This window comes from Janthinobacterium sp. LM6, assembly GCF_002002885.1.
In the GTDB taxonomy this organism is placed as follows: domain Bacteria; phylum Pseudomonadota; class Gammaproteobacteria; order Burkholderiales; family Burkholderiaceae_D; genus Janthinobacterium; species Janthinobacterium kumbetense.
This window is the reverse complement of record NZ_CP019510.1, coordinates 57,672-115,342: the sequence shown is the minus strand read 5'-3', so window position 1 is coordinate 115,342 and position 57,671 is coordinate 57,672. Positions and strand designations below refer to the sequence as shown.

Below are 57,671 nucleotides of genomic sequence, written 5' to 3'. Positions count from 1 at the left end.
TTGCGGCCCGCCTCGCTGGCGCGGCCGGCCAGCCAGAACACGTCGCCGCCATCCGCACCGCCCAGGGCCAGCTGCGTCAGCGGCGAGGCGCCGGCGGCGACGATGGCCGCGCTGATCGGCGATGGCCAGATGCCATAAGGGGTGCTGGATGCGGTCGAGGTCATGCGGGCTCCGTATAGTGAGGGGATCAAGGGCCGCCAGGCAGGGTCAAGGCGCGCGGCGGCGTGCATCATCATAATGGAAGGGCTGGCACAACGAAAGTCATCGCTGTGCGTGGCAAATGCTGCAAAGCGGCACCGGAATCAATGAAATGGCGGCGATTGGATGCGATAATACCGCTTCTCCAAGCTCGATTGCCTTCCATGCCACAATTTGCTCCGCTCCAGAATGATACTTTCCTGCGCGCCCTGCTGCGCCAGCCGACCGAGCACACCCCAGTCTGGCTGATGCGCCAGGCGGGCCGCTATTTGCCCGAATACCGCGCCACGCGCGAGCGGGCCGGTTCCTTCCTGGGTCTGGCAAAGAATCCCGATTACGCCACGGAAGTGACCTTGCAGCCCCTGGAGCGTTTCCCGCTCGACGCGGCGATCCTGTTTTCCGACATCCTGACAGTGCCTGACGCCATGGGCCTGGGCCTGTATTTCGCCGATGGCGAAGGCCCGAAGTTCGAGCGCCCGCTGCGCACGGAACAGGATGTGAAGGCATTGCAAGTGCCGGACCTGGCATCGCTCGACTACGTTTTCAAGGCTGTCACGCAGATCCGCACGGAACTCAATGGCCGCGTGCCGCTGATCGGTTTTTCCGGCAGCCCGTGGACCCTGGCATGCTACATGGTGGAAGGCGGCGGCTCGAAAGAGTTCCACACCATCAAGAAGATGCTGTACAACCGCCCGGACCTGATGCACCACATCCTGGCCATCAACGCCACCTCCGTGGCGCAGTACCTGAATGCGCAAATTGATGCCGGCGCACAAGCCGTGATGATTTTCGATTCCTGGGGCGGTGCGCTGGCCGATGGCGCCTACCAGGAATTCTCGCTGGCCTACATGCAGCAAGTGGTGGCGCAGCTGAAACGCGACAAGGATGGCGTGAAGATTCCCGCCATCGTGTTTACCAAGGGCGGCGGCCAGTGGATCGAGCAGATCGCCGACATCGGCGCCGATGCCGTGGGCCTGGACTGGACCGTCAACCTGACGCGCGCGCGCCAGCTGGTGGGCCATAAAGTGGGCTTGCAGGGCAATCTCGACCCGGCCATCCTGTTCGCCAGCCCCGAGCAGATCCGCGCCGAAGTGGCGAAAGTGCTCAACGCCTTCGGCGCGCCGTCGGAAGGCTCGGGCCACGTGTTTAACCTGGGCCACGGCATTTCCCAGTTCACGCCGCCGGAATCGGTGGCAGCGATGGTGGAAGCCGTGCACAGCATGAGCCGCGCCATGCGCAGCGGCCAGTAAGTATCCGTTTTCCCCTGGCGCAGGGGCAGAAAGGCAGGCTTTCCAGCGGAAGCCTGCCTTTTTCTTTGCTGCGCCTTCGCAAGAAATACCGACTTATGCACAATTTTTTTTGCTGCGGAAATAAGAGGCAGTCGAAAAGCCATGCCCGGGGATGCTCTGCAAGTGCTTGATTATTAAGAAATAAAAAAAGCCTTGTTCGGCAGACTTTGTTGCTATTGATAAGGTTATTCTTTCGTTCGCCTGTCTTATTCCTTCATTGTCCACAAAGTTATCAACAGATTCTGTGGATAAAATTGAAAAGTATTTTGTTAACCGATACTTAGCGCCGATGTTCAGGTTTCACCTGAAGTGCATGTTGCACTGCATGATAATTGAACAATGTTTCGCCGTCCGCCAGGGAAAAACGAACGCTTGCCCGGCAATTGTCAATTTTGCCGCATGCCGACGCTGCTTTTCCGCATCGGCCGCCGCAAAAGCGGGCTGATTTCTGTATAAATAAATTACAAATGGTTCAGTTATGCACAGCGGCGGAAATGCCCCGCGGTTTTCCAGCCTCCCGGGCATCAATTTTTAAGTCATTGATTTTAAATACTTAATTTTTCTTGCGTGCCGCTCTTGACGGCGATCGAAATTTTCTGTCCACATTTTTCTGAAAGTTAATTTTGCTTTGTCCACAAAGTTATCCACAGAATTTTCTTCAGGCACGATGCCACGCCATCCTGCCTGCCGTTAGGCGTTTGAGGGGCGAAACAAGTATCATGGCCCGCTGGCTTGATGCCGGACATCCCGCGCGCCATCCACCTTGCGGCGCGCTTTTTTATTGAGATAGGCCCTACCCCCATGTCGCAGTGCATTTTGACGTCGTGCATCCTGAACATCGCGCTCGACACGCCCTTGAACGCCCTGTTCGACTACCGCTGGAACGCGGCGGCGGATGCGGACGCTGACGTGCCCTTGCCGCAAGTGGGGCAGCTGGCGCTGGTGCCGTTCGGCCGGCGCGAGGTGATGGGGCTGATCGTCGGCGTGTCCGACAGCACCGATGTGCCCGCCGCGAAACTGAAGGACGTGCTGGCCGTGCGCAGCCAGCTGGCGCCCCTGTCGGAGCAATGGCTGGCGCTGGCCGCCTTTGCCGCCGATTACTACCAGCGTCCGCTCGGTGAAGTGGCGCTGCCGGGCTTGCCGAAGAATTTACGCGTGCTCACCACCGTGGCGCTCGACCGCGCCATCAAGAAGCTGGGCAAGCTGGCCGACGCGCACGACGGCACGCCGCTGAACATGCCGGCCCTGAATGCCGCCCAGCAAGAAGCGGCCGACGCCATCGGCGGCGCCCGGGGTTTCAAGCCGACCCTGCTGTACGGCGTGACGGGCAGCGGCAAGACGGAAGTGTATCTGCAAGCCTGCGCCCAGGTGCTGGCGCGCGAGGACGATGCGCAAATCCTGATCCTGGTGCCGGAAATCAATTTGACGCCCCAACTGGAAGGCAATATCCGCGCGCGCTTTCCCGGCGTCATGCTGGCGACTTTGCACAGCAGCCTGTCCGAAGGCGAGCGCATGCTGCACTGGCTGGCCGCGCACCAGGGCCAGGCGCGCATCGTGCTCGGCACGCGATTGGCCATCCTGGCGTCGTTGCCGAAACTCAAACTGATCGTCATCGACGAGGAGCACGACCCGTCCTACAAGCAGCAGGAAGGCTTGCGCTATTCCGCGCGCGACCTGGCCGTGTGGCGCGCCTGGCAATTGCAGATTCCCATCGTGCTCGGTTCGGCGACGCCGTCGCTGGAAAGCTGGCACCACGCGCAAACGGGGCGCTACCGCAAGCTGGAATTGCGCGAACGGGCCGTCAAGAATGCGGTGTTGCCGCGCGTCAAGATTCTCGACATGGAGCGCGACCGGCCGAAAGATGGCCTGACTTCGCATTTGGTAGCCGCCTTAAAACTGCGCATGGAGCGCGGTGAGCAGTCGCTGCTGTTCTTGAACCGGCGCGGCTATTCGCCCGTGATCTGCTGCGAATCGTGCGGCTGGATCAGCAATTGCACGCGCTGCACCTCGTTCATGGTGCTGCACAAGCCCGAACACCGGCTGCGCTGCCACCATTGCAGCCTGGAACTGCGCATTCCCCGCCATTGCCCCACGTGCGGCAACGTCGACCTGCAGCCGCTGGGACGCGGCACGCAGCGCGTGGAAGAGGGCTTGCAGCAATTGTTTCCTGAGGCGCGGATCTTGCGCATCGATGCCGATTCCACGCGCAAGAAGGGCAGCGCGCAGGAAGCGTTCGACACCGTGCACCGGGGCGAAGTGGATATCCTGATCGGCACGCAGATGGTGGCCAAGGGCCACGATTTCAAAAAGCTGACCCTGGTCGGCATTTTGAATCCGGACACGGCCCTGTTTTCGCAGGATTACCGCGCCAGCGAACGGCTGTTCGCCCAGCTGATGCAGGTGGCGGGCCGGGCAGGACGGGCCGCGCAGACGGAAGGCGGCAGCGTGAGCGAGGTGCTGATCCAGACGCGCTATGCGCGCCATCCGCTGTACGACGCCGTCGTCAACCACGATTACGACCACTTCGCCACCACCTTGCTGGAAGAGCGGGCGCAGGCGGCGTTGCCGCCCTACCTGTTCCAGGCCCTGCTGCGCGCGGAAGCCCCGGAGCTGGCGACCGCTATCGAGTTCCTGCAGGCGGCGAAGGAATGCATGGAACACCCGCAGGTGACCATCAATGACCCGATTCCCATGAGCATGACGCGTGTCTACAACGTGGACCGCGCCCAGCTGCTGCTGGAGTCCGCCTCGCGGCCCGCCCTGCAAGCGTTTTTAAAGGAATGGCTGATGGAATTGCGCGCCATGAAGACGCGCGTGAAATGGTCGCTGGAAGTGGACCCGCTGGATATTTAATCAGTTCAGGTAATCGCGCGCCGACTTGACGATCTGTTCCGATAACAGCTTGGTAAACGGCGTGTCCAGGGTCCACGCATGCCAGCTCAGCGGTACGTCCAGGGTGCTGCCCGGCATCAGATCGACGAGACGGTCCGTCGCCAGCGCCTGCGCGGCCAGGCGCTGCGGCATCAGGCCGTAGGCCAGGCCATCCTGGACGCAGCCGCGGCGCGCCGCTTCCACGGGCAAGGTGTGGTGCGGAAACGGTTCGCGCATGTTCAATTTTTCCGCGAGGAAACGCGCCAGCAAGCCGTGCTGGCCCACGACGGCCGGCGCCAGTTGCACCGCTTCGGCAATAAAACCGTCGCCGAACCAGTGGCCCGCAAACACGGGCGTGGCTACGCAGACATAGCGCAAGGTGCCCAGCGGCGTGACGCTGGTGGCGGCCGCCGCGTCGATCGCTGTGCCGGACTCGGCAGCCACGCAGCCGAACACGGAGCCGTCGCGCACCATCTGCAAGGCGCTGTCGCTGTCGGCCAGGCGCACGTCGAGCTGGCAGCGCGGCGGCGCCAGCAGGGCGGACAAGGTGTCGGGGAACCACGTGGCCAGGCTGTCGGCATCGATGGCGATGGCGATTTCCGGCATGCTGACGCTGTTGCCCAGGTCGATGTCGAGCGATGCTTCCATCAGCTTGACGTTGCGGTGATGCACGATCAATCGCTGGCCCAGGCCCGTCGGCACGGCCGGCTGGCCACGGATGATCAGCAGGCGCCCGCTGGCGTCTTCCAGCGCCTTGATGCGCTGCGAGACGGCCGACTGGGTGATGCCCAGCGCCAGGGCGGCCTTGTCGAAACTGCCATGGCTGGCGACGGCGTCCAGCACGGCCAGCGCGCGATAATCGAGTGATCCCATTAGCTCAGCTTATAAATTTTGAAAATGATTAGTTATACTAATGCATATATTGCTGCAAAGTAAAACCTTATTTTCGGCAAACGGGTAGTATCGAACGCTGTGAGCAACCTCGGTGGATGGATAGCACGATGAAAACGATACGAGTGGATGTGGCCGTGATCGGCAGCGGCACGGCCGGCATGACGGCGCATAAGGCGGCGCGCATGCAGGGCAAGCGCGTGCTGATGATCGAAAGCGGGCCGTACGGCACGACGTGCGCCAGGGTGGGCTGCATGCCCAGCAAACTCCTGATCGCGGCGGCCGAGGCGGCCCATGCGGTGGCTGCCGCGCCGGCCTTCGGCGTGCATCCGGGCCCCGCGCGCATCGACGGCCGGCAAGTGATGGCCAGGGTGCGCAGCGAGCGCGACCGCTTTGTCGGCTTCGTGCTCGACGGCGTCAACGCCATCCCCGACGAAGAAAAACTGCGCGGCCACGCTCGCTTCATCGCGCCAGGCAAGCTGCAGGTCGACGAACACACGATTGTCGAAGCCGCCAGCGTGGTGATCGCCACCGGCTCCACGGCCATCGTGCCGCCCGAGTGGCAGGCGGCGGGAGACAGGGTCATCACCAGCGACGCCGTGTTCGAGTGGACGGACTTGCCGCAATCGGTCGCCGTGGTCGGCAGCGGCGTGATCGGCCTGGAACTGGGCCAGGCGCTGGCGCGTCTCGGCGTGCGCGTGACCCTGTTTGCGCGCGGCAATAAAGTCGCGCAGCTGACGGACCCGCTGGTGCTGCGCGAGGCGGACGCCGTGCTGGCGCGCGAACTCGATATCCGCTTCATGACCGGCGTTGCGCACGTGGCAAAAACGCCGGACGGCAGCGGTATCGCGCTCACCAGCCGCGATGCCGCCGGCGTGGAAAAAACCGAGCAGTTCGAGTATGTGCTGGCTGCCATCGGCCGCCGCCCGAACGTGGACAAGATCGGCCTGGAAACGGCGCTAATCGAGCTCGACCGTCATGGTGTCCCCCTGCATGATGCACACACCATGCAGTGCGGCAAGAGCGCCATCTTCATCGCCGGGGATGCCGACAATGCGCTGCCGCTGCTGCCCGAAGCGGCCGACGAGGGCCGCATCGCGGGCGGCAACGCGGCGCGCTTTCCTGACGTCAAGCCTGGCTTGCGCCGCACGCCGCTGGCGATCGCCTTCACGGAGCCGCAGATCGCCACCCTGGGCGCCACGTATCAGCAATTGTGCGTGAGCCACGCGGGCCGCTTCGCCGTCGGCGCCGTGTCGTTCGGCAACCAGGGCCGCAGCCGCGTGATGCTGCAAAACCAGGGCTTGCTGCGCGTGTATGCGGAATTCGGCAGCAAGCGCTTTCTCGGCGCCGAGCTGATCGGCCCACGGGCGGAACACCTGGGCCATTTGCTGGCCTGGGCGTGCCAGGCGCAGCTGACGGTGCCGGCCATGCTCGACATGCCGTTTTACCACCCCGTCATCGAGGAAGGCGTGCGCACGGCCCTGCGCGAACTGGCGCTGCACCTGGAAAAAGACCCGGAACACGCGCCCGGCTGCGCCGACTGCACGCCAGGACCCTGAAGGCAACTTTATGCTTTACATAATTTTGTAGACAAGCTCACATGATTGCGCGATCATCGCTGCCACATTGAAATATTGATTAAAAGCAAAAAACATTTCAATCGGTACATACCGCTGATGCCAGGATGGTAAAAACAGGCGGGTGCAGGCGATGATGGAGACGATGTGAAAATTCGGCGCATTTACGCAGGAGAACTCGCACTGGGCGTGGCCCTGCCCTGGGACGTGCACGGTGAAACGGGCGGCTTGCTGGCCAGGCTGGGCCATGTCATCAGCAGCGAGAACCAGATCGCATTGCTACTGGCGCGCGGCGTCATCGCCGATGCCAGTGCCGACGTGCCGCGCACGGCCACGGAAGCGCCGTCGGCCTTGCGCATGCTGAACCTCGTCACGGCGGGCCTGGCCCTCGTCTTGCCATCCATCGCCGCCGGGCAAGCGGGCAGCCACGCACCGCTGGCCGCGCTGGCGCAGCTGGTGGAAGAGGCTGTCGTGCTGGACGCCGACGTGGCGCTGGCCTGCATCCTGCACAACCAGGGCGCGGGCGACTTTGCCGTGCGCCACAGCGTCGACACGGCCGTCATCACGGCCCTGCTGGCGCGCGCCCTGAAGCTCGACGACGCGGTCGTGCGCAGCGTGGTGCTGGCCGCGCTGAGCATGAATGTGGGCATGCTGGAACGCCATGCGGATTTCCAGCACAAGGCCGGGCCGCTGGACGCGCAGGAACGCGCCTATTTGCGCGCCCATCCGCAAGCCGGCGTCGACTTGCTGCGCGCGACGGGCGTGACGGACGCCGTCTGGCTGCAAGCCGTGCTGCAGCACCATGAAAATATCGATGGCAGCGGCTATCCGCTGGGCACGCAAGGCGAGGCGATCGGCATCGGCGCCCGCCTGATCATGCTGGCCGACCGCTATTGCGCGCGCGTGTCGAAGCGCAGCTACCGCCAGCCCTTGCTGCCGAACGTGGCCCTGCGCGAAATGCTGATGGCCGACAAGACCACGCTGGACGCGCCGTTGGCATCCCTGCTGGTGCGCGAGCTGGGCATCTACCCGGTCGGCACCTTCGTCAAACTGCTGAATGGCGAAATCGGCGTCGTCACGCGCAAGGGCTTGAATGCCACCACGCCGCACGTGCAGTCGCTGATCGGCCCCCGCGGCGCGCGCCTGGACGTGCCGCTGCGGCGCGACACGCGCGTGGACTTGCACGCCATCCGCGAAGTGCTCAGCGCGGAGCAGGCGGGATTGCAATTTCGCCCCGACCAGCTATGGGGCCGCAGCGCAAGAGTGTAGAGCGCCTGGAAAGACGCCCATGGCGTTGTTGCATTGCCTAGTCGTACTTTCGTACTGCCTTCGGCAATGCGCCTAGCCCTGAACGTCTTCCAGACACTCTCTACGTTAAGAGCTTAATTCAGCAGACCTGCATCCAGCCGTCCCTCAAGCGCCAGTTCGCGCATGATGCGCACGGTGTCGATGTCGGACTCCTTGTAGGCGGAGCGGCGGAAGTCGTCGTACAGGGCGTTGGCCGCATCGGTGGCCGCGTCGTGGCCGTCGTCGTACTGGAAGCGCACCCACAGGCTCGCTTCGTCGGGCATCTCGATGGTCATCACCAGCGACGAGGCGCTGATGTCTTTCTGCGCCGGCACTTCGTAGCGCACCTGCAGTTGTGGCACCAGCACCACCCTGTCCTTGATGACCAGCTCGCCATAGCGCAGGCTGCGCGCGAAACCTGCATCGCTGCGCTCGCTGATCTGGCATTCATCGAGGTGCGGCACGAACAGCTTCGGCGACTCGGCGCGCAAGACCAGGCCGCGCCAGACTTGCTCCAGGGTCAAGGTGTCGATCAGCGGGTTCAAGGGATCGTTGATTTCAATCAGGTGTTCAAATTTCATGGGACTGCCATTCGGTAAGTGGGCGCGCAGGGGCGATATAGGCGGAATGGTACTCCAGGCGTGGCATCGCCGCACGCATTGCAGCGGCCCAGATGGCGGCATATGGCGATATATCAATGCCGTTGCCTGTTTTTCATGCAGGTCTTGCCGTGCAAAAGGCGGGCGCGACGCTGTTACAATGGGCTGCTGTTCCCTGCGGAAATACCCTGATGTCCAAAGCACCACAGTTCGGTCTGAATGCGCCCCAAAGCGAAGCGGTTACCTACCTCGACGGCCCTTGCCTGGTGCTGGCGGGCGCCGGTTCGGGCAAGACGCGCGTGATCACGCAAAAGATCGCCCATCTGATCGAAGACCGGGGCTACGACCCGCGCACCATCGCCGCGCTGACCTTCACCAACAAGGCGGCGCTGGAAATGCAGGAGCGCATCGCCAAGCTGTTGAAACAGCCGCGCCAGGCCAAGCAGTTGACGGTGTCGACCTTCCACTCGCTGGGCGTGAAAATCCTGCGCCAGGAAGCCAATGGCGTGGGGCTGAAGGACCGCTTTTCCATCATGGACAGCGACGACTGTTTTTCCCTCGTGCAAGACCTCGCCATTACCACCGATAAACAGGTGATCCGTGGCATCCAGAATGCCATGTCCCTGTGGAAAAACGGCTTGATCGACCCGGACATGGCCTTGGCGCAAGCCAAGGATGAAGATGAAGCCAACGCGGCGCGCATCTACCGCAGCTATGTGGCCACCTTGTCCGCCTACCAGGCCGTCGATTTCGACGACTTGATCCGCTTGCCGGTGGAACTGTTCCGCAACAACGGCCCCGTGCGCGACAAGTGGCAGCGCCGTTTGCGCTATCTGCTCGTCGACGAATACCAGGATACGAACACCTGCCAGTACGAACTGGTGAAATTGATGGTGACGGGCATCGGCAAGAAGCCGATGTTTACGGCCGTGGGCGACGATGACCAGGCGATTTACGCGTGGCGCGGCGCCACGGTGGAAAACCTGAAGACCCTGGAGACGGATTTCCCCGATTTGCGCGTGATCAAGCTGGAGCAGAATTACCGCTCCACCATGCGCGTGCTCAATGCGGCCAATGCCGTCATCGGCAACAATCCCAAACTGTTTGAAAAGTCGCTGTGGTCGGAGCACGGCCTGGGCGAGCCGATCAAGGTGCTGGGTATGCAGACGGACGAGCAGGAGGCGGAACAGGTCGCCATCATGATCTCGGCCGACCATTTCGAGCGCAAGAACAAATTTTCCGATTACGCGATTCTGTACCGGGGCAACCATCAGGCACGGATCATCGAGCAATGTCTGCGCAAGGAGCGCATCCCGTACACGATTTCGGGCGGTCAGAGTTTTTTTGATAAGGCCGAGATCAAGGACATCATCAGCTATTTGCGCCTGCTGGCGAACGAAGACGACGATCCGGCGTTTATTCGCGCCGTGACGACGCCGCGCCGTGGCGTGGGCCAGTCGACCCTGGAGGTGCTGGGGGCGTTTTCGGGGCAGTGGCAGTGCTCGCTGTTCCAGGCCGTTTTTAAAGGCGGCATCGAGGCCAAGCTGACGGACCGACAGCTGGGGCCGCTGCGCGATTTCTGCAACTTCATCAACGACCTCGAATCGCGCGCCAGCCGCCCCGGCGCGGCCGGCAGCGGCGACAACGCGGCCGAAGTGCTGGACGACATGATGAAGGAAATCCACTACGAATCGTATCTGTACGATGCCTTCGAGGAACGGCAAGCGCAAAGCAAGTGGCAGAACGTGCTGGAATTCGTCAACTGGCTCAAGGAGCGGGGCCGGGGCGGCAAGGACCGCGACGGCGAAGAAAAGAACGTGCTGGAACTGACGCAGATGGTGGCCCTGATGACCATGCTGGAAGGCAAGGACGAGGAGCAGGACGCCGTGCGCATGTCCACCCTGCACGCGTCGAAAGGCCTGGAATTTCCGCACGTGTTCCTGGTCGGCGTGGAAGAGGGGATCTTGCCGCACAAGGGCGACGCGGATGCGCCGGCCGAAACCATCGCCGCGCGCATCCAGGAAGAACGGCGGCTGATGTATGTGGGCATCACGCGCGCGCAGCGCACCTTGCACGTCACGTGGTGCAAGAAGCGCAAGCGGGCCGGCGAGCAAGTCCATTGCGACCCATCGCGTTTCATCAAGGAAATGCAACTCGACGTGGGCGACGCCGTGCCGACGGAGGCGGAAGTGATTTCGCCGAAAGAACGGCTGGCGCGCATGAAGGCGCTGTTGGCCGCGCCGAAAGTGTAATCAAAGAACGTTCAGGCTTCCACGGCGCCGTCCGGCGTGGTTTTCGGCACGATGGCCAGCTGCATGCCCAGCGCATCGAGCATCTTTAAAATGGTTTCAAAGCGCGGCTTGCTGCCTTCGCGCAAGGCTTTATATGCGCCTTCACGCGTGATGTCGGCCCTGGCCGCCACCTTGCCCATGCCGTAGGCGCGCACCACGTCGTTCATGGCCGACTGGAACAGTTCCGCATTGCCGGTGGCGACGATTTCGCTCATGTAGGCGGCCACGGCGGCCTTGCTGGTCAGGTGTTGCGTTGGATCAAATTTGCTCAGTCCCAATGTTTCCAGGTCGTCGAGGTCGAAGGTGTCATGGTCGATATGTTGGTTCATTGCTTTCGTGCTCCTGTGGATGCCGCCGCTTTCCGGATGGCCGCCTGCCGGGCTTTCAGTTCCCTGAGGATCGCTTGCGCCTGCCTGATGTCGCGTTGCTGGTTCGATTTGTTGCCACCGAGCAGCAGCAAGATCAGGGTTCCCCGATTCGTTTCATGAAAATACACGCGCCAGCCCGGCCCCGTCTGTAAAAAGCGCAGTTCGCACACGCCTTCTCCCACAGGGCGCCAGTCGCCCTTCTTACCGTGCTGCAAATGCTTGATGCGGGCATCGATGGCGGCGGCCGCCACATCGTGCAAACCATCTTCCCAGCGCCGGTATTCGGCCGTCTTGCGCGTATCGATGAGTACTGGTTCGGGCGGCGTTGGTGCATTCATTGTAATCGTTTGTTCTCATTCGTCAAGCGGTTTGAGCCCATACAGGAAGAATAAACAGAAATCGCAGCCCGTCCGGCGGGGAATGGAGGGAGTTTGTCCTGGCTCACGCCGCTGCGGCGGTAGAATGCCCCCTTTCAGTCAGGAATCACCGAGAGCACCATGGACAATGCAGAACAGATGGAAGTACGTTTCGTCGATATCGAAATCAAGCTGGCGCAGCAGGAAGACCTGGTCGAGTCGCTGAACCAGATGGTGTACCAGCAGGGCAAGCGCATCGATCAATTGGAAGCGATGCTGCACAAGTTGGGCGAGCACGTGCGCGACGGGGCGCAGCAGGCAAATGGCGGGCTGGTCAACGAACGTCCGCCGCATTACTAACGCTGTACGGGCGTATCGCTACCATCGGTAGTTGCTGGTGACGCAAGTGTTTCAGGCTGTTATTATTTCAGGCTGGCCCGCGACACAATCGCGGCTCTCTTGCGTTCCTTGAAAGAAGACATGACCCGTCCAACAATGCTCGTCATCGCCGCCAGCCTGATGCTGGCGCCAGCCGCCGCCGCTTTTGCCGCCACCGCTACCGCCACCACCGCGCCTGCCACCGCTGCTGCCGCGGCCGCGGCGCTGCCCGTTTCGAACCCGTTTGCGCAGGCCAGCAGCCTGCCCTTCCACTATCCGCCGTTCGACAAGGTACAGGACGCCGACTACGCGCCCGCCTTTACGGCAGGCATGGCCGCCAACCTGGCGGAAATCAATGCCATCGCGAATAACCCGAAAGCAGCCACGTTCGATAACACCATCGTGGCCATGGAACGCTCGGGCCAGCTGCTGAGCCGCGTGCGCACCGTGTTTTCCGTCATGTCCGGTTCGAACACGAATGAGACGATCCAGGGCCTGGAGCGCGAACTGGCGCCGAAAATGGCGGCCCACAGCGACGCGATCATGCTCAACGACAAATTGTTCAAGCGCATCGACGCCCTGTACGCCAAGCGCGACAAGCTGGGCCTGGATGCGGAATCGACACGCCTCTTGGCCCGCTACCATACGGACTTCGTGCGCGCTGGCGCCAAGCTGTCGGCGGCGGACAAGCAAAAGCTGCGCGCCTACAACGGCCAGCTGGCTGCCCTGTCGACCAAGTTCGCACAGAACGTGCTGAAAGAATTGAACGCCTCGGCCGTCGTCGTCGACACGCGCGAAGAACTCGACGGCCTGTCGCCGGCCGCCATCGAAGTGGCCGCCGGCCTGGCCAAGAAGCGCGGCCTGGATGGCAAATACGTGATCGCCCTCGTCAACACGACGGGCCAGGCGCCGCTGTCGCTGCTGACCAACCGCGCCGTGCGCGAACGCATCATGGCCGCTTCGCAAGCGCGCGGCAGCCGTGGCGGCGAGTTCGACAACACCCAGGAAGTGTTGGAGCTGGCGAAACTGCGCGCCGAGCGTGCCGCGCTGATGGGTTACCCGAACTACGCTGCCTACTCGCTGGAAGACCAGACGGCGCACGACACGACCGCCGTGAACGCCTTGCTGGGCGAACTGGCGAAGCCGGCCGTCGTCAATGCGCGCCGTGAAGCGGACGATATCCAGAAGGTCATCGATGCAGGCAAGGGCGGCTTCAAGGTGGGCGCCGCCGACTGGGCCTTCTACAGCGACAAGGTGCGCGCCGAACGCTACAACTTCGACGAGACGCAGTTGAAGCCGTACTTTGAGATGCACAGCGTATTGACCCGTGGCGTGTTCTTTGCCGCAGGTAAATTGTACGGTTTGACCTTCAAGCAGCGCACGGACTTGCCCGTCTACACGTCCGACATGCTGGTGTACGACGTCTTCAATGAAGACGGCACCCAGCTGGCCATCTTTACCTTGGACCCTTACGCGCGCAGCAACAAGCGCGGCGGCGCCTGGGCGAATGCCTACGTGGGCCAGTCGACCTTGCTGAACCGCAAGCCGGTGATCGCGAATAACCTCAACATTCCGAAGCCGGAAGCGGGCCAGCCGACCCTGATGACGTTTGACGAAGTCAACACCATGTTCCACGAATTCGGCCATGCGCTGCACGGCATGTTCTCGAACGTGAAATACCCGCGCTTTGCCGGCACCAGCGTGCCGCGCGACTTCGTCGAATACCCGTCGCAAGTCAATGAAATGTGGGCGCTGTGGCCGGAAGTGCTGCAAAACTACGCGAAGCACTATCAGACGGGCGCGGCTATTCCCGCTGAGCTGCTGGCAAAAGTGACGGCGGCCGACAATTTCAACCAGGGCTACAAGACCACGGAATACCTGGCGTCGGCCCTGCTGGACCAGCGCTGGCACCAGTTGACCCCGGCGCAGATCCCCACCGACGTGCTGGCGTTTGAAAAAACCGCCTTGAGCGACGCGGGCGTCGATTTCGCCCCGGCGCCGCCGCGCTACCGCACCACGTACTTCTCGCACGCGTTCGCGGGCGGCTATTCGGCCGGCTACTACGCGTATCTGTGGTCGGAAAAGCTCGACGCCGACACAGTCGAGTGGTTCAAGGAAAACGGCGGCTTGACGCGCAAGAACGGCGACTGGTTCCGTCAGAAACTGCTGTCGCGCGGCGGCAGCGCCGATGCGCTCGACATCTACCGCAACTTCCGCGGCCGCGATGCGAAGATCGAGCCGCTGCTGGAACGCCGTGGCTTGAACGGCAAGTAATCCCCCGTCACCGGCCCGGCCGGTGCTGAATATCGATGGCCGCCCCGCAACGGGCGGCCATTTTTATTTGGCGATTCTGCTCGCAAACCGTGGTAAACCGCGCAGTTGGCGTGCTGCACCACAGGATCGCCCATGTTGGATGACGCTTGTGTGACAGGCTGCTATGATCTGCCACTGGCCCGCGACGCGATCGCGGTTCTTCCCGCGCTTCCTGAAAGATGTCATGATCCGTCCACAACTGCTCGTCATCGCCGCCAGCGTCATGCTGGCCCACGCCGCCCCATCCGCCATGGCTGCTGCCACTGCAAAAACCGCGCCTGCCGCCGCCGTCAGCGCCCAGAACCCCCTGCTCAAAGCGAGCCCGCTGCCATTCCAGATGCCGCAGTTCGGCCTGATCAAGGATGAACACTACGCGCCGGCGTTTGCCGAAGGCATGAAACGCCAGTTGGCCGAAGTCAACGCGATCGCCAGCAACCGCCAGCCGGCCACGTTCGAGAACACCATCGTGGCCCTGGAGCGCACGGGGCAGTTGCTGCACCGCGTGCAAAGCATCTTCAGCAACATGACCTCGACCAACACGAACAGCGTGCTCGAAGCGGTGGAAGTGGACGTGTCGCCGAAGCTGGCCGCGCATGGCGACGCCATCACCCTGAACCCGAAACTGTTTGCCCGCATCGACACCCTGTACGCCAAGCGCGACAAGCTGGGCCTCGATGCCGAATCCCTGCGCCTGCTTGAACGCTATCACACGGATTTCGTGCGCGCCGGCGCCAAGCTGTCCGATGCGGACAAGGAAAAGCTGAAAGCCTATAACGCCGAACAGGCGGGCCTGGAAACGGCTTTCGCGCAAAACGTGCTGAAGGAAACGAATGCCAAGAGCATCGTCGTCGACACGCGTCTTGAGCTGGCCGGCATGACGGACAGCGATATCGATACGGCCGCCACGGCAGCCAAGGAGCGCGGCTTGACGGGCAAGTTCGTCATCGCCCTCGTGAACACCAGCGGCCAGCCGCCGCTGGCGGTATTGACGGATCGCAAGACGCGTCAGCGTTTGATGGATGCGTCGCTGAACCGCGGCAGCCAGGGCGGCGAATTCGACAACCGCGCCATCGTGCTGAAGCTGGCCAAACTGCGCGCCGAACGGGCGACTTTGCTCGGTTACGCCAACTACGCCGCGTACTCGCTGGAAGACCAGACGGCCAAGACGACCACGGCCGTCAACACCCTGCTGTCGGAACTGGCGAAACCGGCCGTCGCCAATGCGCGTCGCGAAGCGGCCGACCTGCAGCAAATCGTCGATGCGGAAAAGGGCGGTTTCCAGGTGGCCGCGGCCGACTGGGCCATCTACACGGACAAGCTGCGCAAGCAGCGTTTCAATTTCGATGAAAACGAGCTGAAACCGTACCTGGAACTCAACAGCGTGCTGAACAACGGCGTCTTCTTTGCTGCCAATAAACTGTACGGCATCAGCTTCAAGCAACGCACTGATTTACCGGTGTACAACCCGGACGTGCGCGTCTACGACGTTCTGGATGCCAACGGCAAGCCGCTGGCCCTGTTCATCGCCGATTTCTATGCGCGCGGCAACAAGCATGGCGGCGCGTGGATGAATGAATATGTGTCGCAATCATCGCTGATGGGCACGCATCCCGTCGTCGCCAACCAGTTGAACATTCCGAAGCCGCCCGCCGGCCAGCCGACCTTGCTGACCTTCGATGAAGTGACGACCATGTTCCACGAATTCGGCCATGCGCTGCACGGCATGTTTTCGAACGTGAAATACCCGCGCTTTGCCGGCACCAGCGTGCCGAGCGACTTCGTCGAGTACCCGTCGCAAGTCAATGAAATGTGGGCCGTCTGGCCGGAAGTGCTGCAAAACTATGCCAAGCACTACCAGAGCGGCGCGGCCATGCCGCAGGAATTGCTCGACAAGGTGACGGCGGCGAAGAAATTCAACCAGGGTTTCATGACCACCGAGTACCTGTCGGCGGCCCTGCTGGACCAGCGCTGGCACCAGCTCGCGCCGAGCCAGATGCCGACCGACGTGCTGGCTTTTGAAGCGGCATCGCTGAAAGACGCGGGCGTCGATTACGCACCGGTGCCGCCGCGCTACCGCACCAGCTACTTCTCGCACAGCTTCTCGGGCGGCTACTCGGCGGCGTATTACGCCTACCTGTGGTCGGAAAAGCTGGACGCGGAATCGGTCAACTGGTTCAAGGAAAACGGCGGCCTGACGCGCAAGAATGGCGACTGGTTCCGCAGCAAATTGCTGTCGCGCGGCGGCAGCGTCGATGCGCTGCAGCTGTTCCGCGACTTCCGCGGCCGTGATGCCACCGTGGAACCATTGCTGGAACGCCGTGGCTTGAACGCCAAGTAAGACGTCCCCATCAGAAGCTTGCGTTGCGTTGACCTGGCGCACGCAAGCTTTCCGTGCCGGCGGCGTAGAATTGAGTAAGATGTAAACAAGAAGGCAGTCGAAAGAGTATATGAGTCAGCAAGATTTGAATGGCATTACCCTGGAAGGTATCGTAACGCGCCTGCACGCCCACTATGGCTGGGACGGCCTGGCCAAGCATATCGATATCAATTGCTTCATCAGCGATCCCAGCATCAAGTCGAGCCTGAAGTTTTTGCGCAAGACCCCGTGGGCCAGGAGCAAGGTGGAACAATTGTTCCTGGACACGCAATTTACTGACTGACAGGAAAAAACATGGATAGCAAACTCAAGGAATCGCTGCAACAACTGCATTCGACGCTGGAAACCAGCGGCCCCGTCGATGAAGAACTGCATGGTTTGCTGCAAAAACTCGATGTCGACATCAAGTTGCTGATGGAAAAGCGCGCCGCGCAGGAACAGGAAGAAGAGTCGACCACGTATGGACTGGCCGAGCGCAGCCAGGAATTGTCGGCCAAGTTTGCTGTCAAGCATCCGAAACTGGAGCCGGCCTTACGCGAATTGGGTGAGATTTTAGCCAACATGGGTATTTAATTTAACCCTAAAGCAACATCTGGGGTCAGACCCGGCGGGTCTGACCCCAAGGGCCCGTTTCTCCCAAGTAATTGAAAAATAAACGTTTTTTGTACTGAAATCCAACAGTAAAAAGCAGGCCGTCAGGTTGGAAATGGCCAATTCCGGTACAATCCGTACCCTATGAGCTCCCCTACCAATTTATTTGCGACCGTTCCCAAGCGGTCTGCCCGCGCTGCCGTGGCGCCTTTCCTGCCGATGTCGCGTGCCGAGATGGACACGCTGGGCTGGGACCAGTGCGACGTCATCCTCGTCACGGGCGACGCCTACATCGACCATCCGAGTTTCGGCATGGCCCTGGTCGGCCGCCTGCTCGAAGCGCAGGGTTACCGAGTCGGCATCATCAGCCAGCCGGACTGGCTGTCGGCCGACGCCTTCCGCATCCTCGGCAAGCCGCGTTTGTACTACGGCATTACGGCCGGCAACATGGATTCCATGGTCAACCAGTACACGGCCGACCGCAAGATCCGCTCCGACGACGCCTATACGGCCAATGCCGAACCGAACAAGCGCCCGGACCGCGCCGTCACCGTGTACGCCCAGCGCGCGCGCGAAGCGTATCCCGACGTGCCCATCGTCATCGGCAGCATCGAAGCGTCGCTGCGCCGCATCGCCCATTACGATTACTGGTCGGACAAGGTCCGCCGTTCCGTCTTGCCCGATTCCAAGGCTGATTTGTTGATCTTCGGCAATGCCGAGCGCGCGCTGGTCGACCTCACGCACCGCCTGGCCGCCGGCGAATCGATCAAGGATATCCGCGACTTGCGCGGCACGGCCTTCATGGTGCCGTCCGGCTGGCTGCCTGGCGACGACTGGGGCGTGCACAATTCCACCCGCGTCGACGTGCCCGGCAAGATCGACCCGCACTACAGCCCGTACGAGATGGTGCAGGAAGACAAGACCGCCTGCGCCACGGAAAATGCGTCGAAGTCGGCCGAAGTCATCAAGCCGATCCGCATCATGAGCCGGGAAGAACGCCTGGCCATGGCCAAGGAAAAGCACGACAAGACGGTGGTGCGCCTGCCCGCCTACGACGTCGTCAAGGATGACCCCGTCATGTATGCGCACGCTTCGCGCGTGTTCCACCTGGAATCGAATCCCGGCAATGCGCGCGCCATGGTGCAGGCGCACGGCGAACGCGACGTGTGGCTCAATCCGCCGCCGCTGCCGCTGGCCATGGACGAGATGGATGGCGTGTACGACATGAATTACGCGCGCGCGCCGCACCCGAGCTATGGCAAGGCGCATATCCCCGCCTGGGAAATGATCCGCTTTTCCGTCAACATCATGCGCGGCTGCTTCGGCGGCTGCACCTTCTGCTCGATCACGGAACACGAAGGCCGCATCATCCAGAGCCGTTCGGAACCGTCGATCCTGCGCGAAATCGAGCATATCCGCGATAAAACCAAAGGCTTTACGGGTACCATTTCCGATATGGGCGGTCCGACGGCGAATATGTACCGCCTCGCCTGCAAGGAAAAAGAGATCGAAGTGTCGTGCCGCCGCCTGTCCTGCGTGTATCCGTCCATCTGCGTGAATCTGGGCACGGACCACAGCAAGCTCATTTCCCTGTACCGCAAGGCGCGCGCCATTCCTGGCATCAAGAAAGTGCTGATCAGCTCGGGCCTGCGTTACGACCTGGCCGTGCGTTCGCCCGAGTACGTGAAGGAACTGGTCACGCACCACGTCGGTGGCTTGCTGAAAATCGCGCCCGAGCACACGGAAGAGGGCACCTTGTCGAAGATGATGAAGCCCGGCATCGGCGCGTATGACGAGTTCAAGGAAATGTTCGACCGTTTCTCCCTGGAAGCAGGCAAGAAGCAATATTTGATCCCGTACTTCATCGCCGCCCATCCGGGCACGACGGACACGGACATGCTGAACCTGGCCCTGTGGTTGAAGAAAAACAATTTCAAATTGGATCAGGTGCAAACCTTCATGCCCACGCCGATGGCCATGGCGACGACCATGTATCACACGCGCAAGAATCCTTTGCGCAAGGTCACAGCGGACTCGGAAGTGGTGGAAACGGCCCGCAGCGGCAAGATCCGCCGCACCCATAAAGCCTTCCTGCGCTACCAGGACCCGGCCAACTGGCCGATTTTGCGCGAAGCGCTGGTCAACATGGGCCGTGGCGACTTGATCGGCAATGGCGACAAGCACTTGATTCCCGCCTGGACCTCGTCCGAGTCGGGCGGCCTGGCCGCCGGCGAACGCAGCCGCCAGACGCATGGCGCCGGCACGCCGGACAAGTTCAAGGTCACGCCGGGCAAGAACCGCATCGCCCTGGGCGGCACGGCCGCGGCGCCGAAGGCGACGGCCGTCGAGTCGAAGGTGCGTCCATCGATCCTGTCGACCATCAAGACGAAGGCCAAGCCGGCCGCCGTGCCGATGGGCCGTGGCGGCAAGCCGCCCGCCAAGGGCGGCCATGCCGCGCCGGCACGGGGCGGACGCAAGTAAACGGTCCTCGGCACCCCGGGCATAGCCTGAAAACCCGGCAACGCAGACAGCGTTGCCGGGTTTTTTGTCATCTGCGCACCAGGATGGGGCGCAAAAATGTGGGGGCAGCAGGATTTTTACCAATATTTAAAAATTGAATAGAGCAAAAGGCAATTTTCCCTTGTGGCAACTTGGTGTTTGAAAATATACTCGTTGAATATTTAGCCGTACGGCAACAATGCTGCCATTCTGGCAAGCGCCAGCGTACGCGACTTCCAGCGTTTAGATGAAAAGAGATGCCAATTGAAATGCCTTTCCTGCCAGGCCGAGAATAAGCCGGGCGCAAAATTCTGCTCTTCCTGCGGCACGACGTTTGCCATTGCTCCCGCCACCGCTCCCGTCCCAGGCAAAGCCTGCGGCCAGTGCGGCCATGATTGCAAGCCGGATGCCAAGTTCTGCCCCAAGTGCGCATTCAGCTTTGCCGTGGCGCCCCTTGCCGCTGCGGTGCCGCCGCCGCTGCCAGAACCGGTCATTGAGCCGGTCATCGTGCCGGTCATCGAGGCTGCGATCGCACCCGTTATCGAGCCCGTCACTGAGCCCGTCATTGAATCCATACCCGTGCCTGAGCCTGCCCCTGCACCGGTGGCGGAACCGGTCGCGCCACCTGCGCCGCCGCCCGTGCTGGAAAAGCGCCGTGCCGCACCCGCACCCGCACCCGCACCCGCACCCGCACCCGCACCCGCACCTGCACCAGAACCTGTACCAGAACCTGTTCCCGCACCCGCCGGCGTGCCGGAAACGTCATCCGACGGCCCGGCCGGTGGCAGCCGCATCAAGCTGATCGTCGCAGCCGTCGCGGCGTTTGTGGCAGTGGGTGCGGCAGGCGGATACTATTACCTGTCAGCCAAGCCTGCCGCACCCGCGCCAGTCCCCGCGCCGACGGTGCCTGCCGAGGAAGCGACGGCTGCCGCCGAGCAGCCGCTGGCCATCAGCGATCCTGCGCTCGATGGCGCCACGTCGGCCGACCTTGCCGCGACACCCGCTGCCGAGCCTGAGCCTGAACCAGCGGCAACTCCCGCACCGGCTCCTGTTCCGGCGCCGGCACCGGCACCTGTCGCGGAAAAGCCCGCCAAGCCCGTCAAGGTGGCACCGCCGGCCGCGCCCGTCAGCAAGCCTTCCGGTCTCGAAAGCGTGATCACGGACAGCCTGTCGGAAGCGAGCCATTGCATGAGCCAGCGCAAATACGACTGTGCCATTGCCAACGCGAATGCCGTGTTGCGCATGGACACGGGCAACCGCTACGCGCTCGACATCAAGCGCAAGGCGAAGGAAGCGCAGGACAAGGCGCTGTCGCAAATCCAGATCGAGTAAGCCGCGCTGCTTGCCTTCCATCCCTATTTTGATCTTTCCGGAGAATAACGTGAAAAACCTGAAACAAATGGCCAAGCCCCTGGTGGCGATGCTGGTCGTGTCCTCGATGCTGGCCGGTTGCGCCGCGCCGGGCGGCCCTGGCGCCACCGGCAATACCACCGCCGCCGGCACGGAAGCGGCCAGCGGCGAATGCAATACGGCCATGCTGGCCGGCATCGGCGCCGTCGTGGGCGGCTTGCTGGGCGGTGGCAACAATACCGTGCGCGGCGCGGCCCTGGGCGCCAGCCTGGGCGCGCTCGCCTGCGTGGCCTTGAATTATCAAAGCCAGCAAGTCAAGACGGCGCAGCAGGTGCAGACCGACTACAAGGTGGCCAACAAGGGCAAGCTGCCCGAGCAGTCGACCCTGGTGAAATACGAGACGGGCTTTACGCCGTCTTCCGTGCGTCCGGGCCAGAAGGCGCAGACCAATTCGTATATCGAAGTGGCGGCCGGCACGCGCGATCCGAACCCGCTGGTGGAAGAGGAATTGAGCCTGTACAAGCCAAATGGCGACTTGATCAAAACCGTGCGCAAGGTGGTCAGCAGCAATAACGGCAGCGGCGCCTACAAGGGCGGCTTCTCGATTCCCATGCCGGAAGGCGTGCCGCAGGGCATTTACCCGGTACGCACGGCCCTGTACCTGAATAGCAAGCGCGTCGGTGGCCAGGACGTCAAGCTGCAGATCGTCCAGCGCCAGGCGCCCGCGTCCGACCTGCAACTGGCCCGCGCTTACTGACATTGATTACCACGGGGCGGCCATGCCGGCCGTTCCGTTCCCCGATTTACCCCCATCCAGGCTAGACATGACCATTTCCACAGAAGCAGCTAAACCTCTTCCCTTTTCTTCCGCCGTGGGTTCGCTGATCGAAGCGACCGACGCCATCAGGAACTTCCGCGCGATTGCCTTGCTGGCCCTGACCTTCATCGGCGCCGTGCTCGTCGGTGGCGTGCTGACGATGCTTGCCGGCGGCATGAGCAGTGCGCTGCTGGCCTTCCTGGGCGGCTTGATGGCTTTCCTCGTGATGTTTTACGGTTCCAATGCCGTGGGCATCCTGCTGATGCGCGATGCGCAAGGCCAGCCGGGCATGAGCCTGGTGGATGCCGTACTCGTTTCGCTGTACACGAGCCACCGCCTGATCGCGGTCGTCTTCCTCGAGTTTCTGATCGTGCTGGCGGCCATGATCGCCATCGCCATTATCTTGTTCGTCTGCAAGATCCCCGTGCTCGGCCCCGTGCTGTACGCGGTGGTCTTCCCGCTGTCGGCCATCGTGCTGGGCGTGCTGGTGTTTGCGCTGTTCTATGTGATGCTGCCGCTGGCCGGCCCTGCCGCCTGGTCGGGCGCCAGCGTGTTCCAGATCATTGCCCGTCTGAACCTGATCGTGCGCACCAAGCTGGTGTCCGTGATCTTGCTGGAAGTGCTGCTGTTCCTGATCACGACGTTTGTGGCCCTGCTGATCTTTGGCGTGCTCGGTACCGGCGTATCGCTTACCACGGGCATGTCGGCCGGCATCCTCAGCCTGGGCGAGATGAACATGTATGCGCTGGCTGCGGGCCTGGGGCGCGGCGGCTCCGGTTCCGGCTACATCGTCGCAGCCGGCCTGGGCGGCGGCTTGCTGATGGCGGCCGCGGCCGTGGTGCCTGGCCTGATCTTTACCAAGGGCGTGTGCATCATTTACCTGGACGCCACGCGCAATGTCGATTTCAGCGCCTCGGAAGCGAGCCTGAACGACGGCCTGGCCACGGTCAAGAAAAAAGCCGAGGAAGCGCGCGAGCGCGCGCGTGCCCTGGCCGAGCAGGCGAGCGCGCCCGCCGCTCCCGCTGCACCGGCCGCCGCGCCGGTTGACAGCCTGCAGTGCCCAAGCTGCAAGGCACCGGTCGCATCCGATGATGTGTTCTGCGGCGAATGCGCGCATAAACTCAAGTAAAGGCACGCCATGGCTCACTTCTGCACCAAATGCGGCACCGCTTATGTTCCCGGCGCGCGTTTTTGCGATGAATGCGGCAAGGCCGTGAACGCCGCGCCGTCGCCCGCACCTGCGCCGGTGCCGGCGCCCGTCGCGTCCGCCAAGCCGGCAGGCGTGCAGCGGCGCCACCTCATCCTTGCCGGCGGTGCGCTGGCGGTGCTCATCGTGGCCGGCGGCGCGCTGGCGTGGCTGCTGGCGCCAGAGGCGGCCTCGGCTGGCAGTTTCAGCCGCGCCATCGATGCCCACCTGGCGGCTGACGAGGCGGCGCGCGACAAGTTGCTGTGCCTTGCCAACTTGCCGTACCAGAAGGAAGAGATCCGCGTGGCGTCGTACGACAGTTCCACTCGGCAATGGCTGGATATCCTCGTGCGTAGCGGACTGTACAGCGCACCCGTCGAACAAGGCAGCGGCGGCTGGGTTGCGCAATCGCAATTTGTCTACGCGCTGGCCGCGCCGGGCAAGGCGGCCTTGCGCGGCGACAAGCTGTGCGTGGCCAAGGGCGTCAAAGTGGCCAAGGTCAGCGGCTACGATCAGGTGCGCGACCTGGGCGAACAGCAAGTGGCGATGGCCAAGGCCACCCTGGCGTTGACCGATGAGGCGGCGTGGTTCGCCAAGTCGCCGGACCGCGCATTGATCCTGCAGCGCTTGCCGGACGGCGACCTGGAAGTGCGGCTGCCGCTGGCGCTGGTCGACAAGCAGTGGCAAGTCATCGACCAAGCGCAGATGAGCCAGGCGGCCATGACCGGTGTGATGGGCAAAGCGCCGGCCGCGCAGGGCGCGGGTATGCTGGACAAGCTGAAAAGCGTGTTCAGCTTTGGCGGCCACCCGCTGGTGGGCAAATGGAAGGGCTCGACGGGCGAAATCCTGGAATTTACAAAGGACAGCATTATCGAGAACGGCAACGCAAGCACGGCCACGTTTGCCACCGAAGGCAATGTCGTGACGATCGTCTCGGAAGAGGGGGGCGGCATGGCCATGCAGATCAGCCTGAGCAACAGCAACAACGTGGCCACGCTCACCGTCGGCGGCATGCCGGTCGCGGTGCTGCAGCGCGTGCGCGATTAAGCATCCGGCAGGCGGCGCAGCTTGCCGCCTTGCAGCATTCCAGAAGCCCGGCCATGCCGGGTTTTTTTTCGCCGCCGGCCAGGCAAGGGAGGCAGGTATTTATCTTGACATCAAGATAGTCCGCGCCCACACTGGTCTTTTATCTTAATGTCGAGATAGTTTCATGGCCTCTTCCTTTGCCCGCCCCGCCTGGGGCGATATTCTGCTCACGGCGCTGGCGCCCCTGATCTGGGGTTCCACGTATATCGTCACGTCCGAACTGCTGCCGCCGCACCGTCCCTACACGGCGGCCCTGATCCGCGTGCTGCCGGCCGGCTTGCTGTTGCTGCTGATCATGCGGCGCCTGCCCGCGCGGCGCGACTGGGTCCGCGTGCTGATCCTGTCCGCGCTGAATATCGGCGTGTTCCAGGCGCTGCTGTTCGTGGCCGCCTACCGCTTGCCGGGCGGCCTGGCGGCCGTGGTGGGGGCCATCCAGCCGTTGCTGGTGATGGGCCTGGCCTGGGGCGTGGAAGGGCGCCGCCCGGCCCGCCTGGCCCTGGGCGCCAGCGTGCTGGGCGTGGCCGGCATGGGCGTTTTATTGTTGTCGCCGCGCACGGTGTGGGAACCCATCGGCATCGCCGCCGCGCTGGGCGGCACGGCCTGCATGGCGGCCGGTACTTACCTGACGCGGCGCTGGAAGCCGGACTTGCCCGTGCTGGCGCTGACGGGCTGGCAATTGCTGCTCGGCGGCCTGATGCTGGCGCCCGTCGCCTGGCTGGCCGACGCGCCCTTGCCGGCACTGTCCGTGCAGCAAGTGCTGGCCTACGCCTACCTGTGCCTGGCCGGCGCCCTGCTGGCGTATGCCTTGTGGTTCCGAGGCATTGCCCGCCTGTCGCCCGTGGCCGTGTCCTCGCTGGGCTTGCTCAGCCCCCTGATGGCCGTCGTGCTGGGCTGGGCCTTGCTGGGCCAGGCCATGACGGGCTGGTCGATGCTGGGCTTGCTGCTGGTGCTGGCCAGCGTGCTGGCGGTGCAGTGGGCCAGCGCCCGGCCCGCAACAAAGTCCTGACTTCCGCGCATTTTCCTCCGGCAGGCTGATGGCATCAGCTTGTCTCTTTCCCTCTGAACGCTCCCTTTTTGCTGCACCGCACATACAGTTTTGCTTGCACTGATATGGGGCATTGAGGCACTATTCGCTTCGCGCAAACGTTTGCGCGCAACGAATTTCCTAAAAAGCATGCAGTACACGTGCTTGACCAACCACTCTGGAGACGCCCATGACATCCCGTATTCGCCTGAAAATGATTGCCGCCGCTGTCCTCGTGTGTGCCTTGCCCGCCGTGCCGGCGATGGCGCAGACGCCAGCAAAGCCGAAGGTGGCGCTGGTGATGAAGTCGCTCGCCAATGAATTTTTCCTGACCATGGAAAATGGCGCCAAGGCGCATCAGAAGGCGAATGCCGCCAAGTACGACCTGCTGTCGAACGGCATCAAGGATGAAACGGATACGTCGAGCCAGATCAAGCTGGTCGAGCAAATGATCGTCTCGCGCGTCAACGCGCTGGTGATCGCGCCAGCCGACTCGAAAGCGTTGGTGCCGGTGCTGAAAAAAGCCATCGACGCGGGTATCATCGTCGTCAATATCGATAACAAGCTCGACGCGGGCGCCCTGAAAGAGAAGGGCATCACCGTGCCGTTCGTCGGCCCGGACAACCGCAAGGGCGCCAAGGTCGTCGGCGATTACCTGGCGCAGCAAATCAAGAAGGGCGACCCCGTCGGCATCATCGAAGGCGTGTCCACCACCTACAACGCGCAGCAGCGCACCCTGGGCTTCCAGGACGCCATGAGCGCGGCCGGTGCGAAAGTCGTCAGCGTGCAGTCGGGCCAGTGGGAAATCGCCCCCGCCAACACGGTGGCGGCCGCCATGCTGAACGCCAATCCGAATATCAAGGCTTTGCTGTGCGGTAACGACAACATGGCCATCGGCGCCATTTCCGCCATCAAGGCGGCCGGCAAGACGGGCAAAGTGCTCGTCGTCGGCTACGACAACATCAATGCCATCAAGCCGATGCTGGCCGATGGCCGCGTGCTGGCCACCGCCGACCAGTTCGGTTCGCAGCAAGCCGTGTTCGGCATCGAGACCGTGCTGAAAGCCCTGGCGCAGAAGAAGAAACAGGCCGAGCTTGGTGGCGTCATCGAAACCAAGGTCGAACTGGTCGCCAAGGGCGCCAAGTCCTGATCGTTTGATCCCGCCGGGGCCGGCGCCCGCTTGCTCACCGAGCAGGCGCCGCCGGCCCCGCCGCCACTACCGCGGAGTTTTATCATGCCCACCGACATTCCACCGGCGCCATCAGCCGCCACCCCTCTATTGACCCTGGACAACATCGGCAAGTCCTATGTCGGCCCCGTCCTCGGCGGCGTGGGCCTGCGCTTCGCCCCTGGCCAGGTGCTGGCGCTGACGGGCGAGAACGGCGCGGGCAAGAGCACCTTGTCGAAGATCATCTGCGGCCTGGAGCAAGCCACCACGGGCACGATGTTGCTCGACGGCAAATCTTACCAGCCCGCCTCGCGCGGCGCCGCCGAGGCGCTGGGCATCCGCATGGTGATGCAGGAACTCAATCTGATTCCCACCCTGTCGATCGCGGAAAACCTGTACCTGAAGAATCTGCCGCAGCGTTTCGGCTTCATCGACCGTACGCGCCTTGAACGCGATGCGCGCGAACAGATGGAGAAAGTCGGCCTGGGCGGCCTCGACCCGTGGACCCTGGTCGGCGAACTGGGCATCGGCCACCAGCAAATGATCGAAATCGCGCGCAATTTGATCGGTGCCTGCCGTTTGCTGGTGTTAGATGAGCCGACGGCCATGCTGACGCACCGCGAAGTGGAATTGCTGTTCCTGCAGATCGAGCGCCTGAAAGCGGAAGGCGTGTGCATCATCTATATTTCCCACCGCCTGGAAGAACTCAAGCGCGTGGCCGACCGCATCGCCGTGCTGCGCGACGGCCAGCTCGTGTGCGACGACGATATCGCGGGACACTCCGCCGCCGACCTGGTCAGCCTGATGGTGGGCCGTTCGGCCGACGACGCCGTCGACCTGAGCGGCCGCACCATCGGCGCACCGCTGCTGCGCGTGCGGGGATTGGCGCGCGGCAAGGTGGTCAATCCGACCTCGTTCGACTTGCGCGCCGGTGAAATCCTCGGCATCGCCGGCCTGATCGGCTCGGGCCGCACGGAATTGCTGCGCCTGATCTTCGGTGCCGACCGCGCCGACGCCGGTGACGTGTTCCTGGGCGACAGCGCAACGCCCGCCGCCTTGCACTCGCCGCAGGCCGCCGTGAAAGCGGGCATCGCCATGATCACGGAAGACCGCAAGGGACAAGGTTTGTTGTTGCGCCAGTCCATCGCGGTGAATACGACTCTGGCCTCGCTCGACACCGTCAGCGGCGCCGGCTGGCTCAACGATGCGGCCGAAGCGACGGTGGCCGACGACTACATCCAGCGCCTCGGCATCCGCTCGCGCAACAGCGCGCAAACGGTGGCCGAATTGTCCGGCGGCAACCAGCAAAAGGTGGTGATCGCCCGCTGGCTGTACCGCGACTGCCCCGTCATGCTGTTCGACGAGCCCACGCGCGGCATCGATATCGGCGCCAAGTTTGATATTTATCAGGTGCTGGCCGAACAGGCGCGCCAGGGCAAGGGCCTCGTCATCGTGTCGAGCGACTTGCGCGAACTGATGCTGATCTGCGACCGCATCGCCGTCATGAGCGCCGGCAGCATCGTCGACACCTTCGAGCGCGGCGCCTGGAGCCAGGACGCGCTGCTGTCGGCCGCCTTCTCCGGCTATTTGACCCCCACTTCCACTCCAGCTGCGGCCTGATCCGCCGGAAAGATTCCCATGACCACCCACTCCTCTCCTTCGTATCTGCAGCGCAGCCTGGCCGACCTGAAAAACTATGCGGGCCTGATCGGCGCCTTGCTGGCCATGTGCGTGCTGTTCTCGTTTGCCAGCGAAAACTTTTTTACTTTGGCGACGTTAAGTACCCTGTCGAACAACATCCCGACCCTGGTCGTGATGGCCGTCGGCATGACGTTTGTTCTGATCATCGGCGGCATCGATTTGTCCGTCGGTTCCGTGATGGCGCTGGCCGCTTCCGTGCTGTCGCTGGCCGTCGTGCACTGGGGCTGGCCCGTGTGGAGCGCGGCCCTGCTGGGCATGTTCGTCGCCGCCCTGTGCGGCGCCACGACGGGCCTCATTTCCGTCGGCTGGCGCATTCCCTCGTTCATCGTCTCGCTGGGCGTGCTGGAAATGGCGCGCGGCATGGCGTATCAAGTGACGAACTCGCGCACGGAATACATCGGCAGCGCCGTGGACGGCATCAGCTCGCCGATTGCGTTCGGCCTGTCGCCCGCCTTCATCGCCTCGATCGCCATCGTCGTCATCGGCCACCTGGTGCTCACGCGCACGGTGCTGGGACGCCACTGGATCGGCATCGGCACGAATGAAGAAGCCGTGCGTTTGTCCGGCATCAATACGAAGCCGTCGAAAGTGCTGGTATTTGCCTTGATGGGCTTTCTGGCCGGCGTGGGCGCGCTGTTCCAGGTGTCGCGCCTGGAAGCGGCCGACCCGAACGGCGGCGTGGGCATGGAATTGCAAGTGATCGCTGCCGTCGTGATCGGCGGCACGAGCCTGATGGGCGGGCGCGGTTCCGTCATCAGCACCTTTATCGGCGTGTTGATTATTTCCGTGCTGGAAGCGGGCCTGGCGCAAGTGGGCGTGTCGGAACCCGTGAAACGCATCGTCACGGGCCTGGTGATCGTCGCCGCCGTGGTGCTCGACACCTACCGCCGCCGCGGCGAACGCGCCTAAGCGCAACATCGCCCATGGCAACCATCAAGCAAGTGGCGCAGGCGGCGGGGGTATCGTTTACCACCGTGTCGCACGTCCTCAACAATACCCGCCCCGTCAGCGACGAGGCGCGCCGCGCCGTGCTGGCGGCGGCGGAGGCACTGCATTACGTGCCCAGCGCGCTGGCGCGTTCCTTGCGCAGCCGCAGCACGGGTACCATCGGCCTGATCATTCCGAATAATACGAATCCGTATTTTTCGGAAGTGGCGCGCGGTATCGAGGACAGCTGCTACGCGGCCGGCTACAGCGTCATTTTGTGCAATTCCGATGACGACCCCGTCAAGCAGCGCGACTACCTGAACGTGCTGCTGACCAAGCGCTGCGACGGCCTGATCCTGTCCGCGCTGGCCGACAGCGATGGCGAATTGCTGCGCAAGATGAAGGTGCCGGCCGTGCTGCTCGACCGCGCGCCCAGCGACCTGTCCATCGATGCCGTGGCCGTCGACAACCGCGCCGGCGGCGTGCTGGCCGCGCGCCATTTGCTGGACCTGGGACGCCGGCGCCTCGCCTGCATCGCCGGTCCCCGCGAAGTGAGCATTTCCAACGAGCGCATCGCCGGCGTGCGCAGCGCCATGGCGGACGCGGGCGTGGTCCTGGCCGAGACCCTGTGCCGCCACAGCGATTTTACGAGCGCGGGCGGCTATGCGGCCGCGCTGGACTTGCTGGCGCTGCCGCCAGGCCAGCGCCCCGACGCCTTGTTCTGCTGCAATGATCTGATGGCGTTCGGCGCCTTGCGCGCCGCCGCCGAGCGCGGCATCGCCGTGCCCGTGGACCTGGCCGTCGTCGGCTTCGACGATATCGACCTGGCCAGCTTCGTGCATCCGGCCTTGAGCAGCGTGGCGCAAAATACGCGCGAACTGGGCCGCATCACGGCCGCCTGCCTGCTGGCGCGCATCGCCGACCCCGCCTTGCCGCGCCAGCAGCGCAGCATTGCCCCCGAGCTGCACGTGCGCGGCTCCAGCGTGGCCGCCACCGTACCTTCTGCTGTACCTACTTCTTCTCCTGCAACTGAACTGATGGGAATGACATCATGATCGTGGTTATCGGCAGCATCAATATGGACCTGGTCTTGCGCGTGCCGCGCATGCCCCTCCCCGGCGAAACCCTGACGGGCGGCGCCTTTCGCACCATTCCTGGCGGCAAGGGCGCCAACCAGGCCGTGGCCTGCGCGCGCCTGAGCGGCAAGGTGGCGGGCGCCCAGCAAGTGGCCATGGTCGGCTGCGTGGGCGACGACGCCTTTGGCGCGACCTTGCGCGCGGCGCTGGTGGGCGACGGCATCATCGACAGCCACATCACCACCTTGCCGGGCGTGGCGTCCGGCATCGCCTCGATTCTCGTCGACGACCATGGCCAGAACAGCATCGTCATCGCCGGCGGCGCCAACGATTTGTTGAGCCCTGCGCACATTGACGCTGCGCAAGGTTTGATCGAACAGGCCGACATCGTCGTGCTGCAGCTGGAAACGCCGATGGACACCGTCGTGCACGCCATCAAACTGGCCCGTTCGCTGGGCAAGACCGTGGTGCTGAACCCGGCACCGGCGGCCAGCTTGCCGGACGGCGTGCTGGAACTGGTCGACTACCTGATTCCGAATGAAATCGAAGCGGCCATGCTGGCCGGCGTCAGCCCGGATGGCGCTGATGCCAAGGCGCTGGCCGCCGCGCTGCAAAAGCTGGGCAGCGACAACGTCATCATCACCCTCGGTTCCAAGGGCGTGCACGCGGCCCTGTACGGCGGCGACTTCACCTTCCCCGCCGAAGTGGTGCAAGCCGTCGACACGACGGCCGCCGGCGACACCTTCATCGGCGGTTTTGTGGCGGGCCTGGCGTCCGGCATGGACGAGGCGGAAGCGATCGGCCAAGGCCAGCGCGCGGCCGCCTGGAGTGTCACCAAGCCAGGCGCGCAAACCTCGATTCCCCACTTGCACGAGCTGTTCTAACGACACTACGCCCATGAAAAAATCACCGCTGCTCAATATCGCACTGTCGCAACTGATCGCTTCGCTTGGGCATGGCGACATGCTCGTCATCGGCGACGCGGGCTTGCCGTCGCAGCCGGGCGTGCCCCTGATCGACCTGGCCCTGACGCGCGGCATCCCCGGCTTCATCGATACCGTCAACACGGTATTGACTGAAATGCAGGTGGAATACCATTTGCTCGCCAGCGAGTTGCCGCAGCATAATTCGGCCATGGCGGCGCAGGTGGCGGCCTTGTCCCTGCCCGATGCGCGCCAGGTGACGCATGAGGAGTTCAAGCAATTGAGCAAGGGCGCGCGCGCCATCGTGCGCACGGGCGAGTGTAGTCCGTACGCCAACATCATTTTGGTGGCCGGCGTCGTGTTCTAGCGCAAACAATGGCGACATTGTTTGCCAAAAACATCAACGCTATTGTCCTCACTGAAATAGTTATCCATTGGCAAAAGGGGCGGCTACAATAGCCTTACCCCTGCCAGCTCGGCAGCTTCCTGTGGTGTTCCGCCATGCCGATGAAAGCCCCCGACGCTTTCCGCCTTGTCTTGCCGCTCGCCGGCAGGCTGGCGCGCGCCTGGCGCGGCTTAGTCTTCCTGCTGCTGTGCCTGGCCACACCAGCCCGGGCGCTGGAACCCGTTACCCTGCAACTCAATTTCACGCACCAGTTCCAGTTCGCCGGCTATTACGCGGCCATCGAGCAAGGCTATTACCGCGAGGCGGGGCTGGAAGTCAGGCTGGTCGAAGGTGCCGGCGGGCCGACAGCCGAGGCGGCCGTGCTGGCGGGCCAGGCCGAGTATGGCGTGGGCAACAGCACCTTGTTGCTCAGCCGGCTGGCGGGCAAGCCCCTGGTGGTGCTGGCCGTCGTGTTCCAGCATTCGCCCAGCGTGCTGCTGATGCGCCAGCAGGGCGGCGCGCCCGACGTGCGCAAGCTGGTGGGGGCGCCCGTGATGATCGGCGCGGCCGGCGATGTGGCCCTTGCCGCCGATGAAGTGTCGCTGTTCCTGGCGAAAATGGGCGTCGCGCCGCAGCAGATGCGCCACTTGCCGCCCAGCTACCGCATCGAAGATTTGATCGATGGCAAGGTCGACGCCATCGCCGCGTATTCCACCAACGAACCGGACTACCTGGACCGGGCAGGCTTTCCCTATTACCAGTTCACGCCGCGCACGGCCGGCATCGATTTCTACGGCGACAATCTGTTTACCAGCGAGCACGAACTGCGCCGCCATCCCGAGCGCGTCAAGGCATTCCGCGCGGCCAGCCTGCGCGGCTGGCAATACGCGATGGCGCACCGCGAGGAAATGGCGCAACTGATCCACGTCAAATACAGCCAGCGCCACGACCATGCCCACCTGCTGTACGAGGCGCAGCAGATGGAATTGCTGCTGCAGCCCGTGCTGGTGGAGCTCGGCTACATGAATCCCCAGCGCTGGCAGCACATCGCCGACACGTATGCCAGCATGGGCGTGCTGCCGCGCAATGCCACGGACAGCCGCGCCTACAAGGGCTTTTTGTACCGCCCCGTGCCGGGCGCCGACCTGGGCTGGCTATACCTGTCGCTGGGCCTGGCGGGCAGCTTGCTGGCCGTGTCGGCGGCCTTTCACTTCAACAACCTGGCCCGCGAGCGCCGCCGCACCGAGGAAACCATCCGCCAGGGGGAATTGCGCTTTCGCACCATGTTCGAGGAAGCGCCCATGGGCATCGCCCTGATCGATACCGTGAGCGGACAGTTTCTCGACATCAATCCACGCTACCTGGCCATCAGCGGGCGCAGCCTGGAACACATGAAGCAAACGAGCTGGATGGAGATCAGCCATCCAGACGATGTGCCCGGCGAGCAGGAGCAGGTGGCGCAGTTGCTGGCGCGTAGCCTGCAGGGCTTTCGCCACGCCAAGCGGATCGTCCGGCCCGATGGCGGCGTGGTGTGGGTCGATGCCTCGGTGACGGCCATCGCCACGGCGCGCCATGGCGGCCCGCACCACCTGTGCATGCTGGAAGACGTGACGGACAAGCGGCAAACGGAAGCGCTGATCTGGCAGCAAGCCAACTTCGATACCCTGACGCAATTGCCGAACCGGCGCATGTTCCACGAACGCCTGCGCCAGGCGCTGGCCCAGGGGCGGCGCGATACGAGCCGCGTGGCCATCCTGTTCATCGACCTCGACCATTTCAAGGAAGTCAACGACACCCTCGGCCACCACCAGGGCGATATCCTGCTGATCGAGGCGGCGCGGCGCATCCGCGTGGGCGTGCGCGAGACGGACACGGTGGCGCGCCTGGGCGGCGATGAATTCACGGTGATCCTGTCCGACCTCGATGATCTGCAGCAAGTCGACCGCATCGCGCGGCAGATACTCGACGGCTTGCTGGCGCCATTCCTGCTGGGGCAGGAGCAGGCGTTCGTCTCGGCCTCGATCGGCATCACCCTGTATCCGGACGACGCGGGCACCATCGAGGAATTGCTCAAGCACGCGGATCAGGCCATGTACGTGTCGAAAGGGGCGGGGCGCAACCGCTACAGCTACTTTACGCCCGCCATGCAGGTGGCGGCCGTCAACCGCATGCGCCTGGGAGCGGACTTGCGCACGGCCCTGCGCGAACAGCAGATGCAGCTGTATTACCAGCCCATCGTCGCGCTGCATGGTGGACGCATCGAGAAGGCGGAAGCCTTGCTGCGCTGGCACCATCCGCAACGGGGTCTCGTGTGTCCGCCGGATTTCCTCGCGCTGGCCGAAAGCAGCGGCCTGATCGTGGAGATCGGCGACTGGGTGCTGTGCACGGCGGCGGCGCAACTGCTGCATTGGCGCGCGCAAGGCCATGCCATCGGCTTGCCGGGGCTGCAACTGTGCCTGAACCAGTCGTCGCTGGAATTACAGCGCGAAGTCGAGGCGCCCGGCACCTGGCTGCGCCAGCTGGCGGCGCTTGGTGTGCCGGCCTCGGCCATCGTGCTCGACATGCGTGAAGATGTGCTTTTACCTGGCGGCACCAGCATGGCGCCCCGCTTGCAGCACTTGCGCGAAGCGGGCCTGCAGATCGCCCTGGACGACTTCGGCAGCGGCCATGCCTCGCTCACGCAGTTGCAGCAATGCGGCATCGATTACCTGAAGCTCGACGGCGTGCTGGTGCGCAAGCTGGCGCCCGGCAGCAGCGAGCTGGTGCTGTGCGAAGCCATCGTCACCATGGCCCACAAGCTGGGTTTGCGGGTGATTGCCGAAGGGGTGGAGACCGATGAGCAGCGCGCGCTGCTGCTGGAGATCGGCTGCGATTTTGCGCAAGGCGAGCTGTTTGCGCCGCCGCTGGCCATCGAAGCGTTCGATGCGCTGCTGCGCGCGCAGCGGCCCTTGCACCCTTGAAACAGGCATCGCCGGCCACCAGATATGACGCAAGCCTGCGGGACGGGGCTCCCGGCTTGAACGGGCTTATACTCGACGGGCTGGCGCCTGCGCCCGGCTTTGCTGTCACCGGTACCTACACCGGGAGCGCAGGCAGTATTTCTTCCATTCACTCAACTCGAGGTGACCTCATGGGCATTTTCAGCAATATCTACAACAAGATCTTCCACCATTCGTCCGACGCTGCCCCGGCAGCCACGCCAGCCGCCGCTACCGACGCGCCAGCGGCCGCCGCACCGACCGCTGCACCAGCGGCTGCCGTGCCGGTGGTGGACGTGGAAGTGGTGCTGGTCGACCTGGCCAGCAAGAACGCGGAAAAACTCAATTGGCGCACGTCCATCGTTGATCTGATGAAACTGCTTCAACTGGACAGCAGCCTGGCTTCGCGCAAGGAACTGGCACAAGAGCTGCATTTCACGGGCGACACCAACGATTCGGCCAGCATGAATATCTGGCTGCACCGCCAGGTGATGATCAAGCTGGCGGAAAACGGCGGCAAAGTACCGGAAGAGCTGAAGAATTAAGAACTGAACACCTGGCGGCGGCAGGGGTATCCACTGTCACCGCTATCCAATCCCGTGGGAACTGCCTATCATGGAGTTCCCATGGCGTCATGATAGCTAAAACTAATTGAAACTATTGTGACAATCAATTTTGCATATGGGTTAAAACCCCTTACACTAGAGTCTTACTGATTCACCACACGAGAGGAAATGAAATGTCGCTGATCAATACCCAAGTTAAACCATTCAAGGCAACCGCTTACCACAATGGCAAATTCGTCGATCTGACGGAAGCGTCGCTGAAAGGCAAGTGGTCGGTATTCGTCTTCTACCCAGCCGACTTCACCTTCGTTTGCCCAACCGAACTGGAAGATCTGGCCGATCACCACGCCGAGTTCCAGAAACTGGGCGTCGACGTGTACGGTATCTCGACCGATACCCACTTCGCGCACAAGGCATGGCACGACACCTCGGACGCGATCAAGAAAGTGCAATACGCACTGATCGGCGACCCAACCGGCGCCCTGTCGCGCAACTTCGAAGTCATGATCGAAGAAGAAGGCCTGGCACTGCGCGGCACCTTCGTCATCAATCCGGACGGCTTCATCAAAGTGCTGGAAGTGCATGACAACGGCATCGGCCGTGACGCCGCAGAACTGTTGCGCAAAGTCAAAGCCGCCCAGTACGTGGCGAACCACCCAGGCGAAGTTTGCCCGGCCAAATGGACGGAAGGCGCCGCAACGCTGACCCCATCGCTGGACCTGGTTGGCAAGATCTAAGTCTTGAAACCTTGCAACATCTAGCAGCAAACAAGTAGTTACCGCGATGCCGGACCGGGTGTCCGGCCCGGCATTCGCCTAAATATTTGTAGAAAAGGAAAAAATCATGTTAGACGCTACCCTCAAAACCCAACTGAAATCCTACCTGGAAAAAGTGGTGTATCCGCTTGAGCTGGTCGCTTCTCTCGATGACAGCGCAAAAGCCCGCGAGATGAAGGAATTGCTCCAGGAGATAGTCCTGTTGAGCGACAAGATCACGCTGGTCGAGCGCCTTGACGCTGGCGTACGGACCCCGTCGTTCAGCATCAACCGCCCAGGCACCGATATCGGCGTGCGTTTCGCCGGCGTGCCGCTGGGCCATGAATTTACCTCGCTGGTGCTGGCGCTGCTGCAAGTGGGCGGCCACACCATCAAGTTCGACGATGCCGTGATCGAGCAGATCCGCAACCTCGACGGCGACTACGAGTTTGAAACGTTTATTTCGCTCTCCTGCCATAACTGCCCGGAAGTGGTGCAGGCATTGAATGCCATGGCCGTGATCAACCCGCGCATCAAGGTCACCACCATCGATGGCGGCGTGTTCCCGCAAGAAGTGGAAGCGCGCCAGATCATGGCCGTGCCGATGATGTTCCTGAACGGTGAACACTTCGGCCAGGGCCGCACGAATGTCGAGGAAATCCTCGCCAAGCTCGACACCAACGCCGGCGCCCGCCAGGCCGAGGCACTGAACAAGAAAGACGTGTTCGACGTGCTGATCGTCGGCGGCGGCCCTGCCGGCGCGGCAGCGGCCATCTACGCGGCCCGCAAGGGCATCAACACGGGCGTGCTGGCCGAGCGTTTCGGCGGCCAGGTGCTCGATACCTTGGCCATCGAGAATTTCATTTCCGTCAAGGAAACCGATGGTCCGAAGTTCGCCGTGGCGCTGGAACAGCACGTCAAGGAATACGACGTCGACATCATGAACACGCAGCGTGCCGCCAAGTTGACGCCAGGCAAGCTGATCGAAATTGAAACGGCGAATGGCGCCGTGCTGAAAGCCAAGACCGTCATCCTGGCCACCGGCGCCCGCTGGCGCGAAATCAACGTGCCGGGCGAGAAGGAATACCGCAACCACGGTGTCGCCTACTGCCCGCACTGCGATGGTCCCTTGTTCAAGGGCAAGCGCGTGGCCGTGATCGGCGGCGGCAACTCGGGCGTGGAAGCGGCGATCGACTTGGCCGGCCTCGTGAAACACGTGACCCTGATCGAGTTCGGCGCGGAACTGCGCGCCGATGCGGTGCTGCAGCGCAAGCTGCACAGCTTGCCTAACGTGACGGTGATTACGTCGGCGCAGACCACCGAAATCCACGGCAACGGCAAGATCGTCAATGGCCTCTCCTACACGGACCGGGTCAGCGGCGAATCGAAGAAGGTCGAACTGGAAGGCGTCTTCGTGCAAATCGGCCTGGTGCCGAACACGGAATGGCTGAAAGGCACGGTAGCGTTGTCGCGCCACGGCGAAATCGAAGTGGACGCACGCGGCCAGACCTCGATCCCCGGCGTGTTTGCGGCCGGCGACGTCACCACGGTGCCGTACAAGCAGATCATCATCGCCACCGGCGAAGGCGCCAAGGCAGCCCTGTCCGCCTTTGACCACCTGATCCGCTCCGACGACGAGGAAGTGGTCGACGAGTCCGCCGCCAAGGAAGCACTGACGGCGTAACTATTTCAGCGTTGCGCTGTATCAAGAAAAAACCGGAACTGCCGCAAGGTGGTTCCGGTTTTTTTATGCGCGCAGGAAACTTAACTGCCCGCGTACAGCGGGTTGCCGGCCACATACACTTGAATCCCGTCGACGGGCATGTCCTTCGGCGCGATGTCGCTCAGGGCAAAGGCGGTCCTGTTATTAAAAGTTTGCACGTGCCACGTAAAACGCTGGCCGGCGCGCGCGATGGTGACGGTTTCGCCATGCGTGACGTTGATGTGGCGGGCGTCGGCCTGCAGCTCGATGCTGCGCTGGGCGGCGGCGTGGGGCGCGCTGCTGCCATAGTCGGCGGCCGTGCCCGTGGGGCCGGCGGCGAGGGCTGAGGCGGCACAGGTGGTGATAGCGGCGCACAAAATCGCCAGGGCGCGGCGGTGGGTGTTCAACATAGTAATCTCCAAGAATAAGCCAGACGCGGTGAATAAGCGCGCCGTGTTATGGGTAATGGCTGCACCGGGATCGCCGGTTTTTGCAACACGGCATCGTAAGCCGTCCTTGGTCGATCTGCAAAGCTGTATTTCCTGTCTATATTTCCAGCGTCGCCGCCAGCGGCACGTCCGGCGCCAAATGGCTGGTCAGCACGATGCATTGGCGCGCCAGGCGGGACGGTTCGGCCAGGCGCGCGCGTAGATGCGCCATGGCGGCCGCGTCGAGACCGTTGAACGGTTCATCGATCAGCAGCAGGCGCACGGGCAAGGCCAGGGCCAGCGCCAGTTGCAGCTTTTTATGCTGGCCCAGCGAAAGGGCGGTGATGCTTTGCTGCAAGGTCGACGTCATGGCAAACGCGCTCAGCTCGTCGTTCAGCAGGGCCTGGTCGCTGCCCGGATACAGGGCCAGGTGCAGGTCGAGAAACTCGTGCACTTGCAGCCAGGGCAGGGCGGGCGTGTCGCTGCCGCAATAGAAGGTCTGGGCACGGTAGGCCAGCGGCATGGCGACGCTGTCGACGTCATCGAGGCGGATGGCGCCGCGCGCGGGCAGCAGGGCGCCGCCCGCCAGCTTCAGCAGGGTCGTCTTGCCGGCGCCGTTCGCGCCGCGCAGCCAGGTGACGCCGGGGCCGAATTGCAGATTGCAGCCCTGGAAGACGCTGTGCGTGGGGAAGTGAAAATCGAGGTGCTCGAGGTGCAGCACGGGAGAAGGCAGGTTCAGTTCCATAATTCGCTTCCGATGGCGCTCAAGGCAAGGATGGAGAAAACGACGAGGACGACGCGCCCGCGCGCCGTGAGGCGGGGCAGGCCGACGATGGCCAGCAGGGCCGCGCTGGAGGTGACGGCGTAGACGCCGGTCACGCGCCGCTGCAGGACGGCTGGGTCGATGCAATACAGCAAGACGCCAGCGCCCAGCAGCACGGCAAACGGCGGCAGCAGGCTGGCGGCGCAGGCCAGGCGCGTCAAGGCCGTGCCGGCCAGGGGCCAGGCGGTCAATGCGGGGCGCAGTACGGCGATCTGCTCGCGCACGGCCTTGTCGCCCCGGTCCGTCACGATGACCAGGCTGGCGCTGGCCAGCAAACCGAGCAGCGGCGCGGGCACGAGCGGTGCGCGCAGCAGCCAGGCCAGCATGCTGGCGCCAGCCGTGGCCAGCAGCACGCTTTGCTGCAGGCCGATCACGTTTTCATTGCGCCAGAACGGCAGCCAGAACAGCTGGCGCCACAGGTACGCGGTGCGCCAGCGGGGCAGTTGCGGCACATACGCCGTCATCGTGGGCGGACGCGCCCTGTGTGCGGGCCGCGGCGCGCGCAGGCGTTGCGCCACGATGCGCGCCGTCAGCAGCCACGCCAGCAGCCAGATGGCGAGGGTAGCGGCCATGCCGGGCGCGGCAATGGGGCGCAGCCAGGGCGGAGACTGCAGCAGCCAGATGGTGGCCGAGACGGCATAGGCGAGGCCCAGCGGCAGCATCAGCAGGCCGGCCACGGCAATATCCGCTTGCCAGCGCAGGTGGAGCGGCAGGGGCAGCTGGCGCAGCCAGGCGGCGATGGCGGCGGGCAATAATCGCTTGCGCAGCAGCCAGGCGGGCAGGCATGTGAGCAGCACTTGCGCCGCCAGCAAGCCCAGGGCCGCTGGCCAGGGCAGGTTCATGGCGAGAAATCCCGGCAGGGCGATGACGCTGAGCAGGCCCAGCAGGACGGGGCCGGCCAGGAACACGAGAATTTCCATGGAACTGGCCAGGCTGGCGGCAAATTGCAGCAAAGCATGATGGGTCAGGCGCAAGCGCAGGGCGAGGTAGGGGGAAAAGCTGCGGGGCAGGCGCATCAGGCAGGAACGGCGGAGTCGGCAAGAGCGCTGATTCTAGTGCATTTGCGATCCCGGAATGGGAAAAGCCCTTCGGTTCCAGGAACCAAAGGGCTTTTCTTTTATTGGCGGAGCGGACGGGACTCGAACCCGCGACCCCCGACGTGACAGGCCGGTATTCTAACCAACTGAACTACCACTCCAAGCTCGTATGATCTGTGTTGCTGATCCATGAAGCACTGGATAATTTTCTGTTTGGTGGTGGGTGCTGAGAGGCTCGAACTCCCGACCTACGCCTTGTAAGGGCGCCGCTCTACCAACTGAGCTAAGCACCCGCATACCCAGAAAACTATCCCGACGTTTGTCACCACGTCTGGAAGAGGCACTATTATAGGGGGCGCTTTCATGCTTGTGCAACTATTCTTGAGGGCTAACAGCAGTTTTTTTGCTGAAAAGCGCAAAAATGTTCAGGCGAGGGGGGATTGGCGTGTTTTTGGGTTCTGAAATGGGAAAAGCCCTTCGGTTCCAGGAACCAAAGGGCTTTTCTTTTATTGGCGGAGCGGACGGGACTCGAACCCGCGACCCCCGACGTGACAGGCCGGTATTCTAACCAACTGAACTACCACTCCAAGCTCGTATGATCTGTATTGCTGATCCATGAAGCACTGGACAGTTTTCTGATTTGGTGGGTGCTGAGAGGCTCGAACTCCCGACCTACGCCTTGTAAGGGCGCCGCTCTACCAACTGAGCTAAGCACCCGTTGCTTGTCTCAGAAAACCATCCCGACGTTTGTCACCACGTCTGGAAGAGGCGCTATTATAGGACGGCTAAAATCCTTCTGCAAGCGCTTTTTTCACATTATTCCGTGATATTCCACTGCGACAGCATCCAGGCCATATTGAAGGCGTTTTCGGCAATGGCGTTATAGCGGCCCGACGCGCCGCCGTGGCCGGCACCCATATTCGTTTTCAGCAGCAGGGGATTGCCGTCCGTTTTATGCGCGCGCAGCTTGGCTACATATTTTGCCGGTTCCCAGTACATGACCTGGCTGTCGTTCAGGCCCGTCGTCACCAGCATGGCGGGGTAATTCTTGCGCGCAATGTTGTCGTACGGCGAGTAGCTGAGCATGTAGTCGTACGCGGCCTTCTGGTTCGGGTCGCCCCATTCCAGGTATTCTCCCGTCGTCAGGGGCAGGCTGGCGTCCATCATGGTGTTCATCACGTCGACGAAGGGCACGGCCGCGTGCACGGCGTGGAACAGCTCGGGGCGCATGTTGACGACGGCGCCCATCAGCAAGCCGCCCGCGCTGCCGCCCTGGATGATCAGGCGGTTCGGGCTGGTCCATTTTTCGCGCACCAGGTAGTCGGCGCTGTCGATGAAGTCATGGAAGGTGTTTTTCTTCTTCATCAGCATGCCGTCTTCATGCCACGCTTCGCCCATGTCGGTGCCGCCGCGGATATGCGCCTGCGCATAGATGACGCCCCGTTCCAGCAGGCTGATGCGGCTGATGGAAAAAGTGGCTTCCGTCGAGATGCCATACGAGCCGTACGAGGACAGCAGCAGCGGCGCGGAACCGTCGAGCTTGACGCCCTTCTTGTAGACGACCCACAGCGGCACTTGAACGCCATCGCGCGCCTTCACCCACAGGCGCTGCGTGGTGTAGCGGCTGCCGTCGAAGCCGCCGACGATTTCCTGCTGCTTCAGCACCGTGCGCTTGCCATCTTTCATGCTGACGTCGATGATGGTGGGCGGCGTGACGGGCGACTGGTACGACATGCGAAATTGCGTGGCGGAAAACTCCGGCGTGCCGGCTGCCGTGGCCAGGTAGACGGGGTCGTCGAACTGCACCGTCTTCCAGTTCTTTTGCGCAAAATCAAAGATGCGCGCGCGGTTCAGGGCACGCGCCTTTTCCATCACCACCAGGTAGCCCTGGAACATGTCGATGGACTGGATCACGGCATCCTTGTTGTGCGGCACGACGGGCTTCCAGTTCTTCGGCTGCGGCGCGGACAAGGGCGCGCTGACGACGCGGAAATTCTTCGCTTCCTTGTTGGTCAGAATGTACAGCTGGCCGTCGCGGTGCTCGATGCCGTAGCGGTGGCCTTTTTCTCGTTCCAGCACGCTCTGGAAACTGCCTTGCGGCTTGCTCGTTGGCAGCAGCAGCACTTCGGTCGTATCCGTGCTGCCCGAGGTGAGCACGAAGAACTGCCTGTCGTGCGTGCGGTCCACATGGATGGCGAACTGTTCCACCGGCTCGTGGTAGACCTGTTGCGGCGCGCTGCCCAGGGCCAGGCGGAACACGCGGTCCGAGCGCTTGGTGGTGGCGTCTTCCTGCGCCAGCATCAGGGTGGCGTTGTCGGCCGCCCACGCCAGCGAGGTCACGCGCGGCATGCTGTCGCCCAGCAATTTTCCCGTCTTCAAATCCTTGACATGCAGCTCGTACTGGCGGAAACCCGTCGTGTCGGTGGTGTAGGCCAGCAACTGTTCATTCGGGCTGACGCTGAAGGCGCGTACGGCAAAGAACTTGTGGCCTTCGGCCAGTTGATTCTGGTCAAGCAAAATCTCTTCGGTCGCCTGGGCGTCATACGCGCCCTTCGCGCCCACGGGGCGGCGGCAATGGATCGGATATTGCTTGCCCGCTTCCACGCGCGTGTAATAGTAGAAATTGCCCTGGCGCGCGGGAACGGACAGGTCCACTTCCTGCATGCGTCCCTTGACTTCCGCAGTCACCTTGTCGGCCAGCGGCTGGATCGGCGCCGTGACGGCGGCCGTGTAGGCGTTTTCCGCATTCAGGTAGTCGATCACGGCAGGATCGGTCTTCTTTTGCAGCCAGCGGTAGTCGTCCGTGACGACCGTGCCGTGGCGCGTTTCCTGCCAGGCCGTCTTGGCGGCGACGGGGGCGGTGGCCGTGGCGATGGTGGTGGCGTCGGCGGCCAGCGCGGATGGCGCCAGCGTGGACAGCAGCAGGGCCGGCAGGATGGATGAGCAGGCGGCAATGCGGCGCAAGGCGTAATGTGCTGTGGACAAGGCAACTCCTTCGGTTCGTTGTTGTGCAGCGATTCTATTCTTGCTAAATCGAAAAGCCAATCATGATTTCAGTCAACACGGCGCGGCGCTTGCATCCACGGGCATTTCCAGCGATACTGTATATAACAACAGTATTTAACTGCATTCCGCCGCGAGGTGCCCTTGACCACATCTGCCTCCCCCCTTCTTGAGCCGCCCGCCCGCCGCTGGATAGCCCACCTGGACATGGACGCCTTCTTTGCCTCTGTGGAACTGTTGAAATATCCCGAATTGCGTGGCGAAGCCGTCGTCATCGGCGGCGGGCGCTTGCAGCAGCCCGTGCTGCAGGAAGACGGCACGCGGCAGTTTGCGCGCATGCGCGACTACGTGGGGCGCGGCGTCGTCACCACCTCGACCTACGCGGCGCGCGCGTTCGGCGTGTTTTCCGCCATGGGCATCATGAAGGCGGCGAAACTGGCGCCCGACAGCATCCTGCTGCCCGCCGATTTCGAGGCGTACCGCGAGTATTCGGCCCGCTTCAAGCAAGCCGTGGCCCAGTTGTGCCCCATCATTCAGAACGTGGGCATCGATGAAATCTATGTCGACCTGACGGAATACGGCGAGCAGGCGCCGGCCATGGCGGCGCGCCTGAAGGCGGCCGTGTCCGAGGCGACGGGGCTGTCGTGCTCGATCGGCCTGGCGCCCAACAAATTGCTGGCGAAAATCTGTTCCGACCTGGAAAAACCCGACGGCCTCACCATTTTGTCGCCCGAGGATGTGGAAACGCGCGTGTGGCCCTTGCCCGCGAAAAAGATCAACGGCATCGGCCCGAAGGCGACGGCCAAGCTGGAAGCCCTGGGCATAGTCACCATCGGCGAGCTGGCGCAAGCCGACCTGGCCATGCTGCGCACGCAGTTCGGCGACCTGTACACGGGCTGGCTGCGCCAGGCGGCGCTGGGCATCGATGAGCGGCCCGTGCAGACGAGCCGGGAAACCAAGTCCGTCAGCCGCGAAACGACGTTCGAGCGCGACTTGCAGGTGGTGCGCGACCGCGCCACGCTGTCGGAAAAGCTGGAAAGCCTGTGTACGCGCGTGGCGGGCGACCTGGATAAACAGTCGCTGGCGGGCCGCACGGTGGGCATCAAGCTGCGCTTCGAGGATTTCAGCACGGTCACGCGCGACATCACCTTGCCCAGCGCCACGGCGGACGCCGCCGCCATCCTGCGGGCCAGCCGCGATTGCTTGCGGCGCGTGCCATTTGAAAAGAAAATCCGCCTGCTGGGCGTGCGCATCTCGACCTTGTCCGATCCGGCCGTCGTGATGCGGCAGGCGCCGGCCCAGGCGGAGCTGTTTCCCGCCCTGTAGCGGCGTTTCCTACAAGATACATACCGCGCCAGACCGCGCTTTTGACGGCATTTCTATGTCGAAAGTGTAGAATGGCGTTCCCCTGGCACTACTGAAACAAACGGAAGACAAAAACTATGTGGTTCAAGAATCTTCAGATTTACCGCCTGCCCGCACCATGGGCCTATACGCCAGAACAACTGGAAGAGGCCTTGTCCTCGAACAAATTTACGCCGGCGACCAGCATGGATCTGATGCGCCAGGGCTGGGATACGCCACGCCCGAACGGCGGCCTGGTTCACGTGGTCAACAAGCAGATGCTGATCTTGCTGGGCACGGAAAAGAAACTGTTGCCGGCCACCGTCATCAACCAGGTGGCCAAGGCCCGCGCCGCCGAGATGGAAGAAGCGCAAGGCTTTGCGCCCGGTAAAAAGGCCATGAAGGAATTGAAGGAACGCGTGGCCGACGAGCTGCTGCCGCGCGCCTTCAGCATCCGCAGCAACGTCTGGACGTGGATCGACCCCGTCAATGGCTGGCTGGTGGTCGATGCGGCCAGCCCGGCGAAAGCCGATGAAGTCATCAAGCTGCTGCTCAAAGCCGTGGATAAACTGCCGCTGGAAAGCCTGCGCGTGCAGCGCTCGCCCGTGGCGGTGATGACGGAATGGCTGCAGGCCGACGATGCGCCGGCCGGCTTCACGGTCGACATGGACACGGAATTGCGCGCCACGGGCGAGAGCAAGGCCACCGTGCGCTATGTGCGCCACACCCTGGAAGCGGACGACGTGCGCCGCCACATCGCTGCCGGCAAGCAGTGCACGCGCCTGGCCATGACGTGGAACGACAAGATTTCGTTCGTGCTGACGGAATCGCTGGCCATCAAGAGCGTCAAGCCGCTGGACGTGATCAAGGAAACGGAATCGAGCACGAAGAACGACGAAGAGCGTTTCGACGGCGACGTGATGCTGATGACGGGCGAGCTCTCCAAGCTGATGGCCGACGTGGTCGAAGCCCTGGGCGGCGAAGCGACTGCATAACAGCAGATATATCGGTACGGAAAAGGAGCTGCGGCTCCTTTTTTTTCGCCAGGGCAATCTGTGGGCGCATAAAAAAAGCGCCTGGCACGGTGAAGTGCAAGGCGCTTTCGGACAAGCTAATTCACAACGTCAAATTAGAACTTGTAGTTGCCGGTGATGTAGAACGAACGCATCATTGGATCGGCGTAGCGTGGGTCGAAACCAACCTGGTGGCCCGACGAAGCGCGCAGCGACAGCGGCGGTGCACGGTCGAACAGGTTTTTGATGCCTGCGCGGATCGTGGTTTGCTTGTCAAAGGCGAAACGTGCTTGCCAGTCGAACGTCGTGTACGACGGTACTTGCAGGCGGAAACCCTTCACTTCTTTTGCGGCGGCTACGTCATACACAGTAGCGGCTGCATCGGTGTAGCCGTTACGGTAGTTGACCGTTACCGTGTTGCTCAGGCGGCCCGTATCCAGGGTCGTCGTCAGCTTCATCAGGTTGCGGAACGTGACTTCGTTGGTGTCGCCGAAGAAGTCCATGTTGCTGGTGTACACGCTGTCGCTGCCTGCCTTGGTGTAGTTGGCGTGCAACATGTGCGTACCGCTCAATTGGGCGGTCAGCTTGCCGAAGGAGAACTTGTGGTTGGCCGACAGATCCCAGTCGATGCCACGGTATTCCTTCTTGCCGATGTTCACCGAGCGCTTCTTGAACGCGTAGTAGACGTTGCCGGTCGTAGGCTCCTTGTAGGTCGAGAAGCTTGCAGCGTACTTGTCCGGATCGGCAAATGCCTGCTCTTCGGTGATTTCCGAGACGGCATTGCGCAGTTTCACATCCCACAGGTCGGCGCCGAACGAGAAGGCCGAGCTAGGTTCGACACGGAAACCCAGGGTGAACTGTTTCGATTTTTCCGATTGCAGTTCTGGATTGCCTTCCGATACGGCGTTGTATTGAATTGGTTCGCCGCGGCACAGTGCGTTACCCGGGTGTGGGCAGTCAAATGCCTTGGCGGTAAAGCCGGCGTTGACCAGTGGCTGGGCGATGTCCAGCATGCTTGGCGCCTTGAAGCCCGTGCCGTAGGAGCCGCGGATCAGCACGGTTTGTACCGGCTGCCAGCGTGCCGATACCTTGTAGGTATTGGCGCTGTCTTTTTTACCGACGGTTTTGCTGTTCCGCTTGTCATCGATCGCCTTGACAGCATCGTAACGGCCACCGACGGTCATTTCGAACGACTTGGTCAACGGTGCCAGCAACTCGACAAACGCGCCGTAGGTGTCGCGGCTCATGTCGTAGGTAGCCTTGGTGTTGAAGCTGTAGATGTCGTCACCGGTGGCGCCTGGCGACTGCTCATAGCGGTAGGTGCGGTAGTCGCCGCCGATACCCAGGCTGGCCTTGCCGCCTGGCAAGGAGAACAACTCACGCGAACCGTGCGTGTCGACGCCGCGCATCGTGGTCGATGCGGTACGCACGGAGCCGACGAACTGCGCGCCGGCGACTTGCGCTTGCACGGATGGCTTTTTGTTCAACGCGAACGCATCGAAATCCGGATTGGCCAGGATGTCATTGAAGCCCTGATTCGTCGCGTAGCCGCCCGTGTAACGCTCGTCGATCGAGTTTTGCGACCAGGTCAGGCCGCTTTCGAAGTTCCACGCGCCCAGTTCGCCTTCCACGCCAACCACCATGTGCTTGGTTTGGGTAACGGTCTGGCTTGCGCGCAAACCGAAGTCGCTGCTGCGGTAGTTGGCCGTGATCGATTTGATGTTTCCCTGTTGCGCTGGCGACAGGTAAGGTTGCACGTATTTCGCGTAGGCAGCTGGATTGTTGAACACCAGCTCGTCAACGTTGGTTTTAGGGTTTTTTACCGTTTGCGCAATCGAGATGGGGATCGGGTTGGCGGCGATACGCGCCGTCAGGTCGTAGCGCGAGTAGGCCAGTTCGGCGAACGCGTTCAGGCTGTCATTGAGCTTGTACGTTGCTTTGGAAAACAGGCTGTCGCGTTTCGATTGCGGCACGATTTCCACGGTGGAACCCGTGTCGAAGCCGCAACTGTTGCGATTTTTGGGCGTGACGTAGGAATTGTCAGGGCAATTTCCGTTGTTTTGCTTCAGATATGGGGTGAACGAGGTCGAAGTATTATCTTTGTAGGCAACAGTGGTGCCTGCTGCCGAAGCCGAGGGGCTGGTGCGGTCCCAGATATAGTTCTTGCCGCCGCGGTTGAATTTCAGGAAAGAAGTATTGGCGAAATCGCGGTCGGTCGCGATCAGTTTCGACTGCTCATCGTGGCGGTACGATACCAGCACGTTGAAACGGTCTTCGTCCAGGTCGCCGAAACCATAGGTGACGCTGGTGTTCCAGGCGTTGCCGCCCTTGTCTTCCGGACCGCCGTAGGTGGCTTCCAGGGTGGCGCCTTGCTGGTTTTTCTTCAGGATGAAGTTCAGTACGCCGGCGATGGCGTCCGAGCCGTACAGGGCCGAAGCGCCGTCGGTCAGGATTTCGACGCGCTCAACGGCGCTCATCGGAATGGCGTTCAGGTTGACCGTGGTGCCGGAGCCTTGTGGCGCGATGCGGCGGCCATTCAGCAGTACCAGGGTGTAGGACTCGCCGATACCGTGCAGCGAAGCACTGGTATTGCCACCCGAGTCGGAACCTGCTGCGACTGCGCCGATGGTGAAGCCTTGCATGGCTGGCAGGGCCTGGATCAGGTCGGCTACCGAAGTGGCGCCCGATTTGGCGATCGCTTCTTGCGACAGGCGCTGTACAGGCAAGGCGCCTTCGACAGCGATACGCTTGATGCTCGAACCGGTAATTTCAACTTTTTGAATTGCTTCGTCCGCCATGGATTGGCCAGAGAACAAGACGCTACCTGCCAGAACGGTCAGGGCCAGGCGTACGCTGCGCACGCCAATTTTTTCTTTAAATGCCATTGTAACAATTACTCCGTAGTAGTTTTAATAACGACAAGCAGTACACGAGCACCGCTCTGGCCATCGGGTAGATGGCCAGCGGTGCTCGTGTACGGTAGGCGGAACCACGTCGGTGGGAGGTGGAAGACTACTTAGCGCAATATTGTTATAAATGCACTTTTGACTTGTCGAGGCGAACATTATGTCGTCTCAGCAAGAAAAAATGCATATCAACCGTGTCGGATTTGGCAATAAATTATGGATACAGAAGAATATTTAATTTAATTGTTAAATTGCAGTTTTATATTTAATAATATCGGTGTTTTTAAAAATGATCAATGGCGTTTTTTTACAACATAAAATTATTGTATTGGCAATTTGATGTTTTACCTGCAATAATTCGACGAATTCTGTGGTTTTGCAGAATTTGTGAAAGGCAAAAAAACATAAAAAAAGCCCGTTGAAAACGGGCTGGTCGAATTGTGACAGAGTGTCAGTCAGGCCGCGTGCCGGTCTGCTTTTACGCCCTGTCCTGCCATCGGCTTACAAGGGCTGGAACACGCCGGCGGCGCGGTTCTTTTGCACATTGTCCCAGGCGAAGATCTGGCCATTCATGGCCACGTACACGCCGGCTGGCAGGGTTTGCGCCACGCCGCAGGCAAAGCCCAGGTTGAACAGGGCGTCGGAGTTGTCGATTTCGTAGGGAATCATGGCGCCCGTCAAAATGACCGTTTGCTGCAGGTTCGCCGCGCCCAGCACCTGCGCCGTTTCGCGCATGGTGTCGGTGCCGTGGATGATGACGATGGCTTTTTCCTGTGCCGCGCGGCACGAGGCCAGCACGCGCTGGCGGTCCGCATCCTGCATGTCGAGCGAATCGAGCAGGGGCAATTGCTCCAGCGCCACGGGCGCCGTCATGCGCGCGCGGGCAATCGCTGCCGGCAAATGACTGTCGGAAAAGCCCAGGGTACCGTTCAATTCGTTGTAGTGTTTGTCGAAAGTGCCGCCAGTGGCGAGTATGCGCAAAGTCATGATGTGGTCACGATGTCAGTGGAGAATGACGCGCATGATAGCGTGGATTGGCAGCGTTGCGTGAATGCTGCCGCAGATGGGCCAGCGTGCCTGCCGCCCCGCTGCCGCGCCGCATCTGGAAAATTTGGCCATCTGTGAGTACACTGGTTTCTTTGTTTGCCTGCCACCCCGACTCCGTATGAAAGCGCTCGCTCCCGGCACCGTCATTTTTCACCGCCACCGCGGTTACGGGGTGATCACGTCCGTCAATTTGCTGACGGGCTGGATCGCCGCCCGTTTCGGCAGCGAAGCGCGGACCCTGGACCTGAACCTGTCGACCGACGACGTGCAGTTTGCCGATGGCGAAGCGATCTTGTTTCGGCGCGCGCCGCCGGACCGCATGCCGCACGCGCGCCTGATGGCCATGGTGCGCGAATTGCACCAGGCCGGCTATCAAAAACTGTATCTGTATTCCTGGCCGAAACCGTCCGGCCTGCACTGGCGCTGGCATTTGTTTACGGGACCGCGCGACTGGATGCAGCGGCCCTGGCGCGAAGGCTGGTACGGTTCGGGCGCCGATTACAACGTCAACCCGGTGATGGGCTGGGGCGACACGCCGGGCGCCACCACGGGCGAGCTGATCGATGCCCTGGCCCGTTTCGACCCGCAGGGCCTGGCGCAGGCGCTGGGACGCGACGACGACCATAGCGACTGGTTTGGCCGCGTCTGCGATGCTTTATTGCCCGATTACATGTACAGCCTGGACATGCAGCGCACGCCAGGCGAACCCTTGCCCGACATGCCGCCCGTGCCGGTCGTTGCCGTGCGTGCCGGCGTGGCGCCGTACGCCGGAGCGGACATCGCCTGGCCGCCCGGCTGGGCCGGCCTGTGGCGCGGCCGGCACGTGCTGCCCGCGCCCGCCATCCGCATCACGGGCGAGCCGGACTTGTTGAAGGGCTTTCAGCGTTCCTGAGGAGCTTGCCGCGCATGCGCCAGCGCCTCGGGATTGAGCAGGCGCGTGCATTGACCTTGCGCAAAATCAACGATGTTTTGCAAGGCGTAGCGGAAATACAGTTCATAGCTGTCACGCTCGACGTAGCCCAGGTGCGGCGTGGCCAGCACGTTTGGCAGCAGCAGCAATGGCGAGCCTGGCGGCAGCGGCTCGTCCGTAAATACGTCCAGCGCGGCGGTGCCCGGGCGACCCTGCGGCAGCGCCGCTTCCAGCGCGCCCTCGGCCACCAGCTCGGCGCGGCTCGTGTTGACGAACAGCGACGTCGGCTTCATGCGCGCCAGGTCCTCGGCTGTTACCAGGCCACGCGTCGCATCGGACAGGCGCAGGTGCAGGGTCAAGACGTCGGCCTGTTCAAAGAACGCTTCCCGCGACGTGGCCGCCGTATCGCCGGCCGCCACGGCCGCCGCGCGGCTCGCTTCGCTGCCCCACACGAGGATGGTCATGCCGAAGGCGCGGCCATAGCCGGCGATCAATTGCCCGATCTTGCCGTAGCCCCAGATCGCCAGGGTGCGCCCTTTCAATACCGTGCCGAGCGTATTGCGCGCAGGTTCCAGCGACGACGTCTGCCACAGCCCTTCTTGTAAATGTTGCGCGTACGGCACGATCTTGCGCTGCGCCGCCATGATCAGCGCCCACGTCAGTTCGGCCGGCGCCGTGGGCGAGCCGATGCCTTCCGCGATGGCGATGCCCAGCTCGGTGGCGGCCGGCACGTCGATGTGCCCGCTGACCTTGCCCGTTTGCGAAATCAGTTTCAGGTTCGGCAGTTTCGACAGCAAGGCGCGGTTGAAGCTGCTGCGTTCGCGGATCAGCACCAGCGCGTCGTATGGCGCCAGGCGGATCGCCAGCTGGCCCAGGCCCCGCGCCGTGTTGCTGAACACCTTGACCTCGTGGCCATCGAGCAACTGGAAGCAATCGAGGCCGCGCACGGCATCCTGGTAATCATCGAGTATGGCAATTTTCATGGTGGATGGCCGATTTTAGTGAGGATTTGGTAGGGAAATAACAGGATACGGGAAATGCTGAATAGCCTACTACATTAGTCAAGCTATTCTCCTACATTTTTGCGAGAATAGCCGTTAGGCGGGTGTACAATCGCCGGCACTTTTAAAGCTTCCTGATTATAGTTATAGCGCAAACTGTTCCTGCAGCCTGGGTGCATGATCCAGGTAAACGACGCCAGAGCCCTGCCCGCGTGAGTACACCGCCCGCAGTGAGCCGCAGCCACCTCTCAACGATGCTGCCTGTCTTGCCGGAATGACCAGAATTTCTTTTATTGGTATTGGAGGTAATATGAATCAGCCCGTCATGGGTGGCGTCGCCGCACTCAATGTCCCAGCTTATATTAAACAACAGAAACTGATCAACTGGGTGGCCGACATTGCCGCGCTGACCAAGCCGGACCGCATCTACTGGTGCGATGGCTCGCAAGAAGAGTACGAGCGCCTGTGCGCTGAAATGGTTGCCAGCGGCACCATGAAAAAACTGAACGCCGAAAAGCGTCCGAATTCCTACCTGGCCTGCTCCGATCCGAGCGATGTGGCCCGCGTCGAAGACCGCACGTATATCTGCTCGGCAACAAAAGAAGCGGCAGGCCCGACGAATAACTGGACCGAGCCCGGCGAAATGCGCCGCACCCTGAACGGCCTGTTCGATGGCTGCATGCGCGGCCGCACCATGTACGTCGTGCCCTTCTCGATGGGCCCGCTGGGCTCGCCGATCGCGCACATCGGCGTGGAACTGTCCGATTCGCCATATGTCGCCGTCAACATGAAGATCATGACCCGCATGGGCCGTGCCGTGTACGACGTGCTGGGCACCGATGGCGAATTCGTGCCGTGCGTGCACAGCGTGGGCGCGCCGCTGGCCACCGGCCAGGCCGACGTGAAATGGCCGTGCAACAGCACCAAATATATCGTGCATTTCCCGGAAACGCGCGAAATCTGGTCTTTCGGTTCGGGCTACGGCGGCAACGCCTTGCTGGGCAAGAAATGTTTCGCCCTGCGCATCGCCTCGAACATGGGCTACCAGGAAGCGCAAGCATCGGACAACAACCCGGGCTGGCTGGCCGAACACATGCTGATCCTCGGCGTGGAATCGCCGGAAGGCAAGAAGCATTACGTCGCGGCAGCGTTCCCGTCCGCTTGCGGCAAGACCAACTTCGCCATGCTGATCCCGCCAGCAAGTTTTAACGGCTGGAAAGTGACGACCATCGGCGACGATATCGCCTGGATCAAGCCGGGCGCCGACGGCCGTTTGTACGCCATCAACCCGGAAGCCGGTTATTTTGGCGTGGCGCCGGGCACCAACGAAAAAACCAATTACAACTGCATGGCGTCCATGCGCGACAACACGATCTTCACCAATGTGGCGCTGACGGACGACGGCGACGTCTGGTGGGAAGGCTTGACGAAAGAAGCACCAAGCCACCTGATCGACTGGCAGGGCAAGGACTGGACGCCGGCGTCCGGCACCAAGGCGGCGCATCCGAACGCGCGCTTCACGGTTGCGGCAACGCAAAACCCCGTGATCGACGCAGCCTGGGACGATCCGGCCGGCGTGCCGATCTCGGCTTTCATCTTTGGCGGCCGCCGCTCGACCACCGTGCCGCTGGTCACCGAAGCGCGCAACTGGGTCGAAGGCGTCTACATGGCTGCCACCATGGGCTCGGAAACGACGGCCGCTGCCGTGGGCCAGATGGGCGTCGTGCGCCGCGATCCATTTGCCATGTTGCCGTTTATCGGCTATAACATGAGCGATTACTTCCAGCACTGGCTGGACATGGGCGTCAAGGTGGGCAAGGTCAACCCGGCTGCCCTGCCGAAGATCTATTGCGTCAACTGGTTCCGTACGGACGAGGCTGGCAAATTCGTCTGGCCTGGCTTTGGCGACAACATGCGCGTGCTCAAGTGGATGCTGGAGCGTATCGAAGGCAAGGCGGGCGGCGTGGAAAACCTGTTCGGCACGACGCCGCAGTATGGCGACCTGAACTGGGATGGCTTGCCATTCACGCAAGAACAGTTCGACACCATCACCTCGATCGACAAGGCCGCGTGGGTGGAAGAATTGAAATTGCATACGGAGTTGTTTGAAAAACTCGCGTATCATCTGCCGCAGGAATTGGCAGGTCACAAGGCGGCGCTGGAAAAGCGGCTGAGTGCGTAAGTGAGCGTAAAGCGGCGCCTGACAAGCTTGTCAGGTGTTAAGAGTTGTAGTGGGGGGGAGAAACACGCCGGCAAAGACTGGCGTGCGATAAATGACACGCCGGCAATGACTGGGGTGCTAGCAAAAAGAGAAACGGCGCGGATTGCATGAGCAATCCGCGCCGTTTTTTATTGCGCTGGCGTCATTACTGCTTGAGCAGCGGCCCCAGGTATTTACCCGTCACGCTGGCCGGATTCAGGGCCACGTCTTCCGGCGTGCCCGTGGCGATGATCTGTCCGCCGCCGGCGCCCCCTTCGGGGCCCAGGTCGACGATCCAGTCGGCCGTCTTGATGACGTCCAGGTTGTGCTCGATGATGACGAGGGTGTTGCCCTGGTCGCGCAGGCGGTGGATGACTTTCAGCAGCAAGTCGATGTCGTGGAAGTGCAAGCCCGTCGTCGGTTCATCGAGGATGTACAGGGTGCGGCCCGTGTCGCGCTTGGACAGTTCCAGCGACAGTTTCACGCGCTGCGCCTCGCCGCCGGACAGGGTGGTGGCGCTTTGCCCCAGCTTGATGTAGCCGAGGCCCACGTCGAGCAGGGTTTGCAGCTTGCGCGCGATCAAGGGGACCGGCTTGAAGAATTCATGCGCCTCTTCCACCGTCATGCCCAGCACTTCCGTGATGTTCTTGCCCTTGTATTGCACTTCCAGCGTTTCGCGGTTGTAGCGCTTGCCGTGGCACACATCGCATGGCACGTAGACGTCGGGCAAGAAATGCATCTCGACCTTGATCACGCCATCGCCCTGGCACGCTTCGCAGCGTCCGCCCTTCACGTTGAACGAGAAGCGTCCCGCGCTGTAGCCGCGTTCCTTGGCCGTCGGCACGGTGGAGAACAGGTCGCGGATCGGCGTAAACAAGCCCGTATACGTGGCGGGATTCGAGCGCGGCGTGCGGCCGATCGGCGCCTGGTCGACGGAAATGACCTTGTCGAAGTGTTCCAGGCCGCTGATCGAGTCGTGCGGCGCCGGTTCCGTCTGCGAACCATACAAATGGCGCGACAGGGCCGGATACAAGGTATCGTTGACGAGCGACGACTTGCCCGAGCCGGACACGCCCGTGACGCACGTCATCAAGCCCACCGGCAAGCTCAGCGAAACCTTTTTCAGGTTGTTGCCCGTTGCGCCAGTAATGAGCAACTGCTTTTCGGGATTGCTGGCGTGGCGCTTGGCCGGCACGGCGATTTTCAGCTTGCCGTTCAGGTACTGCGCCGTCAGCGATTTCTTGTTCTTCAAGATCTCGGGCAGGGTGCCTTCGGCGATGATTTCGCCGCCGTGCACGCCCGCGCCGATGCCCATGTCGACGATATAGTCGGCCGTGCGGATGGCGTCTTCGTCATGCTCGACCACCAGCACGCTGTTGCCGATGTCGCGCAAGTGTTTTAAGGTTTCGATCAAGCGGTCATTATCGCGCTGATGCAAGCCGATCGACGGTTCATCGAGCACATACATGACGCCCGTCAAACCGGAGCCGATCTGCGACGCCAGGCGGATGCGTTGTGCTTCGCCGCCGGACAGCGTGTCGGCGCTGCGGTCCAGCGACAGGTAATCGAGGCCCACATTGTTGAGGAATTTCAGGCGAGAAATGATTTCCTTGACCACGCGGTCGGCGATCTCTTTCTTGGCGCCCGTCAGTTTCAGCTTTTCAAAGAATTCCAGCGTCTCGCGCAGCGGTTTTTCCGCCACTTCATAGATGGCCCGCTGCTGCTTGCCCGTGCCGACCTTGACGAAGCGCGCTTCCACGCGCAGGCGCGCGCCATCGCATGAGGGGCAGCATTTTTCATTGATGAACTTGGCCAGCTCTTCCTTGACGGCCATCGAGTCCGTTTCCCGGTAGCGGCGCTGCAGATTGTTGACCACGCCTTCGAACGTGTGTTCCTTGATGACGGTGCGGCCCCGTTCGTTGACATAGGTAAACGGAATCACTTGCTTGCCGGAACCGTACAGCACGGCTTGCTGGGCATTCAGTGCCAGCTGTTCGAACGGCATGTCCAGGTCGAACTCGTAATACGCGGCCAGGTTCGACAGCATCTGGAAGTAAAACTGGTTGCGGCGATCCCAGCCCTTGACGGCGCCCGAGGCCAGCGACAGGTTCGGGAACGCGACGATGCGTTTCGGGTCAAAGAATTCAATGTGTCCCAGGCCGTCGCATTCGGGGCAGGCGCCCATGGGGTTGTTGAACGAGAACAGCCGCGGTTCCAGTTCCTGCAGGGAATAACCGCACACATTGCAGGCGAACTTGTTCGAGTACACATGTTCCTGGGCGGTATCCATTTCATAGGCAATGGCGCGGCCGTCGGCCAGGCGCAGGGCCGTCTCGAAACTTTCTGCCAGGCGTTGCTTGATGTCCTGGTTCACCTTGACGCGGTCGATGACGACGTCGATCGTGTGCTTTTCCGTTTTCTTTAATTTCGGGAGGTCATCAACTTCATAGATTTTCGCTGCATGCGTGCCGCTCTGCACGCGAAAACGCACGAAGCCTTGCGCCTGCATCTGCTCGAACAGGTCGACGTGTTCGCCCTTGCGGTTGGCGACGACGGGCGCCAGGATCATCAGCTTGGTGTCTTCCGGCATGGCCAGCACGGCGTCGACCATTTGCGAGACGGACTGGGCGGCCAGCGCGTTTTCCGGGTGGTCGGGGCAGTAGGGCGTGCCGACGCGCGCATACAGCAGGCGCAAATAATCGTGGATTTCCGTCACGGTGCCCACCGTCGAGCGCGGGTTGTGCGACGTTGCCTTCTGTTCGATGGAGATGGCGGGAGATAATCCCTCGATCAGGTCGACATCCGGTTTTTCCATCAGCTGCAGGAACTGGCGCGCATACGCCGACAGCGACTCGACATAGCGGCGCTGGCCTTCCGCGTACAGGGTGTCGAAGGCCAGCGAAGACTTGCCGGAGCCGGACAAGCCGGTAATCACGATCAGCTTATTGCGCGGCAAATCGAGATTGATATTCTTGAGGTTATGCGTGCGAGCGCCGCGAATGCGGATCTGTTCCATGTGATTGCCTTGCTTTCAGTGAGTGGTGCGGCCGGCGCATCGGGCCAGGGTGCGGATGAAAGGCCACAACGGGTCAACCTGTTACTATAGCCGGGTTTTGCTCTGCATGCCTGAGGCAGCCACGGGCGGATTGCGCCGCCAGGCGAACGTGCCCTGACAAAGTTTGATACAGATGCGTGCAGACGTTTAAACACTGTATATAATACCAGTATTCAAGTTTCTTGTTTTCACCTGCCGTGAAAAAAACGTGCTGCCGCACGGGAGAGGGCGTCCGCCAGAAAGCGGGTGCTTTGCGCCGCGTGGTCGCTTATAATCCTCGTTTAGCACACTAAACTAACGCGCGGGACACCGGCTCCCGCTGCAGTTCATCAGGAGTTATTCATGGCATCAGTCAACAAAGTCATCATCGTCGGCAATCTGGGCCGTGACCCGGAAATCCGCTACATGCCTAGCGGCGACGCGATCGCCAACATCGCCGTGGCCACTTCGTACAAATCGAAGGACCGCAACACGGGCGAACAAAAAGAATTGACAGAGTGGCACCGTATCTCGTTCTTCGGCCGCCTGGCGGAAATCGTCGGCCAATACCTGAAAAAAGGTTCGTCCGTCTACGTCGAAGGCCGCCTGCAAACCCGTAAATACACGGACAAGGACGGCGTCGAGAAGTACGCAACCGACATCATCGCGGAACAGATGCAAATGCTGGGCGGCCGTTCCGGCATGGGCGGCGACGCCGGCGGTGGCGATGACAGCTACGGCGGTGGCGGCGGCTACGAAGCCCCGGCCCCGCGCCAGGCACCGGCCCCGCGTCCGGCACCAGCCCCGGCGCCACGTCCGGCACCGAAGCCGGCACCGAACTTCTCGGATATGGATGACGATATTCCGTTCTAAGACGCACTACGGCTCATTGCTGCATAACGCCTCGCACATCCTTGATTTGCGAGGCGTTTTTTATTTGTTGTTACGGGTGTCTTTTAGGTGCTACGGGCGTTCAGCTCAAGCAGATAACCGCTCTCTTCCTTGATATATGTTGGTCATCGCCATCATGACTCCCCCTATAATTTAATCACTGCTCTCAGCACTCCATCTGCCATGCCACACCAGAATCGGGAGAAAATGGTGGCTATTTCGACCAAAGCGCCCCTGGTTGTCGATCTTGACGGAACGCTGACGCCAACCGATACCCTGCTGGAATCCGTCATCAAGGCGGTGCAGCAATCCCCGCTCAATTTGCTCCGCCTGCCGTTCTGGCTCATGCGAGGGCGGGCGGGCTTCAAGGAAGCCATTGCGGCGCATGCCGGCATCTTGGGTGAGCACCTCCCTTACCGCGAGTCCCTGCTGGACTACCTGCGCGAGGAAAAGCGCAAGGGCCGCATGATTGTCCTGGCGACGGCGGCCCACCATTCGATTGCCC

General features: G+C 62.2%; 45 protein-coding genes, 4 tRNA genes and 1 pseudogene (2 of these 50 cut by a window edge). 33 read left to right on the top strand and 17 right to left on the bottom strand.

All coding sequences use genetic code 11. The annotated features are described in order from the left end of the window. Nucleotides 1–164: the 5' portion of a S9 family peptidase gene (locus tag BZG29_RS00485; protein WP_077398215.1), read on the bottom strand. Its footprint begins 1,780 nt before the window's first position; only the first 164 of its 1,944 coding nucleotides appear in the window; it begins with the start codon at nucleotides 162–164; its stop codon lies off the left edge, out of view. 198 nt (nucleotides 165–362) lie between these two features. Here BZG29_RS00485 and hemE point away from each other — a divergent pair, with 198 nt between their 5' ends. Together hemE and BZG29_RS00475 are read left to right on the top strand one after the other, a co-directional pair. Continuing rightward, the gene (hemE, locus tag BZG29_RS00480; RefSeq protein WP_077398214.1) at nucleotides 363–1,448 is read left to right on the top strand and encodes a uroporphyrinogen decarboxylase; all 1,086 of its coding nucleotides are present in this window, start codon (nucleotides 363–365) and stop codon (nucleotides 1,446–1,448) included. An 840-nt stretch (nucleotides 1,449–2,288) separates the two neighbouring features. Continuing rightward, nucleotides 2,289–4,340: a primosomal protein N' gene (locus BZG29_RS00475; protein ID WP_077398213.1), complete on the top strand. Its 2,052-nt coding sequence runs from the start codon at nucleotides 2,289–2,291 to the stop codon at nucleotides 4,338–4,340. Here BZG29_RS00475 and BZG29_RS00470 read toward each other — a convergent pair whose 3' ends face one another. After that, nucleotides 4,341–5,231 (bottom strand): ArgP/LysG family DNA-binding transcriptional regulator, encoded by an 891-nt coding sequence (locus tag BZG29_RS00470; RefSeq protein ID WP_077398212.1) that lies wholly within the window; start codon nucleotides 5,229–5,231, stop codon nucleotides 4,341–4,343. It lies immediately after the preceding gene. A 128-nt stretch (nucleotides 5,232–5,359) separates the two neighbouring features. Here BZG29_RS00470 and BZG29_RS00465 point away from each other — a divergent pair, with 128 nt between their 5' ends. After that, on the top strand, nucleotides 5,360–6,808 hold the full coding sequence (locus BZG29_RS00465; protein WP_077398211.1) for a dihydrolipoyl dehydrogenase: 1,449 nt from the start codon (nucleotides 5,360–5,362) through the stop codon (nucleotides 6,806–6,808). Nucleotides 6,809–6,973: 165 nt separating this feature from the next. Next, nucleotides 6,974–8,095, top strand: a complete 1,122-nt coding sequence (locus BZG29_RS00460) for an HD domain-containing phosphohydrolase (protein ID WP_253192738.1) — start codon at nucleotides 6,974–6,976, stop codon at nucleotides 8,093–8,095. Between the two features lie 113 nt (nucleotides 8,096–8,208). Here the strand turns inward: BZG29_RS00460 and BZG29_RS00455 are convergent, their stop codons facing one another. Then, nucleotides 8,209–8,694: an SRPBCC family protein gene (locus BZG29_RS00455; RefSeq protein ID WP_077398210.1), complete on the bottom strand. Its 486-nt coding sequence runs from the start codon at nucleotides 8,692–8,694 to the stop codon at nucleotides 8,209–8,211. Between the two features lie 209 nt (nucleotides 8,695–8,903). Between BZG29_RS00455 and BZG29_RS00450 the strand changes: the two genes are divergently transcribed. Next, nucleotides 8,904–10,964: a UvrD-helicase domain-containing protein gene (locus tag BZG29_RS00450; protein WP_077398209.1), complete on the top strand. Its 2,061-nt coding sequence runs from the start codon at nucleotides 8,904–8,906 to the stop codon at nucleotides 10,962–10,964. Between the two features lie 11 nt (nucleotides 10,965–10,975). Here BZG29_RS00450 and BZG29_RS00445 read toward each other — a convergent pair whose 3' ends face one another. Both BZG29_RS00445 and BZG29_RS00440 read right to left on the bottom strand, forming a co-directional pair. Beyond that, nucleotides 10,976–11,332, bottom strand: coding sequence for an addiction module antidote protein (locus tag BZG29_RS00445; protein WP_077398208.1), 357 nt, complete (start codon nucleotides 11,330–11,332; stop codon nucleotides 10,976–10,978). Continuing rightward, the gene (locus BZG29_RS00440; RefSeq protein ID WP_077398207.1) at nucleotides 11,329–11,709 is read right to left on the bottom strand and encodes a type II toxin-antitoxin system RelE/ParE family toxin; all 381 of its coding nucleotides are present in this window, start codon (nucleotides 11,707–11,709) and stop codon (nucleotides 11,329–11,331) included. Before BZG29_RS00440 ends, BZG29_RS00445 begins: the two co-directional genes overlap by 4 nt. A gap of 159 nt (nucleotides 11,710–11,868) precedes the next feature. Between BZG29_RS00440 and BZG29_RS00435 the strand changes: the two genes are divergently transcribed. From BZG29_RS00435 to ahpF, 22 genes and pseudogenes are all read left to right on the top strand, one after another. After that, nucleotides 11,869–12,087 (top strand): SlyX family protein, encoded by a 219-nt coding sequence (locus BZG29_RS00435; RefSeq protein WP_034753936.1) that lies wholly within the window; start codon nucleotides 11,869–11,871, stop codon nucleotides 12,085–12,087. Nucleotides 12,088–12,207: 120 nt separating this feature from the next. Then, a complete protein-coding gene (locus BZG29_RS00430) occupies nucleotides 12,208–14,379 on the top strand; it encodes a M3 family metallopeptidase (RefSeq protein WP_253192737.1) in 2,172 nt (723 codons plus the stop codon). A gap of 223 nt (nucleotides 14,380–14,602) precedes the next feature. Beyond that, entirely contained in the window at nucleotides 14,603–16,756 is a 2,154-nt protein-coding gene (locus BZG29_RS00425; RefSeq protein WP_077398205.1) for a M3 family metallopeptidase, read from the top strand. 109 nt (nucleotides 16,757–16,865) lie between these two features. Then, complete coding sequence (locus BZG29_RS00420; protein ID WP_070219603.1) at nucleotides 16,866–17,078, top strand: VF530 family DNA-binding protein; 213 nt, start codon at nucleotides 16,866–16,868, stop codon at nucleotides 17,076–17,078. Nucleotides 17,079–17,089: 11 nt separating this feature from the next. Next, nucleotides 17,090–17,368 (top strand): DUF4404 family protein, encoded by a 279-nt coding sequence (locus BZG29_RS00415; protein WP_034753883.1) that lies wholly within the window; start codon nucleotides 17,090–17,092, stop codon nucleotides 17,366–17,368. Between the two features lie 237 nt (nucleotides 17,369–17,605). Next, complete coding sequence (locus BZG29_RS00410; RefSeq protein WP_216350370.1) at nucleotides 17,606–19,867, top strand: YgiQ family radical SAM protein; 2,262 nt, start codon at nucleotides 17,606–17,608, stop codon at nucleotides 19,865–19,867. 282 nt (nucleotides 19,868–20,149) lie between these two features. Beyond that, nucleotides 20,150–20,254, top strand: a pseudogene (locus tag BZG29_RS28715) (zinc-ribbon domain-containing protein); the annotation flags it as partial. A 210-nt stretch (nucleotides 20,255–20,464) separates the two neighbouring features. After that, complete coding sequence (locus BZG29_RS00405; RefSeq protein ID WP_150130778.1) at nucleotides 20,465–21,217, top strand: hypothetical protein; 753 nt, start codon at nucleotides 20,465–20,467, stop codon at nucleotides 21,215–21,217. Between the two features lie 49 nt (nucleotides 21,218–21,266). Then, entirely contained in the window at nucleotides 21,267–21,992 is a 726-nt protein-coding gene (locus BZG29_RS00400) for a hypothetical protein (protein ID WP_150130777.1), read from the top strand. A 67-nt stretch (nucleotides 21,993–22,059) separates the two neighbouring features. Next, on the top strand, nucleotides 22,060–23,181 hold the full coding sequence (locus BZG29_RS00395) for a zinc ribbon domain-containing protein (protein ID WP_150130776.1): 1,122 nt from the start codon (nucleotides 22,060–22,062) through the stop codon (nucleotides 23,179–23,181). 9 nt (nucleotides 23,182–23,190) lie between these two features. Next, nucleotides 23,191–24,285, top strand: coding sequence for a zinc ribbon domain-containing protein (locus tag BZG29_RS00390; protein ID WP_077398200.1), 1,095 nt, complete (start codon nucleotides 23,191–23,193; stop codon nucleotides 24,283–24,285). 163 nt (nucleotides 24,286–24,448) lie between these two features. After that, nucleotides 24,449–25,330 carry an EamA family transporter gene (locus BZG29_RS00385; RefSeq protein WP_077398199.1) on the top strand — a complete coding sequence of 294 codons (882 nt, stop codon included), beginning with the start codon at nucleotides 24,449–24,451 and terminating at the stop codon, nucleotides 25,328–25,330. Between the two features lie 232 nt (nucleotides 25,331–25,562). After that, a complete protein-coding gene (locus BZG29_RS00380) occupies nucleotides 25,563–26,498 on the top strand; it encodes a sugar ABC transporter substrate-binding protein (RefSeq protein WP_253192921.1) in 936 nt (311 codons plus the stop codon). A gap of 84 nt (nucleotides 26,499–26,582) precedes the next feature. After that, entirely contained in the window at nucleotides 26,583–28,136 is a 1,554-nt protein-coding gene (locus tag BZG29_RS00375; RefSeq protein ID WP_077398197.1) for a sugar ABC transporter ATP-binding protein, read from the top strand. Between the two features lie 18 nt (nucleotides 28,137–28,154). Then, a complete protein-coding gene (locus BZG29_RS00370; protein ID WP_077398196.1) occupies nucleotides 28,155–29,126 on the top strand; it encodes an ABC transporter permease in 972 nt (323 codons plus the stop codon). Between the two features lie 14 nt (nucleotides 29,127–29,140). Beyond that, entirely contained in the window at nucleotides 29,141–30,199 is a 1,059-nt protein-coding gene (locus BZG29_RS00365; protein ID WP_077398195.1) for a LacI family DNA-binding transcriptional regulator, read from the top strand. Continuing rightward, nucleotides 30,196–31,104 carry a ribokinase gene (gene rbsK / locus BZG29_RS00360; protein WP_077398194.1) on the top strand — a complete coding sequence of 303 codons (909 nt, stop codon included), beginning with the start codon at nucleotides 30,196–30,198 and terminating at the stop codon, nucleotides 31,102–31,104. The genes BZG29_RS00365 and rbsK overlap by 4 nt, the downstream gene beginning before the upstream one ends. Nucleotides 31,105–31,117: 13 nt before the next feature. Further along, on the top strand, nucleotides 31,118–31,510 hold the full coding sequence (rbsD, locus tag BZG29_RS00355; protein ID WP_077398193.1) for a D-ribose pyranase: 393 nt from the start codon (nucleotides 31,118–31,120) through the stop codon (nucleotides 31,508–31,510). Nucleotides 31,511–31,644: 134 nt separating this feature from the next. Next, entirely contained in the window at nucleotides 31,645–34,488 is a 2,844-nt protein-coding gene (locus BZG29_RS00350) for an EAL domain-containing protein (protein WP_077398192.1), read from the top strand. A gap of 170 nt (nucleotides 34,489–34,658) precedes the next feature. Next, nucleotides 34,659–35,051 carry a DUF3597 domain-containing protein gene (locus BZG29_RS00345; protein ID WP_077398191.1) on the top strand — a complete coding sequence of 131 codons (393 nt, stop codon included), beginning with the start codon at nucleotides 34,659–34,661 and terminating at the stop codon, nucleotides 35,049–35,051. 194 nt (nucleotides 35,052–35,245) lie between these two features. After that, entirely contained in the window at nucleotides 35,246–35,809 is a 564-nt protein-coding gene (gene ahpC, locus BZG29_RS00340; protein ID WP_077398190.1) for an alkyl hydroperoxide reductase subunit C, read from the top strand. A gap of 106 nt (nucleotides 35,810–35,915) precedes the next feature. Beyond that, the gene (gene ahpF / locus BZG29_RS00335) at nucleotides 35,916–37,511 is read left to right on the top strand and encodes an alkyl hydroperoxide reductase subunit F (protein ID WP_077398189.1); all 1,596 of its coding nucleotides are present in this window, start codon (nucleotides 35,916–35,918) and stop codon (nucleotides 37,509–37,511) included. An 80-nt stretch (nucleotides 37,512–37,591) separates the two neighbouring features. On the opposite strand, the gene BZG29_RS00330 is transcribed toward ahpF, so the two are convergent. The 8 genes from BZG29_RS00330 to BZG29_RS00295 form a co-directional block, all read right to left on the bottom strand. Beyond that, the gene (locus tag BZG29_RS00330) at nucleotides 37,592–37,939 is read right to left on the bottom strand and encodes a CzcE family metal-binding protein (RefSeq protein ID WP_077398188.1); all 348 of its coding nucleotides are present in this window, start codon (nucleotides 37,937–37,939) and stop codon (nucleotides 37,592–37,594) included. 136 nt (nucleotides 37,940–38,075) lie between these two features. After that, nucleotides 38,076–38,702: an ATP-binding cassette domain-containing protein gene (locus BZG29_RS00325; protein WP_077398187.1), complete on the bottom strand. Its 627-nt coding sequence runs from the start codon at nucleotides 38,700–38,702 to the stop codon at nucleotides 38,076–38,078. After that, on the bottom strand, nucleotides 38,693–39,796 hold the full coding sequence (locus tag BZG29_RS00320) for a hypothetical protein (RefSeq protein ID WP_253192735.1): 1,104 nt from the start codon (nucleotides 39,794–39,796) through the stop codon (nucleotides 38,693–38,695). Before BZG29_RS00320 ends, BZG29_RS00325 begins: the two co-directional genes overlap by 10 nt. Nucleotides 39,797–39,901: 105 nt before the next feature. Then, nucleotides 39,902–39,978 (bottom strand) — tRNA-Asp (locus BZG29_RS00315). A 56-nt stretch (nucleotides 39,979–40,034) separates the two neighbouring features. Further along, nucleotides 40,035–40,110 (bottom strand) — tRNA-Val (locus tag BZG29_RS00310). A 217-nt stretch (nucleotides 40,111–40,327) separates the two neighbouring features. Continuing rightward, nucleotides 40,328–40,404, bottom strand: a tRNA-Asp gene (locus tag BZG29_RS00305). A gap of 54 nt (nucleotides 40,405–40,458) precedes the next feature. Then, nucleotides 40,459–40,534: transfer RNA gene (locus tag BZG29_RS00300), tRNA-Val, on the bottom strand. A 99-nt stretch (nucleotides 40,535–40,633) separates the two neighbouring features. Next, the gene (locus BZG29_RS00295; protein ID WP_077398186.1) at nucleotides 40,634–42,802 is read right to left on the bottom strand and encodes a S9 family peptidase; all 2,169 of its coding nucleotides are present in this window, start codon (nucleotides 42,800–42,802) and stop codon (nucleotides 40,634–40,636) included. A 225-nt stretch (nucleotides 42,803–43,027) separates the two neighbouring features. Here BZG29_RS00295 and dinB point away from each other — a divergent pair, with 225 nt between their 5' ends. Then, nucleotides 43,028–44,146 (top strand): DNA polymerase IV, encoded by a 1,119-nt coding sequence (gene dinB / locus BZG29_RS00290; RefSeq protein WP_253192920.1) that lies wholly within the window; start codon nucleotides 43,028–43,030, stop codon nucleotides 44,144–44,146. A 116-nt stretch (nucleotides 44,147–44,262) separates the two neighbouring features. Continuing rightward, the gene (locus BZG29_RS00285) at nucleotides 44,263–45,159 is read left to right on the top strand and encodes a recombination-associated protein RdgC (protein WP_034754435.1); all 897 of its coding nucleotides are present in this window, start codon (nucleotides 44,263–44,265) and stop codon (nucleotides 45,157–45,159) included. Between the two features lie 134 nt (nucleotides 45,160–45,293). On the opposite strand, the gene BZG29_RS00280 is transcribed toward BZG29_RS00285, so the two are convergent. Beyond that, the gene (locus tag BZG29_RS00280; RefSeq protein ID WP_253192734.1) at nucleotides 45,294–47,975 is read right to left on the bottom strand and encodes a TonB-dependent receptor; all 2,682 of its coding nucleotides are present in this window, start codon (nucleotides 47,973–47,975) and stop codon (nucleotides 45,294–45,296) included. A gap of 609 nt (nucleotides 47,976–48,584) precedes the next feature. Beyond that, complete coding sequence (locus BZG29_RS00275; protein ID WP_034781194.1) at nucleotides 48,585–49,070, bottom strand: asparaginase domain-containing protein; 486 nt, start codon at nucleotides 49,068–49,070, stop codon at nucleotides 48,585–48,587. Nucleotides 49,071–49,248: 178 nt separating this feature from the next. Here BZG29_RS00275 and BZG29_RS00270 point away from each other — a divergent pair, with 178 nt between their 5' ends. Beyond that, nucleotides 49,249–50,022, top strand: a complete 774-nt coding sequence (locus BZG29_RS00270) for an L-asparaginase (RefSeq protein ID WP_077398183.1) — start codon at nucleotides 49,249–49,251, stop codon at nucleotides 50,020–50,022. Here the strand turns inward: BZG29_RS00270 and BZG29_RS00265 are convergent. After that, a complete protein-coding gene (locus tag BZG29_RS00265) occupies nucleotides 50,010–51,023 on the bottom strand; it encodes a D-2-hydroxyacid dehydrogenase family protein (protein WP_077398182.1) in 1,014 nt (337 codons plus the stop codon). The two genes, BZG29_RS00270 and BZG29_RS00265, sit on opposite strands and share 13 nt — an antisense overlap. A gap of 328 nt (nucleotides 51,024–51,351) precedes the next feature. Here BZG29_RS00265 and BZG29_RS00260 point away from each other — a divergent pair, with 328 nt between their 5' ends. Next, nucleotides 51,352–53,223 carry a phosphoenolpyruvate carboxykinase (GTP) gene (locus tag BZG29_RS00260; protein WP_077398181.1) on the top strand — a complete coding sequence of 624 codons (1,872 nt, stop codon included), beginning with the start codon at nucleotides 51,352–51,354 and terminating at the stop codon, nucleotides 53,221–53,223. Between the two features lie 184 nt (nucleotides 53,224–53,407). Here BZG29_RS00260 and uvrA read toward each other — a convergent pair whose 3' ends face one another. Beyond that, nucleotides 53,408–56,257 carry an excinuclease ABC subunit UvrA gene (gene uvrA, locus BZG29_RS00255; protein WP_077398180.1) on the bottom strand — a complete coding sequence of 950 codons (2,850 nt, stop codon included), beginning with the start codon at nucleotides 56,255–56,257 and terminating at the stop codon, nucleotides 53,408–53,410. A gap of 381 nt (nucleotides 56,258–56,638) precedes the next feature. On the opposite strand from uvrA, the gene ssb reads away from it, so the two are divergent. Together ssb and BZG29_RS00245 are read left to right on the top strand one after the other, a co-directional pair. Then, nucleotides 56,639–57,148 (top strand): single-stranded DNA-binding protein, encoded by a 510-nt coding sequence (ssb, locus tag BZG29_RS00250; protein WP_034781209.1) that lies wholly within the window; start codon nucleotides 56,639–56,641, stop codon nucleotides 57,146–57,148. A gap of 225 nt (nucleotides 57,149–57,373) precedes the next feature. Next, nucleotides 57,374–57,671, top strand: the 5' portion of a protein-coding gene (locus tag BZG29_RS00245) for a UbiA family prenyltransferase (protein WP_077398179.1). 1,154 nt of this gene lie beyond the right edge of the window; only the first 298 of its 1,452 coding nucleotides appear in the window; it begins with the start codon at nucleotides 57,374–57,376; the stop codon falls past the right edge of the window.

What these genes read in the sequence shown, in the direction of transcription:
- hemE (WP_077398214.1), top strand. Translation starts at nt 363, where the DNA reads ATGCCACAATTTGCTCCGCTCCAGAATGATACTTTCCTGCGCGCCCTG.
- BZG29_RS00475 (WP_077398213.1), top strand. Translation starts at nt 2,289, where the DNA reads ATGTCGCAGTGCATTTTGACGTCGTGCATCCTGAACATCGCGCTCGAC.
- BZG29_RS00470 (WP_077398212.1), bottom strand. Translation starts at nt 5,231, where the DNA reads ATGGGATCACTCGATTATCGCGCGCTGGCCGTGCTGGACGCCGTCGCC.
- BZG29_RS00465 (WP_077398211.1), top strand. Translation starts at nt 5,360, where the DNA reads ATGAAAACGATACGAGTGGATGTGGCCGTGATCGGCAGCGGCACGGCC.
- BZG29_RS00455 (WP_077398210.1), bottom strand. Translation starts at nt 8,694, where the DNA reads ATGAAATTTGAACACCTGATTGAAATCAACGATCCCTTGAACCCGCTG.
- BZG29_RS00450 (WP_077398209.1), top strand. Translation starts at nt 8,904, where the DNA reads ATGTCCAAAGCACCACAGTTCGGTCTGAATGCGCCCCAAAGCGAAGCG.
- BZG29_RS00445 (WP_077398208.1), bottom strand. Translation starts at nt 11,332, where the DNA reads ATGAACCAACATATCGACCATGACACCTTCGACCTCGACGACCTGGAA.
- BZG29_RS00440 (WP_077398207.1), bottom strand. Translation starts at nt 11,709, where the DNA reads ATGAATGCACCAACGCCGCCCGAACCAGTACTCATCGATACGCGCAAG.
- BZG29_RS00435 (WP_034753936.1), top strand. Translation starts at nt 11,869, where the DNA reads ATGGACAATGCAGAACAGATGGAAGTACGTTTCGTCGATATCGAAATC.
- BZG29_RS00430 (WP_253192737.1), top strand. Translation starts at nt 12,208, where the DNA reads ATGACCCGTCCAACAATGCTCGTCATCGCCGCCAGCCTGATGCTGGCG.
- BZG29_RS00425 (WP_077398205.1), top strand. Translation starts at nt 14,603, where the DNA reads ATGATCCGTCCACAACTGCTCGTCATCGCCGCCAGCGTCATGCTGGCC.
- BZG29_RS00420 (WP_070219603.1), top strand. Translation starts at nt 16,866, where the DNA reads ATGAGTCAGCAAGATTTGAATGGCATTACCCTGGAAGGTATCGTAACG.
- BZG29_RS00415 (WP_034753883.1), top strand. Translation starts at nt 17,090, where the DNA reads ATGGATAGCAAACTCAAGGAATCGCTGCAACAACTGCATTCGACGCTG.
- BZG29_RS00410 (WP_216350370.1), top strand. Translation starts at nt 17,606, where the DNA reads ATGTCGCGTGCCGAGATGGACACGCTGGGCTGGGACCAGTGCGACGTC.
- BZG29_RS00395 (WP_150130776.1), top strand. Translation starts at nt 22,060, where the DNA reads ATGACCATTTCCACAGAAGCAGCTAAACCTCTTCCCTTTTCTTCCGCC.
- BZG29_RS00390 (WP_077398200.1), top strand. Translation starts at nt 23,191, where the DNA reads ATGGCTCACTTCTGCACCAAATGCGGCACCGCTTATGTTCCCGGCGCG.
- BZG29_RS00385 (WP_077398199.1), top strand. Translation starts at nt 24,449, where the DNA reads ATGGCCTCTTCCTTTGCCCGCCCCGCCTGGGGCGATATTCTGCTCACG.
- BZG29_RS00380 (WP_253192921.1), top strand. Translation starts at nt 25,563, where the DNA reads ATGATTGCCGCCGCTGTCCTCGTGTGTGCCTTGCCCGCCGTGCCGGCG.
- BZG29_RS00375 (WP_077398197.1), top strand. Translation starts at nt 26,583, where the DNA reads ATGCCCACCGACATTCCACCGGCGCCATCAGCCGCCACCCCTCTATTG.
- BZG29_RS00370 (WP_077398196.1), top strand. Translation starts at nt 28,155, where the DNA reads ATGACCACCCACTCCTCTCCTTCGTATCTGCAGCGCAGCCTGGCCGAC.
- BZG29_RS00365 (WP_077398195.1), top strand. Translation starts at nt 29,141, where the DNA reads ATGGCAACCATCAAGCAAGTGGCGCAGGCGGCGGGGGTATCGTTTACC.
- rbsK (WP_077398194.1), top strand. Translation starts at nt 30,196, where the DNA reads ATGATCGTGGTTATCGGCAGCATCAATATGGACCTGGTCTTGCGCGTG.
- rbsD (WP_077398193.1), top strand. Translation starts at nt 31,118, where the DNA reads ATGAAAAAATCACCGCTGCTCAATATCGCACTGTCGCAACTGATCGCT.
- BZG29_RS00350 (WP_077398192.1), top strand. Translation starts at nt 31,645, where the DNA reads ATGCCGATGAAAGCCCCCGACGCTTTCCGCCTTGTCTTGCCGCTCGCC.
- BZG29_RS00345 (WP_077398191.1), top strand. Translation starts at nt 34,659, where the DNA reads ATGGGCATTTTCAGCAATATCTACAACAAGATCTTCCACCATTCGTCC.
- ahpC (WP_077398190.1), top strand. Translation starts at nt 35,246, where the DNA reads ATGTCGCTGATCAATACCCAAGTTAAACCATTCAAGGCAACCGCTTAC.
- ahpF (WP_077398189.1), top strand. Translation starts at nt 35,916, where the DNA reads ATGTTAGACGCTACCCTCAAAACCCAACTGAAATCCTACCTGGAAAAA.
- BZG29_RS00330 (WP_077398188.1), bottom strand. Translation starts at nt 37,939, where the DNA reads ATGTTGAACACCCACCGCCGCGCCCTGGCGATTTTGTGCGCCGCTATC.
- BZG29_RS00325 (WP_077398187.1), bottom strand. Translation starts at nt 38,702, where the DNA reads ATGGAACTGAACCTGCCTTCTCCCGTGCTGCACCTCGAGCACCTCGAT.
- BZG29_RS00320 (WP_253192735.1), bottom strand. Translation starts at nt 39,796, where the DNA reads ATGCGCCTGCCCCGCAGCTTTTCCCCCTACCTCGCCCTGCGCTTGCGC.
- dinB (WP_253192920.1), top strand. Translation starts at nt 43,028, where the DNA reads ATGGACGCCTTCTTTGCCTCTGTGGAACTGTTGAAATATCCCGAATTG.
- BZG29_RS00285 (WP_034754435.1), top strand. Translation starts at nt 44,263, where the DNA reads ATGTGGTTCAAGAATCTTCAGATTTACCGCCTGCCCGCACCATGGGCC.
- BZG29_RS00280 (WP_253192734.1), bottom strand. Translation starts at nt 47,975, where the DNA reads ATGGCGGACGAAGCAATTCAAAAAGTTGAAATTACCGGTTCGAGCATC.
- BZG29_RS00275 (WP_034781194.1), bottom strand. Translation starts at nt 49,070, where the DNA reads ATGACTTTGCGCATACTCGCCACTGGCGGCACTTTCGACAAACACTAC.
- BZG29_RS00270 (WP_077398183.1), top strand. Translation starts at nt 49,249, where the DNA reads ATGAAAGCGCTCGCTCCCGGCACCGTCATTTTTCACCGCCACCGCGGT.
- BZG29_RS00265 (WP_077398182.1), bottom strand. Translation starts at nt 51,023, where the DNA reads ATGAAAATTGCCATACTCGATGATTACCAGGATGCCGTGCGCGGCCTC.
- BZG29_RS00260 (WP_077398181.1), top strand. Translation starts at nt 51,352, where the DNA reads ATGAATCAGCCCGTCATGGGTGGCGTCGCCGCACTCAATGTCCCAGCT.
- uvrA (WP_077398180.1), bottom strand. Translation starts at nt 56,257, where the DNA reads ATGGAACAGATCCGCATTCGCGGCGCTCGCACGCATAACCTCAAGAAT.
- ssb (WP_034781209.1), top strand. Translation starts at nt 56,639, where the DNA reads ATGGCATCAGTCAACAAAGTCATCATCGTCGGCAATCTGGGCCGTGAC.